This is a genomic window from Thermaurantimonas sp. (assembly GCF_046299575.1).
Taxonomy (GTDB): Bacteria; Bacteroidota; Bacteroidia; order Flavobacteriales; family Schleiferiaceae; genus Thermaurantimonas.
The window spans coordinates 1-57,671 of record NZ_JBKBHX010000004.1; the positions used below are offsets into that span (position 1 = coordinate 1).

The 57,671-nt window shown below is 42.9% G+C and carries 57 protein-coding genes (1 of these 57 running past the window's edge); 22 read left to right on the forward strand and 35 right to left on the reverse strand.

Translation table 11 applies throughout. The features are described 5' to 3' along the window. From ACK4EX_RS06440 to atpD, 14 genes are all read right to left on the reverse strand, one after another. On the reverse strand, positions 1–860 hold an 860-nt coding region (locus ACK4EX_RS06440), incomplete at its 3' end, for a hypothetical protein (protein WP_409770946.1). Positions 861–2,056: 1,196 nt separating this feature from the next. Further along, positions 2,057–3,451: a T9SS type A sorting domain-containing protein gene (locus ACK4EX_RS06445; RefSeq protein ID WP_409770949.1), complete on the reverse strand. Its 1,395-nt coding sequence runs from the start codon at positions 3,449–3,451 to the stop codon at positions 2,057–2,059. A 688-nt stretch (positions 3,452–4,139) separates the two neighbouring features. Next, complete coding sequence (locus tag ACK4EX_RS06450; RefSeq protein ID WP_277029304.1) at positions 4,140–4,364, reverse strand: hypothetical protein; 225 nt, start codon at positions 4,362–4,364, stop codon at positions 4,140–4,142. 59 nt (positions 4,365–4,423) lie between these two features. Then, on the reverse strand, positions 4,424–5,422 hold the full coding sequence (locus ACK4EX_RS06455; RefSeq protein ID WP_409770953.1) for a glycosyltransferase: 999 nt from the start codon (positions 5,420–5,422) through the stop codon (positions 4,424–4,426). Further along, on the reverse strand, positions 5,409–6,407 hold the full coding sequence (locus ACK4EX_RS06460) for a glycosyltransferase family 2 protein (protein WP_409770955.1): 999 nt from the start codon (positions 6,405–6,407) through the stop codon (positions 5,409–5,411). Before ACK4EX_RS06460 ends, ACK4EX_RS06455 begins: the two co-directional genes overlap by 14 nt. Before the next feature lie 95 nt (positions 6,408–6,502). Continuing rightward, positions 6,503–9,631, reverse strand: a complete 3,129-nt coding sequence (locus ACK4EX_RS06465) for a UvrD-helicase domain-containing protein (RefSeq protein WP_409770957.1) — start codon at positions 9,629–9,631, stop codon at positions 6,503–6,505. Between the two features lie 391 nt (positions 9,632–10,022). Then, positions 10,023–11,333 (reverse strand): UDP-N-acetylglucosamine 1-carboxyvinyltransferase, encoded by a 1,311-nt coding sequence (gene murA / locus ACK4EX_RS06470; RefSeq protein ID WP_277029297.1) that lies wholly within the window; start codon positions 11,331–11,333, stop codon positions 10,023–10,025. A gap of 9 nt (positions 11,334–11,342) precedes the next feature. Further along, positions 11,343–12,005 carry a DUF4290 domain-containing protein gene (locus ACK4EX_RS06475; protein WP_409770962.1) on the reverse strand — a complete coding sequence of 221 codons (663 nt, stop codon included), beginning with the start codon at positions 12,003–12,005 and terminating at the stop codon, positions 11,343–11,345. Between the two features lie 11 nt (positions 12,006–12,016). Continuing rightward, on the reverse strand, positions 12,017–14,371 hold the full coding sequence (locus ACK4EX_RS06480; protein ID WP_409770965.1) for an ATP-dependent helicase: 2,355 nt from the start codon (positions 14,369–14,371) through the stop codon (positions 12,017–12,019). Further along, a complete protein-coding gene (locus ACK4EX_RS06485) occupies positions 14,368–15,081 on the reverse strand; it encodes an alpha/beta hydrolase (RefSeq protein ID WP_409770967.1) in 714 nt (237 codons plus the stop codon). Before ACK4EX_RS06485 ends, ACK4EX_RS06480 begins: the two co-directional genes overlap by 4 nt. Beyond that, positions 15,044–15,694 (reverse strand): helix-turn-helix domain-containing protein, encoded by a 651-nt coding sequence (locus tag ACK4EX_RS06490; RefSeq protein WP_409770969.1) that lies wholly within the window; start codon positions 15,692–15,694, stop codon positions 15,044–15,046. The genes ACK4EX_RS06485 and ACK4EX_RS06490 overlap by 38 nt, the downstream gene beginning before the upstream one ends. Before the next feature lie 12 nt (positions 15,695–15,706). Further along, the gene (locus tag ACK4EX_RS06495; RefSeq protein WP_409770971.1) at positions 15,707–16,351 is read right to left on the reverse strand and encodes an O-methyltransferase; all 645 of its coding nucleotides are present in this window, start codon (positions 16,349–16,351) and stop codon (positions 15,707–15,709) included. Between the two features lie 99 nt (positions 16,352–16,450). After that, positions 16,451–16,726, reverse strand: a complete 276-nt coding sequence (locus ACK4EX_RS06500) for a F0F1 ATP synthase subunit epsilon (protein WP_409770974.1) — start codon at positions 16,724–16,726, stop codon at positions 16,451–16,453. A 14-nt stretch (positions 16,727–16,740) separates the two neighbouring features. Further along, entirely contained in the window at positions 16,741–18,249 is a 1,509-nt protein-coding gene (gene atpD, locus ACK4EX_RS06505) for a F0F1 ATP synthase subunit beta (protein ID WP_409770977.1), read from the reverse strand. Positions 18,250–18,611: 362 nt separating this feature from the next. Between atpD and ACK4EX_RS06510 the strand changes: the two genes are divergently transcribed. Then, the gene (locus tag ACK4EX_RS06510; RefSeq protein ID WP_409770979.1) at positions 18,612–19,670 is read left to right on the forward strand and encodes a DUF6588 family protein; all 1,059 of its coding nucleotides are present in this window, start codon (positions 18,612–18,614) and stop codon (positions 19,668–19,670) included. Between the two features lie 31 nt (positions 19,671–19,701). Here ACK4EX_RS06510 and ACK4EX_RS06515 read toward each other — a convergent pair whose 3' ends face one another. Then, complete coding sequence (locus ACK4EX_RS06515) at positions 19,702–20,463, reverse strand: geranylgeranylglyceryl/heptaprenylglyceryl phosphate synthase (RefSeq protein ID WP_409770981.1); 762 nt, start codon at positions 20,461–20,463, stop codon at positions 19,702–19,704. Positions 20,464–20,576: 113 nt separating this feature from the next. Then, entirely contained in the window at positions 20,577–22,262 is a 1,686-nt protein-coding gene (locus ACK4EX_RS06520) for a DEAD/DEAH box helicase (protein ID WP_409770983.1), read from the reverse strand. A 645-nt stretch (positions 22,263–22,907) separates the two neighbouring features. On the opposite strand from ACK4EX_RS06520, the gene queG reads away from it, so the two are divergent. Then, complete coding sequence (queG, locus tag ACK4EX_RS06525; protein ID WP_409770985.1) at positions 22,908–23,855, forward strand: tRNA epoxyqueuosine(34) reductase QueG; 948 nt, start codon at positions 22,908–22,910, stop codon at positions 23,853–23,855. 7 nt (positions 23,856–23,862) lie between these two features. Here queG and ACK4EX_RS06530 read toward each other — a convergent pair whose 3' ends face one another. The 4 genes from ACK4EX_RS06530 to ACK4EX_RS06545 form a co-directional block, all read right to left on the reverse strand. Beyond that, on the reverse strand, positions 23,863–24,342 hold the full coding sequence (locus ACK4EX_RS06530) for a regulatory protein RecX (protein WP_409770987.1): 480 nt from the start codon (positions 24,340–24,342) through the stop codon (positions 23,863–23,865). A gap of 62 nt (positions 24,343–24,404) precedes the next feature. Continuing rightward, positions 24,405–25,958 carry an Rne/Rng family ribonuclease gene (locus ACK4EX_RS06535; protein ID WP_409770990.1) on the reverse strand — a complete coding sequence of 518 codons (1,554 nt, stop codon included), beginning with the start codon at positions 25,956–25,958 and terminating at the stop codon, positions 24,405–24,407. A gap of 235 nt (positions 25,959–26,193) precedes the next feature. Next, positions 26,194–26,673, reverse strand: coding sequence for a tetratricopeptide repeat protein (locus ACK4EX_RS06540; RefSeq protein WP_409770992.1), 480 nt, complete (start codon positions 26,671–26,673; stop codon positions 26,194–26,196). Between the two features lie 12 nt (positions 26,674–26,685). Beyond that, entirely contained in the window at positions 26,686–26,976 is a 291-nt protein-coding gene (locus tag ACK4EX_RS06545) for an HU family DNA-binding protein (RefSeq protein ID WP_124398532.1), read from the reverse strand. Between the two features lie 111 nt (positions 26,977–27,087). Here ACK4EX_RS06545 and mutY point away from each other — a divergent pair, with 111 nt between their 5' ends. The 5 genes from mutY to ACK4EX_RS06570 are packed head-to-tail and all read left to right on the forward strand — an operon-like array spanning position 27,088 to position 30,777. Next, positions 27,088–28,131 (forward strand): A/G-specific adenine glycosylase, encoded by a 1,044-nt coding sequence (gene mutY, locus ACK4EX_RS06550; RefSeq protein ID WP_409770994.1) that lies wholly within the window; start codon positions 27,088–27,090, stop codon positions 28,129–28,131. A gap of 47 nt (positions 28,132–28,178) precedes the next feature. After that, on the forward strand, positions 28,179–28,634 hold the full coding sequence (locus ACK4EX_RS06555; protein ID WP_409770996.1) for a single-stranded DNA-binding protein: 456 nt from the start codon (positions 28,179–28,181) through the stop codon (positions 28,632–28,634). A gap of 45 nt (positions 28,635–28,679) precedes the next feature. After that, positions 28,680–29,996: a gliding motility-associated protein GldE gene (gene gldE, locus ACK4EX_RS06560; protein ID WP_409770998.1), complete on the forward strand. Its 1,317-nt coding sequence runs from the start codon at positions 28,680–28,682 to the stop codon at positions 29,994–29,996. Beyond that, positions 29,993–30,553: a gliding motility lipoprotein GldD gene (gldD, locus tag ACK4EX_RS06565; RefSeq protein WP_409771001.1), complete on the forward strand. Its 561-nt coding sequence runs from the start codon at positions 29,993–29,995 to the stop codon at positions 30,551–30,553. Before gldE ends, gldD begins: the two co-directional genes overlap by 4 nt. Then, the gene (locus tag ACK4EX_RS06570; protein WP_409771002.1) at positions 30,544–30,777 is read left to right on the forward strand and encodes a putative signal transducing protein; all 234 of its coding nucleotides are present in this window, start codon (positions 30,544–30,546) and stop codon (positions 30,775–30,777) included. The genes gldD and ACK4EX_RS06570 overlap by 10 nt, the downstream gene beginning before the upstream one ends. An 11-nt stretch (positions 30,778–30,788) precedes the next feature. Here the strand turns inward: ACK4EX_RS06570 and ACK4EX_RS06575 are convergent, their stop codons facing one another. Genes ACK4EX_RS06575 through ACK4EX_RS06590 form a run of 4 tightly spaced genes read right to left on the reverse strand, consistent with a single transcriptional unit; the run spans position 30,789 to position 34,023 of the window. Beyond that, the gene (locus ACK4EX_RS06575) at positions 30,789–31,850 is read right to left on the reverse strand and encodes an aldo/keto reductase (protein WP_409771005.1); all 1,062 of its coding nucleotides are present in this window, start codon (positions 31,848–31,850) and stop codon (positions 30,789–30,791) included. Next, positions 31,847–33,067: a GTPase HflX gene (gene hflX / locus ACK4EX_RS06580; RefSeq protein WP_409771008.1), complete on the reverse strand. Its 1,221-nt coding sequence runs from the start codon at positions 33,065–33,067 to the stop codon at positions 31,847–31,849. Before hflX ends, ACK4EX_RS06575 begins: the two co-directional genes overlap by 4 nt. After that, on the reverse strand, positions 33,064–33,504 hold the full coding sequence (locus tag ACK4EX_RS06585; protein ID WP_409771011.1) for a hypothetical protein: 441 nt from the start codon (positions 33,502–33,504) through the stop codon (positions 33,064–33,066). The genes hflX and ACK4EX_RS06585 overlap by 4 nt, the downstream gene beginning before the upstream one ends. Positions 33,505–33,540: 36 nt before the next feature. Continuing rightward, a complete protein-coding gene (locus tag ACK4EX_RS06590) occupies positions 33,541–34,023 on the reverse strand; it encodes a hypothetical protein (RefSeq protein WP_409771012.1) in 483 nt (160 codons plus the stop codon). Between the two features lie 307 nt (positions 34,024–34,330). Here ACK4EX_RS06590 and tyrS point away from each other — a divergent pair, with 307 nt between their 5' ends. Continuing rightward, on the forward strand, positions 34,331–35,617 hold the full coding sequence (tyrS, locus tag ACK4EX_RS06595; RefSeq protein WP_409771014.1) for a tyrosine--tRNA ligase: 1,287 nt from the start codon (positions 34,331–34,333) through the stop codon (positions 35,615–35,617). A 26-nt stretch (positions 35,618–35,643) separates the two neighbouring features. Continuing rightward, the gene (gene hemH, locus ACK4EX_RS06600; protein WP_409771016.1) at positions 35,644–36,681 is read left to right on the forward strand and encodes a ferrochelatase; all 1,038 of its coding nucleotides are present in this window, start codon (positions 35,644–35,646) and stop codon (positions 36,679–36,681) included. Here the strand turns inward: hemH and ACK4EX_RS06605 are convergent. Next, a complete protein-coding gene (locus tag ACK4EX_RS06605; protein ID WP_409771018.1) occupies positions 36,661–37,029 on the reverse strand; it encodes an RNA-binding S4 domain-containing protein in 369 nt (122 codons plus the stop codon). The two genes, hemH and ACK4EX_RS06605, sit on opposite strands and share 21 nt — an antisense overlap. A gap of 269 nt (positions 37,030–37,298) precedes the next feature. Between ACK4EX_RS06605 and ACK4EX_RS06610 the strand changes: the two genes are divergently transcribed. Then, a complete protein-coding gene (locus ACK4EX_RS06610) occupies positions 37,299–37,991 on the forward strand; it encodes a hypothetical protein (protein ID WP_409771020.1) in 693 nt (230 codons plus the stop codon). 5 nt (positions 37,992–37,996) lie between these two features. Then, a complete protein-coding gene (locus ACK4EX_RS06615; protein WP_409771023.1) occupies positions 37,997–38,695 on the forward strand; it encodes a hypothetical protein in 699 nt (232 codons plus the stop codon). 3 nt (positions 38,696–38,698) lie between these two features. Here the strand turns inward: ACK4EX_RS06615 and ACK4EX_RS06620 are convergent, their stop codons facing one another. After that, a complete protein-coding gene (locus ACK4EX_RS06620) occupies positions 38,699–39,475 on the reverse strand; it encodes a hypothetical protein (protein ID WP_409771024.1) in 777 nt (258 codons plus the stop codon). Positions 39,476–39,587: 112 nt separating this feature from the next. Between ACK4EX_RS06620 and ACK4EX_RS06625 the strand changes: the two genes are divergently transcribed. From ACK4EX_RS06625 to ACK4EX_RS06670, 10 genes are all read left to right on the forward strand, one after another. Beyond that, complete coding sequence (locus ACK4EX_RS06625) at positions 39,588–40,730, forward strand: DegT/DnrJ/EryC1/StrS family aminotransferase (RefSeq protein ID WP_409771026.1); 1,143 nt, start codon at positions 39,588–39,590, stop codon at positions 40,728–40,730. Then, on the forward strand, positions 40,727–42,046 hold the full coding sequence (locus ACK4EX_RS06630) for a UDP-glucose dehydrogenase family protein (protein ID WP_409771028.1): 1,320 nt from the start codon (positions 40,727–40,729) through the stop codon (positions 42,044–42,046). Before ACK4EX_RS06625 ends, ACK4EX_RS06630 begins: the two co-directional genes overlap by 4 nt. 469 nt (positions 42,047–42,515) lie before the next feature. Further along, positions 42,516–43,202, forward strand: a complete 687-nt coding sequence (gene folE, locus ACK4EX_RS06635) for a GTP cyclohydrolase I FolE (protein WP_409771029.1) — start codon at positions 42,516–42,518, stop codon at positions 43,200–43,202. A gap of 153 nt (positions 43,203–43,355) precedes the next feature. Beyond that, complete coding sequence (locus ACK4EX_RS06640) at positions 43,356–44,582, forward strand: NAD(P)-dependent oxidoreductase (RefSeq protein WP_409771031.1); 1,227 nt, start codon at positions 43,356–43,358, stop codon at positions 44,580–44,582. Continuing rightward, positions 44,542–44,910, forward strand: a complete 369-nt coding sequence (locus ACK4EX_RS06645) for a hypothetical protein (protein WP_409771032.1) — start codon at positions 44,542–44,544, stop codon at positions 44,908–44,910. The genes ACK4EX_RS06640 and ACK4EX_RS06645 overlap by 41 nt, the downstream gene beginning before the upstream one ends. Beyond that, complete coding sequence (locus tag ACK4EX_RS06650; protein WP_409771034.1) at positions 44,873–46,744, forward strand: S8 family serine peptidase; 1,872 nt, start codon at positions 44,873–44,875, stop codon at positions 46,742–46,744. Before ACK4EX_RS06645 ends, ACK4EX_RS06650 begins: the two co-directional genes overlap by 38 nt. 9 nt (positions 46,745–46,753) lie before the next feature. After that, positions 46,754–47,149, forward strand: coding sequence for a hypothetical protein (locus ACK4EX_RS06655; protein ID WP_409771036.1), 396 nt, complete (start codon positions 46,754–46,756; stop codon positions 47,147–47,149). Between the two features lie 87 nt (positions 47,150–47,236). After that, a complete protein-coding gene (locus ACK4EX_RS06660) occupies positions 47,237–47,719 on the forward strand; it encodes a hypothetical protein (protein ID WP_409771038.1) in 483 nt (160 codons plus the stop codon). A 52-nt stretch (positions 47,720–47,771) separates the two neighbouring features. Beyond that, entirely contained in the window at positions 47,772–48,596 is an 825-nt protein-coding gene (locus ACK4EX_RS06665) for an Omp28 family outer membrane lipoprotein (protein WP_409771040.1), read from the forward strand. A gap of 51 nt (positions 48,597–48,647) precedes the next feature. Continuing rightward, positions 48,648–49,388, forward strand: coding sequence for an SIMPL domain-containing protein (locus ACK4EX_RS06670; RefSeq protein ID WP_409771041.1), 741 nt, complete (start codon positions 48,648–48,650; stop codon positions 49,386–49,388). A 69-nt stretch (positions 49,389–49,457) separates the two neighbouring features. Here ACK4EX_RS06670 and gap read toward each other — a convergent pair whose 3' ends face one another. The 5 genes from gap to ACK4EX_RS06695 all read right to left on the reverse strand — a co-directional run bounded on the left by gap (position 49,458) and on the right by ACK4EX_RS06695 (position 53,845). Beyond that, on the reverse strand, positions 49,458–50,468 hold the full coding sequence (gap, locus tag ACK4EX_RS06675; protein WP_409771043.1) for a type I glyceraldehyde-3-phosphate dehydrogenase: 1,011 nt from the start codon (positions 50,466–50,468) through the stop codon (positions 49,458–49,460). Positions 50,469–50,479: 11 nt separating this feature from the next. Beyond that, the gene (gene pfkA, locus ACK4EX_RS06680) at positions 50,480–51,463 is read right to left on the reverse strand and encodes a 6-phosphofructokinase (RefSeq protein WP_409771045.1); all 984 of its coding nucleotides are present in this window, start codon (positions 51,461–51,463) and stop codon (positions 50,480–50,482) included. Between the two features lie 99 nt (positions 51,464–51,562). Next, the gene (gene dnaJ / locus ACK4EX_RS06685; RefSeq protein ID WP_409771048.1) at positions 51,563–52,663 is read right to left on the reverse strand and encodes a molecular chaperone DnaJ; all 1,101 of its coding nucleotides are present in this window, start codon (positions 52,661–52,663) and stop codon (positions 51,563–51,565) included. A gap of 11 nt (positions 52,664–52,674) precedes the next feature. Then, complete coding sequence (locus tag ACK4EX_RS06690; protein WP_409771051.1) at positions 52,675–53,217, reverse strand: nucleotide exchange factor GrpE; 543 nt, start codon at positions 53,215–53,217, stop codon at positions 52,675–52,677. A gap of 85 nt (positions 53,218–53,302) precedes the next feature. Continuing rightward, positions 53,303–53,845 carry a TlpA family protein disulfide reductase gene (locus ACK4EX_RS06695; protein WP_409771054.1) on the reverse strand — a complete coding sequence of 181 codons (543 nt, stop codon included), beginning with the start codon at positions 53,843–53,845 and terminating at the stop codon, positions 53,303–53,305. 86 nt (positions 53,846–53,931) lie between these two features. On the opposite strand from ACK4EX_RS06695, the gene ACK4EX_RS06700 reads away from it, so the two are divergent. Further along, positions 53,932–54,279, forward strand: coding sequence for a hypothetical protein (locus tag ACK4EX_RS06700; protein ID WP_409771055.1), 348 nt, complete (start codon positions 53,932–53,934; stop codon positions 54,277–54,279). A gap of 8 nt (positions 54,280–54,287) precedes the next feature. On the opposite strand, the gene ACK4EX_RS06705 is transcribed toward ACK4EX_RS06700, so the two are convergent. The 4 genes from ACK4EX_RS06705 to ACK4EX_RS06720 form a co-directional block, all read right to left on the reverse strand. Beyond that, positions 54,288–55,292 (reverse strand): FAD:protein FMN transferase, encoded by a 1,005-nt coding sequence (locus ACK4EX_RS06705; RefSeq protein ID WP_409771058.1) that lies wholly within the window; start codon positions 55,290–55,292, stop codon positions 54,288–54,290. A gap of 148 nt (positions 55,293–55,440) precedes the next feature. Continuing rightward, complete coding sequence (gene nqrF, locus ACK4EX_RS06710) at positions 55,441–56,745, reverse strand: NADH:ubiquinone reductase (Na(+)-transporting) subunit F (protein ID WP_409771061.1); 1,305 nt, start codon at positions 56,743–56,745, stop codon at positions 55,441–55,443. A gap of 11 nt (positions 56,746–56,756) precedes the next feature. Beyond that, complete coding sequence (gene nqrE, locus ACK4EX_RS06715; RefSeq protein ID WP_124398651.1) at positions 56,757–57,374, reverse strand: NADH:ubiquinone reductase (Na(+)-transporting) subunit E; 618 nt, start codon at positions 57,372–57,374, stop codon at positions 56,757–56,759. 15 nt (positions 57,375–57,389) lie between these two features. Beyond that, a protein-coding gene (locus ACK4EX_RS06720; RefSeq protein WP_409771063.1) for an NADH:ubiquinone reductase (Na(+)-transporting) subunit D crosses the window boundary here: on the reverse strand, positions 57,390–57,671 show its 3' portion. Its footprint extends 402 nt past the window's final position; 282 of the gene's 684 nt are visible here — the last part of the coding sequence; the start codon falls outside the window, past its right edge — the gene reads right to left on this strand; its stop codon occupies positions 57,390–57,392.

The following is a 57,671-nucleotide window of genomic DNA, read 5'->3' on the forward strand; positions in this document are numbered from 1 at the left end:
GTGAAGGCATTGGGGATGTAGAGGGTGGTTTCGCAGTTTTGCAGCTCTACCCTGAAGTCCTGCCGGTAGCCCCCGCACCGGTTGTTCACTTCTACCCAGTACGTGCCCATCTGCCGGGGGGCAAAGGTGGGCAATGTGCTTCCGTCGCTCCACAGGTAGGTGGCGCTATCAGCCGATACATCGTAGAGCACCTGCCCGAAAAAGCATACGGCCGTATCGTGTACCTTCACCGTCGGTGGGTCGATCACCGATACACTGACCGTATCACTGACTGTACCGCAGGGGGTGGACACCTGCACCCAGTAGCGACCCGACTGGCTGACCGACAGGATGCTGTCGGTACTGCCTGTACTCCAGAGGTAGGTGGCCGGAAAGCCCTGTGAGGCATCCAGCAGCACGCTCTCACCACGGCAGAGCAAGGTATCGGTAAAGCCCAGGTCCACATCCGGTACAGGCAGCACCCTGACCGAATCGCCCATGGTCGTAATGCTGTCGCCATCGTACCAGAGCTGTACCTGCACATAGTAGGTGCCATGCTGGGGATACTTAACCACGGGGTGAAACTGCGAGCTGTGGTTTAGCGGGCCCAGACCGGCCGGGTCGCCAAAATCCCACCACACCGAATCAGCTATGGCCGTGTAGTTGAGATGAAAGTAGGTAGAGTCGGTGCAGGCATACATGGAATTAAAAATTTTGGGTAAATTATTGATAAAAGTTGATGGAAATTTACCAAAATAAGACCACTGCGGGCCAATATTAAGATTTAAATCAAAGTCAATATTGAATTTATTTTCATCTTCAACATTTTTTATTAAATGAATTTTATTGTTGAATGGAGAGGAAAATAAATAATTGGGCATAGAACTTAACATAAACTGATTTACTATGAAATAAATATCATTATTATAAGGAAAAATTGAAGATGAGCTTACGTTCCAATTAAATATTTGGAGTAAAGAATTGTTATGACCAATAGATAATGGAACTTCTTCAAAATTATTATTTATATCTGGGTCATTGAGTTTTAAAAGATTAATACGAAACAATCTTATTTGATTATTATGTTTAAAAAACAAATATAAAAATTTGCTATGTGGTGTAATAAAATACATTTGAAGGGATGGACTCTGAGTAGAATTAATAAAATATAAATTTATTGGGAGTTCATACGAATTTATTATTTGAATTGAATCGTTTAGTATATTTATTTTTTCAAGATAAATTTTATTTTGATTGCTTTTAGATAATTTAAAATATTTATTGTGAATTAATGAATAAAAAGTAGTCCTAAAATCATTTAACATATAAAAATTTGTAATGACAAAAGAGTGATTTAGCTCAATATAGAAAATAGAATCGTTTTTAACCTTTATTAAAACAGGACCTATATCCCCAACGTAATTAGAATTAAAATTAATTGTAAATAAATATAATGTTTTTTCATGTTTGTTTAAAAATAAATCACAATGATTAGTCATTTTATTTCCTGCCGAGAAAAATGTATTAAAATAACCACTCATAAACATCGAGCCTTGTGGCATATGAATTTCTTTCTCAAATATAGAATCTATAACATAATTATTAATCGAAATTTTGTTTAATCTCCATTTAACTTTTTTATATAAAGCACCAATACCGCTATTTGGTAAAAAAGTTAAATCGAAAGGTTCAACTGTTTCATAATAACAAAACAGATGATAAATAGTATCATTAAATTTTTCAAATTGAAAAAAATATGAGTAAAAATATGGAAATAATTCATCCATGTATTTACTACAGGCAACTCCAAAAAATTGGTGATTTGCATCGAAGTATTTACCATTGAGGAAATAAAATTTTATTTTTCCATCTTCATCCGGCCATACCGATACCTGGTTGCTCCATTGCCGATAGGGCATAATCGTACGCTGCTGCCATGAGGGCACCTGTGAAAACACCGGAGTGCCCGTTGTTAGGTCCATCATGATGCCTTCTCCAAAAATGACCTGCTTCATCTGCTGGCTATGGCTGACCAGCAAATGGGCAGTAGTCAATAGCACTATTTTTAAAAACTTATTCATTGTATCAGCAGTTTTTTCCTCCCGGCATTGTTGGAAGTGATTAGGTATATACCTTTTGGAAATTGAATAATAACATGTTGTGCTTCACTAACTATACCTGTAAAAAGTATTTTACCTGAAATATCATGAATCGTAATGTGCTGATTGACATCAAATGTTTCGACTAACATATGGCTTTGTTCATATTTGTCTTTAAAAAAGACAATTGCATTATCTGGATATTGATATCTGTATGCTGGTGATGGTGGGGTTCTCGCTGCTTTGAAATAAATATTTTCATCAGTTCCCCACCAGCACACGGCATATAAATCTGTCAGTTTATCACACATATTAGATGCAATGGATGGATACAAAAAATCGTAACCTGAAGTAATGTTTACATTTCCATCTTTATAAATAGAAGAATGAATCGTGCCATGAATTTCAGTGCCGAGTATATTAATATTACCATGAAAATTATTTGACCAGATAATATCTGCAAAATCACCGTGTACAGCAATAGCAGGTTTTTGAGCAAATGTGCCAGGAATATTTATATCTGTCCAAGAAGGTGATGGAGAATTAGCATAAGAGAAAAAAATTTGATTATTTGATTCAACAGTAATTATGTATGATTGATCTGTGTATATATTTTGTGGAGGGTCAAAGACTATAACATTTCCATCTATTCTTGGATTTACTTCATATAAATTATTAATACTTAATGGAATTTCTGGAGAAAAAATATTGGATGATATAAAAGAAGATGTTTCATGTACATAATCAACCATATTATCAAAATATACGTTATTTTCATATCCACAGAAAGCAAACTGATAAATATAATCATTATCAAATTTTAAAATATTGATATCAGGGTTTGTTCGGTTTACATAACTTCTAATTGGGGCATTATTTGGAAATGATAAATTTAGAACTGGTAATGGCCCATTAAAAGAAGAATTAAATGTACCCTCATAATACTCCAAATCTGGAATTCCTGACAAATTTTGATAAACAACTGCAACTTTTGATCCTGAAAACTCACAATCTATTTCTCGATCAATATTCGGATGCCGACCATTTGTTGATAAAATAGTCGCAGAACCAAATGCCAAAGTGGTGGCAACCGGCGGACTGCATGTAAACTCATGCAGTACTATGTTTGTACCCATCTCATACACCACATATCCCCATAATCCTTCTCTACCTACAATGATATCAGGATCCTGTGCACCTGCGGGTAGCGGTAGCACGTGTGGAGGATTACCAGAGCCAGGCACATAGTAGGCAATGCCGGGATTGTCGCCATCCCAACAATAGACTTGTGCCACATTCAGCGGACAAGTGGGGCACCAGCACTGGTCGGCGCCGGTGTTTTGTACGTTTGGATAGGGACCTCCGGGCATCATCTGGTCGGGTGTATTTGCTGGATTAACGGGCTGCGCAGTGAGTGCGATGGAGCTGAGCAATGCAATTATAGCTTTATATACGGCCGATATAGAGCACTTTACCCCCCCCCATTAAGGATAAAAGGTGCGCACAAAGTGCGTGTAGGTGTTTCATGACGGATGAGTTGTTTGGTTAGTTGTTCAAAGATAAAAAACAGGGTTGAATTTGGGGGATTTTTAACATTTTTTGCTCGCTTTCATGGCTTTGCCATTGCATTAGAGTTTTACTCACCCTTCACCCTCGAACCTCTACCGACGAAAGCTCAGGGGTGCTTTGACGGCTTCTACGGATCTCTTTTGGCTTCAGCAACGTAAAGGGGAGAGTTTTTTTTCTTACAGAACTGGCAAATTTGCGAACTTATTAGTTTAAGGTTTCCAGTTAATTAATGTTATTGCTCCTTGACATATTAAAATGAAAAAGGCTGCAGCGCAGCCGAAGGGTTAATAGTCGTTCTTCGACCATTTTGGCAATTAAGCTCCGTAGGAGCGAAACTGATTTATCGTATTTTCAACTTGTGTAGCTCCCATGAAGCTGATTGTTAATTTTTGACGACGATGCTATTAACATATCGCCCCAATGGGGCGTTGGCGTTAACTCTGCGAAAATCTATGGCTGAATCTGCTAATATCTGAGTTCTCAGTTTTTATTTTAGTTAAAGCTAATGATTTTGAAAGCGGCCACAGGCCGCTGCCGCGTGAGGGATACGGCGGGCACGCGCCAGCGCGGTGTACAGGCGAAGCACAGCGAAGCCGTAGCACGGAAGCGAAGCGAATGCTGACGAAAACTTTTTGTTTTGTCAGCATCTTCGACCTCATTCGAGTAGCCTGATCCCTGACGAAGGCGCTGCAGGCGCCTTGTCAGGGGGCACGCCAAAAAATAAAAAAATGTACAATCAGTATTTAAATCTGGTGTGCTACTGATGATGGGGTGGATTACAGTTTGATTCCTTTTGGGTGGCCTTTCAGGTAGATTTCAATCCCGTTGCGGGCCATGCCATAGGCATAGCCGGCCATCATCACCAGGGTGGTGAGGACGGTGAGAAGGCCTATTTTGGCGCTTTCGTTGGTGAGGGTCGAAAAAATCATTACAAGGCTGAAGTATATGACGTAGAGGATGAGAAGCCATTCGGTGAGGGGCAGCAGGATGAGGGAAAACAATAGCCCGGTGGTGAAAATGAGTGGAAACAGATGGGTGAGCTTCAGATTGCCGGGGTGGCGCTGGTTGAGCAGAAGGCGTGCTGCGCCGAAGCGAAAGACTTGTGTGAAAAACTTTGTCAGGGTGGTGCGCCTCTTGTGATAGACGCCGGCCTGTGGGATGTAGGCTGAGCGATAGCCTGCCTTGAGGATGCGGATGCTGAGCTCGATGTCTTCGGCGCAGACGAAGTCGGAGTAGCCATCGACGGCTTGGAAAACAGATCTCTTCACACCCATATTGAAACCGCGAGGCAGGTAGGTGCCAATGGTGTGCTTGCCTCCGCGGATGCCGCCGGTAGTCAGAAAGGATGTCATGGAAAAATTGATGGCCTTCTGAAGGGGGGTGAATCCGGCTGCGGCCAGGTCAGGGCCTCCGAAGAGGTCGATGTCGGGATTTTTTGTGAGGTAATCGGCTACTTTGGTGAGGTAGTCAGGGGGGATGATGCAGTCGGAGTCGAGAAAGATGAGGTAATCGCCCCGTGCCACGGCTGCGGCTGCATTGCGGGCGGGGCTTACGGCAATGTATTCGGTGTAGAGGATGGTGAGTGGGTAGATGGAATTGTGTATGTAATGCTGAATGAGGGGTCGGAGGGTGTCGCCCGGTGTCCCATCGCTGACGATGACTTCGAAATGCGGATAGCGCTGAGCGAGGAGGCTTTCCAGAAACTCTGCGACTTCGTCGGGGCGGCCGAAGGTGGGGGTAATCAGGCTGAAGTACAGGGGTTTATCTTGGCTCATTGAGGTCGGCGCGGTTTAGATTGGCGGTGCGTTCGACGATGGTGGGGTCGAATTTGCGGGGATTGTTGCGTATGATGAGTTCGGCGAGGAATCCGGCGAGGAACAGCTGCGTACCCAGAATCATGGATGTAAGGGAAATGTAAAACCATGGATTGTCGGCAACGAGGATGGCGGGGATGCCTTTATGGAGGGAGATGAGCTTAGAAATGCCAATGTAGGCTGCGGCTGAAAATCCGAAGACAAACATCAGAGTGCCGAGCAGGCCGAAGAAGTGCATGGGTCGCCGGCTGAATCGACTCACGAAGGCGAGGGTGACGAGGTCGAGAAAGCCATTGATAAAGCGCTCCCAGCCAAACTTGGTGCGTCCGTACTTGCGGGGGCGGTGTGAAACTACTTTTTCGCCGATACGGGTGAAGCCGGCGCTTTTGGCCAATACAGGAATGTAGCGATGCAGCTCGCCGTAAACTTCGATGTGCTTTACTACTTCGCGCTTATAGGCCTTAAGGCCGCAGTTGAAATCATTGAGATGTATGCCTGACATCCTGCGGGTGGCCCAGTTGAAGAGTTTTGTGGGGAGGGTTTTGCTCAGGGGGTCGTAGCGCTTTTTTTTCCAGCCGGAGACGAGGTCATAGTCTTCATCTGTGATCATGCGGTAGAGTGCCGGTATTTCGTCAGGGCTGTCCTGAAGGTCGGCATCCATGGTGATGACTACTTGGCCCTTAGCGGCTCTAAAGCCTGCGTTCAAGCCGGCGGATTTACCTTGGTTTCGTCGAAAGGATATGCCGCGCACTTCTGGATGCTGGGAAGAAAGTTCTTCAATTACCCTCCAAGAGCCATCAGTGCTACCGTCATCGACCATTATAACCTCAAATGACAGCTTGTGCTCATCACATACGCGCTTAATCCACTCAAAGAGTTCGCGGAGAGATTCTTCTTCGTTGTACAGAGGCACTACGACGCTAACGTCCGGTTGTGCATTTGTCATGCATGTCGAGCTTTAGTGGCCAAATATCCAAAAGATCGGATGTATTCTGTATGCAAAAGGGTGGCAAATTTGAGAGGGGATATCAGACGAGGGACTCAAAGCTCTACTTTTTCGAGCTCTACGCGCTCTTCGTTCAGGTAAACCAGGAAGGCCTTGTGAATCGAATAGCCGGCATCAGCGGCCAGATGCATGTATTGCTTTATCTGGCTGATGTGTTCGGGCTTTTTTGTGCCGGTTTTGTATTCCAAAATACTAATTTTATTGTTATGAATGGCCATAGTATCAGGCACAAAATATTGTCCTTTAACGAGTATCTTTCGTTCGTTTAATACTCGATCAGCCGAATAAAATTCCCTTAACTCCACAGAATTTTTTATGGCTTCTGTTAATTTTTTAAATGCAGGAAACAAACTTTCATTTTTATCTAATGTTTCTAATCTTTCTTCAAAGTCTTTTATCGAATAACAAGTAGAAATTAATTTATGCATTTTGCTGCCCACGGCGATCTTTTGGTTCATTGCAGAACTATATACCGGGGCAATTCCTAACACCTTTCTCCAATCGGATGTTTCAATATATTTAGGTTCAATTTTTTCCTGTACTTCTGATCGTGTGTCAATTTTTTCAGTACTACCTATTGCAAGATATTCTTCTGTTTCAGGATGTCCATATGTCTGTGAAACAGCCATGTGCAGAAGAGTTGATATTTCGTCACTTGATGGAGCACTTAGTGTACTGATAAACATTTCCTCGCGGGCACGTGTCATGGCTACATACATGAGGTTTAAATTATCGGCTAATTGATGTTCTACTAATTCTTTTCTGATTTTCTCGTAGGGAGTAGGCCACTTTTCGTTTTTTCGCACTTTTACTAAAGCACTTTTTAAAGAATATTCCTCTTCGTCAAGCTCAATTATCTCTTCATCTGATTTAAATGTTTTAAAATCAAAAAAAGGCAATATAACAACTGGCCATTCTAATCCTTTTGCTTTGTGAATAGTCATAATTTGAACAGCATTAAGTGCTGAAGTGGTATTTATACTAAATTCTTCATCTAAAACGCTATCCCAATAGAGTAGAAAATTGGTTATATCCACTTTGTTAGTATTCAGACTATAATCGTAAACAAGTTCACTAAAAGCAGCAACAAAAGCATCAGATTCCTGGTCAAATCGATAAATCTTTATGAGAAGATTGATTAATTCGTTAATACTAAATTTTTTAAGATAATAAATGTTATCATGTTCTGGTAAATCGCTGATTTGTGGAAACAATTTTTTCTGTCTCAAAAATTTGAAGATATGATCATTGTAATTAGCATAATCAAAGAGCAAAGAATGTTCAGAATCGACCGATGATAAAATTCCCAATTTCATAAGATCATAAAGTAATTCAAAGGATGCGGTTTTATTATCCATTTTGTCAATTACGCGAAGGGTATTAATGAGTATGTTTAGCTTTGGATTCCCTTTAAGCAGGAAGGATTCAGAAGAGGTGACCTCAATGCGTTGATTGCTGTTCAGGTGATAATTAATAAGGTTATTAGCAAGTAACCTGCCGTCTTGTTTATTTCTTACAAGAATGGCGATATCGCACAATTCATATCCTTGCTGAACCTTGTTTTGAATAATACTTGCTACGTATTCTATTGTGTTTTCATCGTATTGATCTCTATCAAATTTTTTGATCTCAACATACCCTTCGTTTTGATTGCATATTTGCTGAACTACATCTGATAATGTTTGATGAATTGTGGTGTAATCGCAATATTTATCCCGGATAAAAGTAAATATTTTATTGTTAAATTCTACGATATTTTTGGCACTACGGAAGTTTTTATTTAATGAAATTTTTTGTGGATCAATAGGATATTTTTCTGAATATTGATTATTAATAAGCTGTAGCATTTGTTTGCTATCAGCATTGCGAAATCGGTAGATACTCTGCTTCGGATCGCCAATTAATTTTACAAAACCATCTGTCGAGAGAGCATTTACAATCAACGGATACATATTTTGCCATTGTCGTTTTGATGTATCCTGAAATTCATCGATGAAAATATGTTTAAATCGATTTCCAATTTTTTCGTAAATAAAGTCTCCGGACTCCAGGCATATTTGTTCGTTTATGATACGGGATATATCGCTCAATAGGATAAGATTTTCTTCGTCACTGAGTTTATTTATTGAATTTTCTGCATCTCGAAGGATGATAAGAAGAGATGAGAGACTTAAGATATTTTCGATGAATTGAATTTTCAACAAATTGTTGAGAATATATTCAGATAATTTGATTACATCATTTTCAATTTCATCAAGAGAAAGTAAGGTTATTGATGCCTCTTTTCTAAAATGTTCATGCCATTTTTTTGCAAGTGCTTTTTCTACATCTTCGATACATTTATTTATATCTAAAGGTTGTGAAGACAACTTTTCAAAATAGAGCTTATAAAGTGTTCCTCTGGAGCAATGTTCTTGATGTATTCCATGGCTTTGAAATATGTTTTTGATTTGCTGATTTAATTTTGAAATATAGAGTTGTATTTCCGTTTTTTTTGCTCGAAGCTGCTCAATTTTTCTCTTAAAATCTTCGTAAGAAATGTCTTTTAGCGAAAGCAGTAATTGATAAGAGGCGTCATTGGAAATTTTTTCTATCAGATTTTTTAATGAAATTAATGGATTAATATCGTTTTCGTTAGGAGCAGTAAGTAGATTTCGCAGGTAATCCTGAAAGAAATTGGTAAAGTCTGTGTTTATGCCCAGAGCGCTCAATACATCGTCAAGGGCAAGTTCTTCGAGCAGTTCTTGATCGATGCTTGGTTTTCTGGAAGAAGATATGAGCAAATCAGCTGAAAAGGATCTGAAAACTTTAACAAAAAACTTGTCGATGGTAATGACGTGAAAGGCTGAGAAGTCGTGGAGGATGGCAAAGAGGATTTTTTTAGCTTTTTGGGAAAGCAGTTCAGGTGAAAGTTGCGCTTTCTCTATCAATGCCTTGCGGAAAGGCTCTATGGAGTTGGCAGGATCATTTGTGGAGAGTTGGTAGAGGTAATATAGGATTCGCGACTTCATTTCTTCGGCGGCCTTGTTGGTGAAGGTGATGGCGAGGATTTCGCGAAAAGAGTATTCGTGACCCTGGAGGCAGAGGGCGATGTATTCGAGAGCGAGGTTGAAGGTTTTGCCAGAACCGGCTGAGGCTGAATAAATTGTAAATCGGGAATCCATTGATCAGGATTTTGAATAAAAGTACTGGAAAATCCTGGATTCGATGGATTGCGAGATGGAGGGCAATTATGCCGGGCTGCTATTTTTAGGTGTATTTACCGGCTGACTGTATGAGTGGATTTATGTAGGGATGGGTGGAAATTTAGATGAAACATGTGAGCGATGGGGGTGGGCAGTTTTATTGATTCAGAAGTATGCGCGACCCTAAAGGGTCGCGCAACGCGTGAGGTGCCCGGCGGGCGCGCGATAGCGCGGTGCGTAGGCGAAGCGCAGCGAAGCCGGAGCACGGAAGCGAAGCGTACCCCAGAGGGGACCGACCCCTGACGAAGGTGCTGCAGGCGCCTTCGTCAGGGGGCACGCCCAGATAATGAAAAAAATTTTAAGAGGGCTATCAGCTGATGCGTTCGATGTCGGCACCGAGCTGGCGGAGGCGATGTTCGATGTGCTGATAGCCGCGGTCGATTTGTTCGATGTTGTTGATGGTAGAGACTCCGTCGGCGCTGAGGGCTGCGATGAGGAGGGATACGCCGGCGCGTATATCGGGGGAGCTCATGGTAGCGGGTCGCAGAGGCTGCCGGCGATCGAGGCCGATGACGGTGGCGCGATGTGGGTCGCAGAGGATGATCTGGGCGCCCATGTCGATGAGCTTATCGACGAAGAAGAGGCGTGATTCGAACATCTTCTGGTGAATGAGTACGCTGCCGCGAGCCTGGGTGGCGGTGACGAGTACGATGGAGAGCAGGTCGGGGGTAAATCCGGGCCAGGGAGCGTCGGAGATGGTCATGATAGAGCCATCCATGAAGGTGTCAATCTCGTAATGCTCATGGGCAGGTACGTGGATATGGTCGCCCTCGATGTGGAGTGTGATGCCGAGACGGCGAAATACGGTGGGAATCTGTCCGAGGTGCCTGACGCCGGCATTGGTGATGGTGATGTCGGAGCCGGTGATGGCTGCCAGGCCGATGAAGGAGCCTACCTCGATCATGTCGGGCAGGCAGGTATGTGAGGTGCCATGGAGGGCTTCGACGCCGTGGATGGTGAGCAGATTAGAGCCGATGCCTTCGATGCGGGCGCCCATGGAATTGAGCATGCGGCAGAGCTGCTGCACATAGGGTTCGCAGGCTGCGTGGTAAATGGTGGTGGTACCTTCGGCCAGGACGGCTGCCATGACGATGTTGGCTGTGCCGGTGACGGAGGCTTCGTCGAGGAGCATGTAGGTGCCGCGCAGGCGGCCATTTGACTCTACTCCATAGAAATTTTCACCCGGGTTGCCGCGGAGGGTAGCGCCGAGCTTCAGAAAGCCGTCGAAGTGGGTATCTAGGCGACGGCGGCCAATCTTGTCACCCCCGGGCTTTGGGATGTATCCTTTGCCAAAGCGGGCGAGCAGGGGGCCTACAATCATAACAGATCCGCGGAGGGCTGCCCCTTTGCGACGAAAGTCGTCGCTGTAGAGGTAGTCGATATCGACAGCATCAGCCTGAAAAGTATAAGAGTGTGGTGAATGCCGTGTTACTTTGACGCCAAGGCTGGCGAGCAGGTCGATGAGTCGGTTTACATCTACGATGTCGGGCAGATTGCTGATGGTGACGGGCTCAGAAGTAAGCAGGACAGCACACAGTACTTGAAGAGCTTCGTTTTTAGCACCCTGGGGTTCGATGGTGCCCTGGAGTTTTTTGCCACCGTAGATTTTAAACTGACTCATTCGAAGTGCTTATTTTTTGTAATTTTTTTTGTGTTTTCCGTAGTTTTTCTGGTTCTTTTTGAAGCCGTTTTTCTTTTTGCCGTGTTGGGAACTAATGTTGGCCATTTTTCTGAGTGCCTGGCTTGATGTAAGAGTGAGTTCAGAGAGATTGAGAGCGCCATCGGAGAGCTCACGAATGTCACTGAGAATGACTTCGTCTTCTACGGTGTCTTTATTCCATTGCAGGTAGGTTTTTTTCATCTGGTTGGCTATCAGGCGAATGTAGTTGTTTTTTTCTTCGCCTTCGGGCATTTCAATGGCTTTTTTGATCATCTGTCGGATGATGGAGCCGTAGTAGCGATGTTTTGTGGACTTCTGAGGATACTGTAACCGACGGGGTGGTTCGCTGAGTTCTTCGCGGGTGGGAATGGGATAGGGGCTGTCTACATCGAGTTTAAAGTCGCTCATAAGGAAGAGGTGATCCCAGAGTTTGTGGCGAAAGTCCTGATGATCGCGAAGCTGCGGATTTAGATTTCCGATAACTTCTATGATGGCCCTTGCTGCACGGTTTCTTTCCTCTTTTGTGGGAAGGTTGATGGTGTATTGAATCATTTTGTGAACGATGCGCCCGTACTCCGGGATAATGAGCGGATCGAGGGAGGTGTTGTAAGTGAGAGAATGATTTTTTGACATATTCCTAATTTTCAGGAAGTTACTTTGATAAGTTTGGCATACTGGAGCAAGAGTTTCTTTTCGCCTGCCTGGTCGAAGGCTACAGAAGCTTTTTTGTTGACGCCTGTACCTTCGACAGAGAGCACCTGGCCGTAGCCAAATTTTTGGTGATAAACGCGATCTCCCGGATTGGCATCAGTAGTTACTTCACCCTGTGGCGGGGGCTCTGACGGAATATTTGATTTTTGAACCGGAGTTTCTGACGGTTGGAGTGGTCTGATGCCTGTCGGAAGATTGGGGGTTGATATTTGTTTTGAGGTGATGAAATTGTTTTTTGATGGCCTGGAGATACCAAGACTATCAAAATGGGGAGCCCCACTGAGGAAGGTGGGCCCGGTGGTTCGAATGCCAGGGATGATCAGTTCGGTGTATTGATCGTCGATTTCTTCGAGGAAGCGGCTAGGCTCGCAATCTGACATGCGACCATAGCGCGTACGCATGTGCGTAAAGGTGAGATACAACTTCTTTTTTGCACGAGTGATACCGACGTAAAACAAGCGACGCTCTTCTTCTAAGTCAGCACGGCTATTTATCATCATGGCTGATGGAAAGAGATCTTCTTCCATTCCCGGAATAAAGACTACGGGAAATTCCAAACCTTTGGCCAGGTGTAGGGTCATGAGTGACACACGGTTTGGGTCAGCATTGTCGTCCTGGTCGGTAGAGGTCAGTAGAGCAATCTCCTGGAGGAAGTAGTCGAGCGAAATGTCGTTGTCGGCTTCGAGTTCAAGTTGTTTGTTGTTAAAGGCTTTAATGCTGTTGAGCAACTCTTGTACGTTGCCAAGCCTGGAGATGCCTTCTTCGGTTCCGTCTTCTTTTAAGGCACGGAGTAGGCCGGAGGTTTTAAATATGTGGTCTGCTACATCCCAGGCGCTTTCTTTTTTGGCCATTACACCAAACCCTTTGATCATGGTGGCAAAGTCGCTTACCTTTTGGGCTGTGGCCGAACCGAGATCGCGGGAGTAGAGTAAGGCGTTTTCGCAAATAAACCATAAGTTGGTGCCGTGTTTATCGGCTAGTATGGTCAGCTTGTCGAGTGTCGTTTGGCCGATGCCGCGGGCCGGGTAATTAATGACCCTACGAAAGGCCTCTTCGTCGTTTGGATTTACGGCCAGTCGCAGGTAGGCAAGCATGTCTTTTACCTCTTTGCGCTGGTAGAAGCTCGTACCGCCAAAGATGCGGTATGGTATATTTTTTCGGCGCAGTACTTCTTCGAGGGCGCGGCTTTGCGCATTGGTGCGATAGAGTATGGCGAAATGGCTGAAGTCCATCTGACGCGACAAATGCCATTCCATGATGCGCTCGGCGATGTACTGTGCTTCTTCGGTTTCGTCAAGCGCTTTGTAGATCGTTATTTTTTCTCCAGGTTCGTTGGCAGTCCAGACTTCTTTTTTTAGCTGATCGCGGTTTTTTGAAATCAGTGAATTGGCTGCTTTAACAATGTTTTGGGTGGATCGGTAATTTTGTTCAAGTTTGAAAATCCTGCAGTCTGGATAATCGTTCTGAAAGTTGAGGATATTCCGGATGTTGGCCCCTCTGAAGGCGTAGATCGACTGAGCATCGTCGCCTACTACGCAGATGTTTTGAAATTTATTTGCTAGTGCCTTTACAATAATATATTGACTGTGGTTGGTATCTTGATACTCATCGACCAGGATATAGCGAAAGCGGCCTTGGTATTTAGCCAAAATTTCGGGGAAGGTTCCTAGTAATTCGTTGGTTTTGAGCAAAATGTCGTCGAAATCCATCGCGCCAGCCTTGAAGCAGCGCTCTACGTAGGCTGTGTAGACGTTTTTAAATTCTGGAATTTTAGCCGTTTCATCGTACTCGAGCAGCTCCGGAAAGCGGTCGTAGTATTGAGGGATGATCAGATTGTTTTTTAAGTTGGAAATTCGATTGAGAATTTTTTTAGGCTTATAAATGTCCTTGTCGAGTTTACGCTCTTTTACGATTTGAGCAATGAGCTTTTCGGAGTCGTCGGTATCGTAAATGGTAAAATTGGATGGATAGCCGAGCAAGTGCCCATCTACGCGCAACAGTCGGGCGAAGATGGAGTGGAAAGTACCCATCCAAAGGTTTTTTGCTTCAGAAGCGCCCACTACATGGGCGATGCGCTCTTTCATTTCGCGAGCCGCCTTGTTGGTAAATGTAAGTGCGAGAATATTGAAGGGGTCGATCCCATGAAGCATCAGCCATGCAATGCGGTACGTAAGGACACGCGTCTTGCCCGAGCCTGCTCCGGCTATAATCATCAGTGGCCCCTCGGTGTGTACCACAGCCTGACGCTGTACCTCGTTCAGCTCGTTAAGTAGTTTTTCTGGATTCAAACTTGGATGGTATTCGTTTGCTTAATTCGTTGCAGTATTTGCTCGACCATTCGGCTGATTTCCTTGGCTCTGGTAACGATCATCAGATGTGAGCCACCCGGCACTGCCTCAGCACTGCAAATATATCGATAGCCAAACACTTCGTCGTGTGTGCCGTGAATGTGATAGACATTTTTTCGCTCTTTAGATTTAGGAATATGCACGAGCTGATCGACACACCACTTGAAGTAAAACGGTGAAAACTGATCAAACATCTGTCGAAACACCTGCTTGTGCTCATGCCTCAAGCCAGCGGGTATCAATCCGCTGCCCACCAATATCGATTTGAGCCAACTGTGAGGCAGCAATCGATATATGGGAACAATTCTTAAAAATCGAAAAAAAGGCGAAAATTCATCGCTGCCCTTAATGGATGAGACTAATATGACATGGGTAAACAACCCCTGGTCAAGGCCATACAATGCTACAACTCCTCCAAATGAAAGCCCGATAGCTACTCGTACGGGAGCCGAATTTTGCACATGTGGCATCACCATCCTTTGGGCATAGTCATATAATGACTCCTTGCGCTCAGGCTCTACCCAAGGGATGTAGATGTAAGGATTGGAAAAGTGTCTTTTAAATACTTCGAATGCGCGATGGTCAGTAGCCATACCCGATAACGCGTACAGACTAATCGCACTCTGTGCCGATGAAGAGAATTCTGCCATTGACGATATGCGTCTTAATCAAATTCCAGTAAAGAAATCGAGCGAGCAGCTCTGTAGCTTGCTTTCTTTGAATATTTGATCTACGCTGAAAGTTTTCGAGCGAAATACCCCCTTCATAACTGCTAATTATTCGCAGCGACTGGATGATTTGCTGCTGATTCAATCGCTTTTTAGGCTCTGAATCAGCGGCATAGCGCCAAAATTCAAGGTGTACCGGAGATGCGAGAATGTTTTGGTCAAAATGGCGTATGTAGGCCCAGCCTTTATTGTGTACATCTATGGCTTTAATACCTTTCTTTTCGTCTTCGGGTACAATGACTTCCAACACTTTACGTCCCTCTTGTTCGTGTTCTATGACGGTAAGGGGCAAGGGCCTGTTAAGGTACATTTCATTAGCAGCTTCGATCATGTAAAATTCTTCGTCGCTACGCACTCCGGCAATTCGGCCATTGTCTTTTACGCCTATGAGCAAGCGCCCTCCTTTTGTATTGGCAAAGGCTGATAAACTGATGGCAATTTTTCGACTGTCGTTAATGGCAAATTTAAAATCGAGCTGAAGGCCTTCGCCTTGGTCAATGAGTTCCATCAGATAGGAAGGTGCCTGAAGCTGCATTTGATAGGCTATTTAGTCCGAAATTTTTCGCAAAATCATCAAACCATCGCGCACGGGCAGTAAAACGTTCTCAACACGTGGGTCTTTATGTACGTAGTCGTTAAATTTTTTAAGCGAAAGGGTTTCGGGATCGTTGATCTCGGGATCGCACACCTTACCACTCCACAACACATTGTCAGCGATGATAAAGCCTCCTATTTTCATCTTGGGCAAGACCATTTTATAGTAATTTAGGTAATTCTCCTTATCGGCATCGATAAAGACTAAATCCCAATTTTCATTAAGTGAGGGTACAATTTGCATGGCGTCACCGAAGTGAAGTCCGATCCTGGATTCCAAACCAGCTAGTTTAATAAACGATTGAACAAGGGGTTTTAGTTCTTCATTAATGTCGATGGTGTACAACAGCCCATTTTCGGGCATCGCCTGTGCCATAGCGATGGCGGAGTAACCTGTATAAGTTCCAATTTCTAGGACTCTGCTTGGCTGAATCATTGCAGTAAACATCCGCAAGATTTGCCCTTGCAGATGTCCACTACACATGCGCGGCATTAGCACTTTCAGATAGGTTTCCTTCTCAAGGGCAGCAAGTACATCGCCCTCGTAGCGCGTATGCTCTTCAGCATAATGAGCGATGTGCTTTGGGAGAAATTCCATTGTAATGAATCGTTTTAGAGCAAATTACTTTAAAGGTATAGAATAGAAAACCCCGTCGATCGACGGGGTCTAATATACTTCTCAGAAGTTAATGACGTTTTAGTCGACCAATACGATTACTTTATTCGAAAGTACTTCTACAACACCTCCTTTGATTGGGAATGTATACTGGCCATTATTCAACTTTTCAAAGCGCTCGATACCTTCTGCCGACTTATCAGTGATGTCGAGCTTCAGCTGGCCACCTGTAAGTGTAGAGATGAGGGGGGCGTGGTTGTCTAACACCTGAAAAAGGCCATTGGTACCAGGCAGCTGAATCGATTTTGCACTACCTGAAAAAATTTTGCCTTCGGGTGAAACGATTTCTACAGTCATTTTTCTATATTGTATTAGCGTGCTTCAGCCAGCATCTTCTCACCAGCTTCGATTACGTCTTCTATGGTACCCTTCAGGTTGAAAGCAGCTTCAGGATATTTATCCATGTGGCCGTCGAGAATCATGTTAAAGCCTTTGATGGTGTCTTCAATGCTGACAAATACACCTGGGATACCTGTAAACTGCTCTGCTACATGGAAGGGCTGTGACAAGAATCTCTGCACACGACGAGCACGGCTTACCACGAGTTTATCTTCTTCAGAGAGCTCGTCCATACCGAGAATGGCGATAATGTCCTGAAGCTCCTTGTAGCGCTGCAGAATCTGCTTCACGCGCTGTGCACAGCGATAGTGCTCTTCACCTACAATGGCAGGATTTAAGATACGAGAGGTTGAATCAAGCGGGTCAACCGCAGGATAAATACCGAGCTCAGCAATCTTACGGCTCAATACGGTTGTGGCATCGAGGTGAGCAAAGGTAGTGGCTGGTGCCGGGTCAGTGAGGTCGTCGGCAGGCACATATACTGCTTGCACAGAAGTGATTGAGCCGCGCTTGGTAGAGGTAATGCGCTCTTGCATAGCACCCATCTCAGTAGCTAGGGTAGGTTGATAGCCTACAGCCGAAGGCATACGGCCAAGCAGTGCTGACACCTCAGATCCGGCTTGCGTAAAGCGGAAAATGTTGTCGATGAAGAAAAGGATGTCGCGACCTTGCCCCTCTCCATCACCATCGCGGAAATATTCGGCAATGGTAAGACCTGACAATGCCACACGAGCACGTGCTCCCGGAGGCTCATTCATCTGGCCGAATACGAAAGTTGCCTTTGATTCTTTAAGTTGCTCAAAATCGATTTTGCTCAGGTCCCAACCGCCCTTTTCGAGCGATTCCATAAAGTGATCGCCGTATTTAATGATGCCAGATTCGATCATTTCGCGCAGTAGGTCGTTACCCTCGCGAGTGCGCTCTCCTACCCCTGCAAATACTGATAGACCACCGTAACCTTTTGCAATATTGTTGATAAGCTCCTGGATTAACACTGTCTTACCAACACCGGCACCACCAAAGAGACCGATTTTACCACCTTTGGCATAAGGCTCAATCAGGTCAATAACCTTGATACCAGTGTAGAGTACCTCAGAGGTTGTGGACAAATCTTCAAATTTGGGAGGAGCAGCATGAATAGGTCTGCGCTTTCCTTCAGTAATATCTCTAATACCGTCGATAGCCTCACCTACTACATTAAAGAGGCGGCCATGAATAGCTTCGCCGGTGGGCATTGATATGTTAGTACCTGTAGCCCGAACTTCCTGACCTCTTTGCAAGCCATCAGTTGAGTCCATCGCTATGGCTCGCACTGTATCTTCACCAATGTGCTGTTGGGTTTCGAGAATGAGCTTTTGGCCATTCTCCCGCACGATCTCGAGCGCTTCATAAATACCCGGAAGTTCATTGTTAGTGGTATCGAAAGTAACGTCCACTACCGGACCGATTACCTGTGAAATCTTTCCTATTACGGCTGACATGGAATGAATAGGTATATGGGTTTAAAAATTTTGGGCGCAAAGGTAGTTACCACTTGTGCTGATAAAAAACTTTTTTGGGAAAAATCCACAGTCATTAACATGTGGTTTAGGATTTTTAAGCATTAAGCACAATTATCTGATTATCTTATTATTAATGGGTTCACCATCAATTTTCAATAGCTTTTTACTATGTAAAATTTTGTAGCAATTTTTTCTTTAGCCATAAAGAGTGTTTGCCAATCGATATGGTATTGTGAAATAATCTATCTGAACTGCGTTAATAGAATTTAAAATACCATGCAGTATTTCCGAGATTTGAAAAATATCACTTTACTTTTGATCTAAATAAATATTGATATTATATGAAAAGAATTAAAAAACACATTTTTACACTAGTTATTTTCTTTTCAGGTATTGCTGTACGAGCACAGTTCAACAATGAACGAATTGCAAACGAATTTAAACAAAACATGAATGCCTATTTGGAGGCATACTTGTCACCGGCATTTGATGGGACTGCTAATGTCAATCCTTTGCTTTGGCAACTGCCATATGAATCGTCCAAGTCATTCAATTTCTCAATAAATATAACAGGGGGAGCATCATTTCTACCTAGTTCGATGAAAGAATTTGATTTTTTTGGCATCAATCGCACTTCAAACTTTGAGCTTCGCAATCCCTCCAACAACATATTACCTACCATAGTGGGGAGAGAGAGCGATAATGAATTGTTTTTTTACGTGACCGACAACAACGGCAATAGAATCTTTGACCCTATCAGAGGGCATCACGTACGCGCTGAAATCGAGGTAGCCGACGGATTTGATTTTAGAACCCCCATAGTACCTACTGCCAGTTTACAAGTTGGAGCATGGCTGCCTATCCACACAGGTATCGGGCTGCGCTACATTCCGGCGGTAGTGGGCGATGATATCCGATTTGGGTCTTTTGGATTATCAGTGATGCACAATCCATTGGGTTGGTTTAATCTTCCGGTTGATTTGGTTTTAGGATTTAACTACAATCAGATGAATTTCGTAGGTGAAAATTTTGTAGATGATGCAAATCCCAACCGCTTCGAAGTTGATTCGCGATCAATGGCATTTGATATCACCGTCACAAAGAGTTTTGGCTTAATTAAGCCTTATCTTTCAGTTAACTATATTACATCCACTTCTGATGCTGCACTGCGTGGCACTTTTAATTACACTTTTTCGGATTACATTGGCGTACCAGGTACCATACTTCAGGGAGTTCAGTTTAATGTAAAAGACCCTGTAGAATTTAGAGATACCAATTCCTTTCTTAATGCTGGCATTGGTGCAATATTGTCCTGGAATAACTTTTTTGTGAATGGCCAATTGATGTTTGGCAGATTTCAGAATTTTGGCCTAAGCATGGGTTATAAAATAGGAATTTAATAAGTGACGTTTGCAAGTATATAGGAGCTACTTAGTTCAGAATATTGGCTGAGTAGCTCCTTCTGATTTTTGCAAGGTTAATTATAATCTCAGGAGAACTTTCTAAAGCATTACCTACTACTATCACATCGGCTCCGGCTTTAAAAGCTTGTTGAGCCTGAAGTTCATTTTTAATACCTCCCCCAATTACTATTGGTAAGTTAATTGTCTTTCGCACTGCGGCTATCATGCCAGGTTCTATGGGATGAGCAGCTCCAGAACCGCCATCCATGTAGATGAGTTGCATGCCGAGCATTTGACCGGCCAAAGCCGTCATTGCTGCTATTTCGTATTTGTTTGATGGGATGGGCATACTGCCCGACATGTAGTGAGCCGTAGTGTAGTTGCCACAATGTATAAGCATGTAACCTGTGGCTATGGTCTCAAGACCGGCTTCATAAATGTAGGGTGCGGCTATTACATGATTGCCAATGAGTAGATCCGGATTTCGGCCTGATATGAGTGAAAGAAAGAGGATGGCATCAGCTTTCGACGAAATCTGCATTAAACTCCCTGGAAAAAGTATGCAGGGAATAGCTGAATGACTTTTGATGAGATCGAGTGTGTATTCCAATCGGTCACGTACTAAAAGAGAGCCGCCAATAAAAAGAAAATCAACCTCGGCTTTTTCGCAATGTGTTAAAATCCTCAAAATCGACTTTTCCTCGTTTTTGTCCGGGTCGATGAGTGCAGCAATCATTTTATTGCCTTGCTGCGCTTTACTTTGTATGTAACTGTAGATTTTTGACTTCAAAGCGGCCAATTCGTTGCTATGAATTGGCCGCAAGATAAGAGCGGGCCATAGATTCGTGGCTGCCTATTTTTTAATCTGAAGTTATTTTTTACAAATTCAAAGAATTTTCAGCTTTATATCACTTGTTTCTTCTGTTTATTTCTGTTATCTCTTTTATTCTCTCTTTCCTGGTTTCGAGGTGAGTAATCTTTTTTTGTGTCTTCTTTTATAAAAATTTTACGGCCCTGAAGGGAATATCCTTGAAGTTCCTTTTGAATTCTTCGAGCTACTTCCTCCGTACATTTAAATGTAGAAAAGGAAGACAATGTTTCAACTCCGGTAATATCATTGCGACCGAGATTACACTTTTCTTTGAGGAAGTCTTTCACATCTTGCCAATACATTCCATCTTTAATTCCGATGTTGATATACCATCTGCGCAGGCCTCCGGTGCTTGGAGCAGCATCGGCATAGGCTTTAATACTTTTTTCGGGATTTACATTCAGATCGGGCGCATTCCGGTACATCTCAAGCAGGCGATTAAACTCCATACTGAAGATGCGCTCTACTAACTCTCTGGGTTGAAATTTTTCTAAAAGTTCATCGAGCATCGGTCGGAACTCTTCTACTGCCAAGGGATTTACCTCTTCAGAAGTGATTCGATTGATCAGATACTGCATCTGATGGGTGCATACTTCCATCCCTGAGGGCACCTTAGCATATTGAATCTTGCGCTTGATGATTTTCTCAAGTGTGCGGAGGCGATGCAACTCATTTTTACTGACCAGAGCAATGGAAGTGCCTTTCTTTCCTGCACGAGCCGTACGCCCACTGCGGTGGGTAAACGATTCAAGGTCGTCGGGCAGATGGAAGTGTATCACGTGTGTGACATCTTCTACGTCTATGCCTCGAGCTGCCACATCAGTAGCTACAAGTATGGTGATGGCGCGCTTGCGAAAGGCATTCATCGTTTGCTCGCGCTGTGCCTGGCTCATATCCCCATGTAGTGAACCAGCCGGATAGCCATGGTCAATCAGGCGGTCTGCCACCTGTTGGGTTTCAATTTTGGTCTGACAAAAGACAATGGCATAGATATCAGGATAAAAATCCAGTACACGCGTGAGAACTTTGATGCGATCTCGACCATCGATGAGGTGATAAATGTGCTCAATATTTTCATTCACCTGCCCACCGCCAGCTACTGAAATCTGACGCGGATTTTTCATGTACGTCTTCGTAATTCTGCGGATTTCTTCGGGCATAGTGGCCGAAAAAAGCCAGGTTAGACGCGTCGGAGGTGTCTGACTCAAGATGGCATCGATATCTTCTTTAAATCCCATGGATAGCATTTCATCAGCCTCATCGAGCACTACGATTTTTATCTCTTCGAGCGATATTACATTTCTTTCCATGAGATCCATGAGCCTACCTGGAGTAGCTACGATGATATCCACTCCTTGTTTAAGCTGGCGAATTTGAGTGGTTATACTTGCCCCGCCGTATACGGGTACAATGTTAACCTGGAGATATTTAGAAAACTTTTCTAATTCACCGGCGATCTGAATGCAGAGTTCGCGGGTAGGTGACAATACTAGGGCCTGCGGACGCCCACTGGCTGTAGGAGCTATCTTTTCGAGCATGGGAAGGCCAAAAGCAGCTGTCTTACCCGTTCCGGTCTGAGCCAGCGAGATTACATCGATGTTTTCCTGTATTAAAATTGGAATTGCCTCAGCTTGTACAGGTGTAGGCTCTTTGTAGCCAATCTCGGAAATAGCTTTTAACAAGGCACTATTTAGGCCTAATGATTCAAAAGTGTTCATGTGATAAAGGTATTTTAAAGGGTTTTACCCGGGCAAATCACCCGCCAACCCCTGCCATTTAAACCCCCAGAATACTTTGCTCTGAAAAAAAAATTTTGGCGTCGGAAAGGCAACTTGCTTTATGTCGCAAAAGTAGCTTTTTTTGCCTCGCAGAAGTTATCAATGAGCTATTAAACTTATAAGAAATGAAAAAGCCCCTCCACATCACGTTTCGGGGCTTAAGTGTCAGATGTGTAAGCCTGACACGTTAACAAACCACAACCTAACTTTCAATTCTTTTCTGTATGAATATGAACTTTATCGTTTGCTTCAAGAATGATCATCTTATTGTCTTCTACTTGAATAGTCTTTAATTTGTTATTTCGATTAATTGTGTAAGCAACAGAATCATTAATCTTCTGATCGATGTCTGAAATATTGGCGCTTTCAGAGAAATTGCAGGAATTTAATAAAAAAGTTATTCCCACCGATATAATCAGCAAAATCAAGTGAACTATTGCCATCTGCTTGTTGTACATCATTTTATATTTACATTACAAATCAACTTTGTCGAACTAAGATTTGAAATACCAGAGTTTTGGTATTTTTTTGATTAAAAAAAAAACTTTTTATAACAACTTTTCATATAATAAATGCTGATTTTAATTGAGTTACAATTCAGATATAAAAGAATTTTTGAAATTAAGGGGCATTGAACTCGGATTCAATGACGTGCGTTTTTCGAAAGCCAATTTTTTATCGGAAGAAGCCCCAAGACTCGAACGTTGGCTTAAAGCAGGCTATCACGGCGAAATGCTATGGATGGAAAATCACTTCGACAAGCGCCTAGATCCAAGAAAGTTACTCGATGAATGTAAAACCGTAGTCGTGTTTTCACACAACTATTTCCCTAGCAGAAATCTATCACTGGAGAAATACAAAATTTCAAAATATGCTTATGGAGAAGACTACCACCGAGTAATTAAAGAAAAACTATACCAGCTGATGGCAGAGGTACAGGAAAACTTTGGGAGCATAGGTTATAAAGCTTTTGTTGACTCAGCCCCTGTTCTTGAAAGGGCGTGGGCAAGAAGAGCGGGCATCGGCTGGGTGGGTAAGCACTCACTTTTGCTCACAAAAGGTTTGGGTTCCTTTTATTTTTTAGCCACACTTCTACTCGATGTAGCGCTCGAAGCTGATGGCCCTGTAACAGATCACTGTGGCACATGTACGCGCTGTGTAGATGCATGTCCGACTCAGGCTATTGTTGAACCCTATATAGTCGATAGCAATCGCTGCATATCCTATCTCACCATCGAATACAGAAAGGAGCTCCCCAGGGAATTTCAAGACAAAATGGATGGCTGGATCTTTGGGTGCGACATATGTCAGGACGTCTGTCCGTGGAACCGTTTTGCCAATCCCCACCGCGAACCCCGATTCCACCCATCAAGCGCATTAGAGGCGGCTAATGATGAGGTGATGGAGCAAATGGAAAAAGAGCTGTTTGAGCAATTGTTTTCTAAATCAGCTGTAAAGCGCACAAAATTTCAAGGACTTAAAAGAAATATAGATTTTGCTAAAAAAGGTGAAGAGAATAAATCATCTCCTTGAAAACAATTTATGTATCAGAAAAATGAAAATGTGCGTTTAATAGGTCATTGATCAACTCGGATTCAAAGCCTCTGGATTTTAAAAATGCAAACATTTTCTTACGAAGTTCGAAAGGTGAAGAAGTTTTTTCTATTTCTTTCTGTTTTTTCTTAAGTAGCTTAAGAGCTACATTTTCATAATCTTCTTCGTCTATTACTTGTAGAGCTATTTGAATGATGTTTTGAGATATTCCCTGCTGCTGAAGGTTAAAAGCGATTTTTTCTCTACCCCATCCATTGATGCGAAATTTTCCGCTTACAAACATTTGTGCGTATCGGTAGTCGTTTACTACATCGTTTTCAATCAATTCGCAGATTATTTTATCCTCATCCATGGGTTCGAGGCGAAATTTTTTGATGTACATTTTAACCTCTTGCACACTGCGCTCTCTGTAGCTGCAGTATACACTGAGGGCTTGTTTAATCTTTTTGAGCTCTTCAGCCTCCATTCAATCGATCTTTTTTTACGAAACTAAAAAAGCCGGCTGAATTTAAAGCCGGCTTTTTTAGATCATTCGATTAAAGTTCCGTTTTCGTCATAAAAATGAAATTCCAAGAATTTATAACTATCTCTCGGAATCACAGTAAAAGACTTAAGTTTATTGTTCTTCTTCCACTTGTACGACAGTTTTTGCCAAGGCCAGAACCCTTGATTGATGTAAGCTGCTACAAAAGGATGAACATGCAGTTCTACCTTCTTTGGATTTTTGGTAGAAACAAGACCCTCGAGATTTTTCTCAATTTTGTCAATTATGGCAATGGGTGCTTCAATTTCAGAAGAGGTTTCTGGATTTTCTTCTTTAGTGTTAATGTTTAGCTCTGGGCGTACGCGTTGGCGAGTAATCTCGATGAGGCCGAATTTGCTTGGCGGCAAGATTTTGTGTTTAGCCCTGTCCTTAGCCATCTCTTCTTTTAGTTTTTCGTACAAGGCTTTTTTGTTTTCGCTGCGGTGCATGTCGATAAAATCGACTACTATAATGCCGCCCATATCTCTGAGCCTTAATTGCCGTGCCACCTCTTCAGCTGCTACCAGATTTACAGCCAGTGCATTGGCTTCTTGGTCCTCTTCGTTATTGGTGCGATTGCCACTGTTTACGTCGATTACATGCATGGCCTCTGTGTGCTCTATGATTAAGTAAGCTCCTTTGCCGGCTGGCACTGAGCGCCCGAAAGAAGTCTTAATCTGCCGCTCAATACCGAAGTGATCGAACATTGGAATTTTGCCCTTGTAGAGCTTTACGAGCTCCTTTTTCTCAGGCTCAATGTCTTGAAGGTAATTGATGATCTCATTGTAGAAGTTTTCGTCGTCCACAATGATGTTTTCAAAAGAGTCGTTGAGCACATCGCGAAGCACAGAAGATACTATGTTTAGCTCCCTGAGCACTCTGCCCGGAGGTTTTACGCTGGGGATTCTTTTGTGCAACTGCCTCCAGCGACGTATCAAATTATCGAGATCAGCCTTTAATTCTTCTTTTGTTTTACCTTCGGCTACGGTACGCACTATGATGCCAAAGCCTGGTGGACGTATAGCCGAAGCCTCCTCCACAAGGCGTTGCTTTTCTGCTTTATCTTTAATTTTTTGTGAAACAGATACCTTATCTGTAAACGGCACTAGCACCAAAAAGCGGCCAGCAATCGAAATCTCAGAGCTAAGTCTGGGGCCTTTGGTTGAGATCGGTTCTTTAGCTATCTGAACAAGCACAAGCTGTCCGGGCTTCAGAACTTCTTCAATATTTCCGTCTTTATTAATGTCTTCTTCCCGTTCGAAGTCTGCCAGGTTCCATAGTTGGCGTCCGGTAAGAGTTCTTTTTAAAAATTTATTGAGTGACTGAAACTGTGGTCCAAGGTCGTGATAGTGCAAGAATGCGTCTTTTTCGTATCCTACTTCTACAAAAGCTGCATTAAGGCCGGGCACCAGCCTCATTACCTTGCCCAGATATATGTCACCTACGTTAAACTCTGTATCGTCCTTTTCGTTGTGAAGCTCAATGAGCTTTCCGTCACGCATCAGAGCTATAGACAGGCTTCCATCGGCACGGGAGTGTATGTATAGATCAGTACTCACTTTTTTAATGGTTTGAGATTTAATGAACTTTCTCCCAATGCTTTAATGCATTCGATAGAAACAGAAGATGCCTGAACGAATTCAGGCATTTCTCGGTGATAGCTTGTTGATTAGCTCTGTTTTACTTCTTCTTCTTATGGCGATTCTTTCTTAGTCTTTTCTTGCGCTTATGGGTCGCCATTTTGTGTCTTTTTCTCTTTTTTCCGCAGGGCATAATGGTGTTTTTTAAAAGTTTTTAAAAATTTTTAAAATCTTGGACAAATTGTCCTTCAGGAAATTTTGCTAAGTACGATTTTTTTACTGTTTCGGCTGAATCGCTTTTTCCTACCTTTTGGAGGGCATCGGCAAGTATTTTATAGGCTTCTTCAGTATCAGGCGCTATTTCGAGCACTTTGTTCATACGTTCTATAGCTCGATCGTATTGGCCGGTGCTAAACGAAAGCGCTCCAAGGGTAAAATTCGCTTTCAAGTGGTTGGGGTCAGTCTCAAGTACCTTTCTGATAGCCATGATGCTTTCCATCGGACTGCCCTCCCCTTTTTGAAGGTTTACTAATGCTTGATCGACTATCGCATCAAGCGAATCTTTTTCCTTAGAAGCCTGATTTTGAGCATCAGAGGTGGTCTTCTCTGTCGCTGGATATCTCGGCGCTAAATAAAGGAGAGCCGATGCTACTAATACTACCGCTAAGGAAATAAGCAGATTCTTTTGAGCCACAGTACAGTGCAATTACTTAGCGGGCACTTTTTCCTTGATAGCTTCAACGAATACTTTAGCTGGCTTGAACGCCGGAATATTGTGCGCAGGAATGGTAATGGTGGTGTTTTGAGAGATATTTCTACCAGTCTTTTGGGCTCTTCTCTTAATAATGAAGCTACCGAAACCGCGAAGGAAAACCTCATTGCCTTGCTCCATAGCCTCTTTTATCTCCTTCATAAAAAGCTCAATCACAGCTTGCACATCATTTTTCTCCATTCCTGTTTTCTCAGAAATTTTGTTAACAAGGTCTGCTTTTGTCATATTGCGTTGATTTTAATTTGGTTGCGTTTTTTGATTAAAGGGCTGCAAATATATGGCAGTCCGTGATTTAAAAAATGATTAATTTATTTTATTTCACCGCATTACAATAAGATGACACCTTCGTTCGAAACCTTTCAATTCTTCGTATATCAGGTTGAAAATTGGTATAAAACACATTACAGACCCCTACCCTGGCGCGAAGAGCCAAGCCCTTATCACATATGGTTGGCTGAAATCATCTTTCAGCAGACGCGCATCGAACAAGGCATGGGTTACTATGTCCGGTTTGTCGAAAAATATCCAAATATTCAATTACTTGCATCAGCACCCGAAGATGAAATTCTGCGCATGTGGCAGGGACTTGGCTACTACTCACGCGCCCTTAACCTGCATAAGACGGCTAAAATCATAGCCAATAAAGGGGGGAATTTTCCAAACAATGTAGAAGAATTAAAAAAATTGCCCGGTATTGGCCCGTATACGGCCGGTGCCATTGCTTCCATAGCCTTCGGCAAGCGTTCCCCCTTGGTCGATGGAAACGTGCAAAGAGTTCTATCGCGATTTTTCGGAATTGATGCCCCTGTAAACGATTCGAAAAGTTTAGCTCACTTTTACACCCTTGCAGATCAACTCGTTAAAATCTGTGAAAACCCATCGTACTTTAATCAAGGTTTAATGGATTTGGGCTCGCTCATCTGTAAACCTTCAAAACCAAAATGCATCGAATGCCCCCTTGCGTCAATGTGCTATGCAGAAGCCAGACAACTGACGGATGTTTTACCAGTGAGAAAATCGGCACCCAAAAAAACAAACCGATACATGTTGTACGGCTTTTATGACAATAATGGAATAATAGCCGTTCAAAAAAGAGGTGCTAACGACATCTGGAAAAACCTGTATCAGCTGCCGCTACTGCTCGACACCTTTGACGAAAAAATCGCTATGGATTTCGTAAACACACACCTAAAAAAACTCAATCCATTCAATATCAAACATATATTATCTCATCAAGTTTTGCACATTCGGATTTTTACTTTACAAAAATTGCCTTTGATAGAAGAATCTGACACCTTCATATTTATGCCTAAAGATGAACTCAGCGATTTGGGATTTCCCGTTCCGTTTCAAAAATTTTTTTCAAAAATATCCGAATAAATAAGTTTTAACTATATTCGCACTTATAACAAAAATTTATTAGAAATATGTCAGGTTCTCTTAACAAAGTGATGATTATCGGTAACTTAGGTGCTGACCCTGAGTATAAAACGCTCGAGAATAACGCTACTGTGGCCAGACTGCGCATAGCTACTACAGAAAGCTATGTAAAAGACGGACAAAAAGTAGAAAATACCGAGTGGCACACCGTGAATCTTTGGAGAAATCTCGCTGACACAGCTCATAAATACCTAAAAAAAGGCGATAAAGTCTACATAGAAGGCAAACTGAAAACCCGCTCTTGGGAAGAAAATGGACAAAAGAGATTCTCCACTGAAATCGAGGGATTAAGCATGGTAATGCTCGGCTCGCCGAGATCAGTTGTTGCTCAATCATCACCTGCTGCTCAATCTATTCAGTCAGAGGCCCCGGAGGTAACAGAAATTAAACAAGACAACACTACTTTTGCCTCAGAGCCGGAGAATGATGATTTGCCCTTCTAATGGCAGTCTATAATCCGGCAGAATTTTAACCTAAATTCAAACCGTTTGGACGCAGATCCGGACCCGTACCTTCAGGCAATCGTTCTATTTAAAGGAATCACACCAGCTCTGTTGATTCCTCTATTCATATTGTTACTACTGCTCGCAGTTTCTGCTTTGTTTTCATCGGCAGAAGTTGCTATATTTTCTTTGAAAATCAACGATTTAGAAAGTTTAAAAGTCTATAATAAAGCTCTTGCCTCGAAGCTCTACAAAATTTACGACGACAAGAAAAAAACTCTGGCAACCATACTTATCGGCAACAATCTGGTAAACGTCAGCATTGTTATTCTCAGTACATACTTGTCAGATGAATTATTCGACTTTCAGGGGAACGAAAATGTAAAGTTGCTCTTCGAATTGTTTACAATCACGTCAGCGATACTGATTTTTGGAGAAATAGTGCCAAAAATTTTGGCTACAAAGTTTAAAGTTCAGCTTAGCCAAAATCTCATCGGACCTATTCAATTTTTCACATTTGTATTCAAACCAGTTATTTATGTGTTGTTGAAAATTTCTGATTTTTTAGACAACTATTTTAAACGCAAATACACTGAAAAAATTTCGGTTGATGACCTGACACAAGCTCTTGAAATCACTTCAGCTGATGCTGAACCGACAGAAACTTCTCTCTATCAAGAGATTGTGCGATTTGGCACCATTACAGTAAAACAAGTAATGACACCACGCATGGACATTTGCGGGGTTTCATGTTCTTCATCATTTGCCGATGTACTCAGAGAAATACGTAATACCGGCTACTCTCGCCTGCCTGTGTACGAAAATGACCTGGACCATATCACAGGCATCCTCTACATCAAAGACATTCTGCTGCACATAGACAAAGAGGATTTTGACTGGAAATCGAAAATACGACCCGCCTACTTTGTACCTGAGTCGAAAAAAATAGATGACCTACTTCAAGAATTTCGACAAAAGAAAATCCATATAGCCATTGTAATCGACGAGTATGGTGGCACGTCTGGCTTAGTGACTTTAGAAGATGTGATTGAGGAAGTGGTAGGTGAAATCAACGATGAATTTGACATGGAATCACCTGTATACACCCAAATCGACGAAAATAATTACATCTTCGAAGGTAAGACAGGTATCAGCGAATTCTGTAAAATCATGAATGTGGATGACGAAATGTTTGACGACGTGAAAGGTGATGCCGAAACATTGGGTGGCTTAATCCTCGAAATTGTCGGAAATACACCTTCCATCAACCAAGAAATCGAATTCATGCCATTCACCTTTAAAGTAGAAAGTTTTGAAAAAAGGCGAATCCGAAGGGTGAAGGTCACAAAACACACAGAATGAAAAAGTTATTGAAAATTTACGTATTCATTTTGATTCTTTTAGGGTGCACAGAAGTGTATAAGCCCAAACCGACTGGCTACTTCCGAATTTCTCTACCAGACACGATTTACCAAGAATACGACAATATGCTATGCCCATATACCTTCGAATACAATCAGTCGGCCACAATTAAGGCTAAACAAAATCAACCCTGTTGGGAAGATATTGAATTCAAAAGCATTCATGGGGTTATACAGCTCACTTACAAACCTGTAAAGTCAAATCTCGACACGCTGCTGCGAGATGCAAAGGAATTTGCCTTTAAACATGGTGTAAAAGCTGATGGAATTTCTGAAACGCTTTACATTGATACTGCAAGGCGCATATTTGGAATATTTTATGAAATTTATGGAAATACAGCTACAAACTATCAATTTTTTGTAACCGACAGTACAAGGCATTTTCTACGAGGTACAGCTTATGTGCACTCGCAGCCGAACATCGACAGCACAGGGCCTGTTACACATTTTTTAGGGAACGAAATACGTCACATCGTCGAGACCTTAAGGTGGAAGTAAAAGGAATTGAAAATCAATGGATGCATCTAGCCAGTGTCGGCTCACATTCTGAAGCTTTGGTGATTTGTTCGAAGCTGGAAAGTGCCGGGATTAAAACCTATATCAAAGACCAATACGTGAATACTTTGTTAGGCCCTGGAGTAAGTGGCTTTAAAATAGATATTTACGTATTGTTGCAAGATTATGAAAAAGCTCTCGACATTTACTACGACGAAGTAAGTTAGCTTTTTTCGCTCTATTTAGGTAAATTTGGATGTTCTATCTTTTCAAAATAACCGCCATACACGGATTGACGAACACCCTCTTCGCGGTAAAATCCTCCGGGAAAACCAAGATCAATGGCTGATATGGCATTTAAGTGTTGAACATCTTCTGGCTCGAGCGTAAAATCAACAACCATTAAATTTTCATTCAGCTGAGAAACCTTTGTAGCACCTACAATGGGGATGGATTTAAATGGCTGTTGCATGATCCAGCGCAGTGCTACTGCACCGGGTGGCACCTTGTAGCGATTAGCAATGCTCACTACCTCACGAGTAATGGCCTCAGCCTGAGCACTCAGTCGCTTGCTGTTTTCTGGCAATCTGCCTTTTTCACCTCTTAAATATTTGCCTGTAAGTGCACCACCGGCTAAAGGTGCCCATGGAGTAACGGTTAGGCCAAGCTCCTGAGCCATTGGGATTAACTCCCGCTCAGGTGTGCGCTGCAGCAGGCTGTATTCCACCTGAAGGGCCACAAACTGAGCCCATCCTCTTAGCTCCGCAATCGTTTGAGCACGACTTACCACCCATGCCGGTGTATCGCTTATAGCTATATAGTGCACCAGCCCTCGAGAAACCACATCGTCAAATGCACGCATCACCTCATCAATAGGCGTAAGGTGATCCCAAATGTGTAGGTATAAAATGTCAATGTAGTCCGTTTTAAGCCGTTTAAGGCTCTCAGTAAGGCTTCTTAACAGATTCTTTCGATTATTTCCGGTGCCGTTTAAATTGCCTTTTTGCCCATCGAGTACGGCTTTAATGCCCGGCCTTGTATCGGCTAAGGTATATTTTGTAGCAATCACAAAAGAATCGCGATCAGCCTGGATAAATTCTCCAATGATTTTCTCACTGGTACCATCAGTATATAAATTGGCTGTATCGATAAAATTGCCTCCAGCATTGGCAAATGTTTCAAGCAGCTCAAAAGAAGTTTGCCGGTCAGCACCCCAATTCCAATCCTGGCCTAAGCCCATGGCGCCAAAGCAAACCTCTGAAACTTTGAGTCCTGAACGACCTAAAGTGACGTACTTCATTCTTCAGATAAGTTTTCGGATAGATTCAAATGTGAATACGGATATCGTTTATCCCTAATTTTACGCACCTCCCGATACAAAAGTTCTCGAAGCGTATCGATATTAAGTTTCTTTTGGGCGGAAATAAAAACACAGTCGCCATGCGTTTTAGCCATCCAGGTTTGTTGCCATTCGTCTATGGTGAATTGATCAGGCCTCAGTGGTGTAAGGTCATGTGGATCGCGTTCTGAGGGCTTATACAAGTCTATTTTGTTGAATACCATTATTACTTTTTTCTCTTCACCGCCGAGAATTTCTTTAATTGTGTTATTTACAGTGATTATTTGGTCTTCGAAGGCCGGATGAGAAATATCTACCACATGAAGTAAGATGTCAGATTCGCGTACTTCATCGAGGGTTGATTTAAAAGATTCAACCAGCTGAGTGGGCAGTTTACGGATAAATCCAACGGTGTCACTGAGCAAAAAACTTACATCTTGCAACACAACCTTGCGAACTGTGGTATCTAATGTGGCAAAAAGTTTATTTTCAGCAAATACGTTGGCTTTCGCCAGAAGATTCATAAGGGTCGATTTACCCACATTGGTATAACCGACCAGTGCCACGCGCACCATTTCTACCCTATGCTTGCGCTGGGTAGCCATTTGGCGATCGATCTTTTGGAGCTTATTCTTGAGCAGAGCAATTTTTTGCTGTATGATTCTTCTGTCGGTTTCAATCTGCGTTTCACCCGGACCCCTAAGGCCGATTCCCCCTTTTTGGCGTTCCAAGTGTGTCCACATGCGCGTAAGGCGTGGCAAGAGATACTCGTACTGCGCCAGTTCTACTTGTGTACGGGCGTGCGCTGTGCGCGCACGAGTGGCAAAAATGTCGAGTATTAAATTCGTACGGTCGAGAATTTTTACATTTAACGCCTTTTCTAAATTTCGAATTTGCGTAGCACTTAATTCATCGTCGAAAATTACAAGGTTACACTCGTGAGCATTTACTTTTTCAGCCAATTCTTCGAGTTTACCAGTACCTATATATGTAGCCGGATTAGGATGCGGTAGTTTTTGAGTTACAACATCCACTACATCGGCACCAGCAGTATCAGCCAAAAAACGAAGCTCTTCGAGATACTCTTGTGTCTTTTCGTCTGATTGACCAGCTACACTAACGCCTACAAGGATAGCCTTCTCACGAACTTGGGCAGTTCGTAACTTTTTTTCAATCATAGGTTAGGCCATACATGCCATGGAATACGGGTGAGTATCAACCCGAAGCCAATTCCAAAATAAATAAAAACCAGTTTGTGCTTTTTGAATTCGATAATTTCTCTCTTTGCCTTGACGCTGCCGATCGTCATGAGTGTGATTGCAATTATATTGATCGAAATATGCTCCACTGCATAAAGCCGAAGTGCAGCATCTTTCATGGCTGCGCCAAAGTCAGCAAATGCACTCTGTGTGATGGGTGAAATGAAATAAAGAACTAATCCGACCAATAGCTGTATGTGGGCTAATGTAAGCACAATTGTTCTTAACAAACCGTCGGTTTTACTATACGCGTTTCTCGACTTCCAGCGAATAAACGATACTACGATGAGATAAAGTCCAAGAAGAAGGAAAAAGTACGGCAAAAAGGAATGTAGATGCTTAAATCCGATGTACATAACAGCGAAGCGTTAACACACGCAAAAATAGGAGAATTATTTCAACTTGTTCTGCTCGACGATCGATCGCATCGTACGAAGCACTTCGTCGAGTTTTCTGTTGGAAAGGTATGTAACATCTATAGTGCGCTCTCGAAGTTTACCGTTTGATGTTTCTACGACAAAAACCAGTGTTTTAAACCAGAGAAAATTTTCGACATATACGTCCTTTAAAAGCTTTTTTGGAAATTCATATCGGCTATATCCATACGAATTTAAAAGTGTCATATAGTCAAACATCAGAGGCCTCTGTCGTAGATGAATAATTTCGTACTCAGCTTCGAAATAAAAATACTTGATTCTCAGCAGGAAAATAATAAAAATTAAAATTCCGGATACGATGGCCATAATGTGATTATCGAAGTACTTACCAACCTTACCCGGAATAAGGGAAAATAAAAAGTCTATGGGTATTAAAAGTACTAAAATGATTAATACAATGCGGAGTAGTATTATTAATTCTCTATTACTAATACTCATAAAGTCGTGGCTTTGCCTTTGTTTGAAAAGGAGTGCAAATATGATAGTATAAAAATTTCTTATTTTTAAAAAAATACCAAATTTGGATTTAACTTTTTTAAACTGCTGTTTTTCAAAGTATAAATCACCAAATGTTCACTATACTCTTAAGCGTATTTCAAAGGGAAAAATAATGTCGCAAAACAAAGCGCCTTGTTTTTATTTACCTGATAATCAACAATTAATAATTATTAGCAATCTATCTTAGCAAAATTTTAGAATTTCCAACGCCTACCTTTGTCGCTCCATTTAATTTCAGAGTATTAAAATGATCGACATTCTACAAGAGCTTATCTGGCGCGGCATGTTGCAAGATATGACGCCGGGATTGGAGGAACACGTGAAAACCGGCATGCGGTCAGCCTATCTCGGTTTTGACCCTACAGCCGACTCCCTTCACATAGGTCATTTGGTTGGGGTAATGACCTTGCTTCATTTTCAGAGAGCAGGCCACAAACCCTATGCCCTCGTGGGTGGAGCCACTGGAATGATAGGCGACCCGAGCTTTAAGTCGGCCGAGAGAAATCTGCTCGATAAAGAAACTCTAGCTTATAATGTAGAATGTATCAAAAAGCAGTTGTCTCAGTTTCTTGATTTTTCTGATTCTATCAGTAATAAAGCCGAATTAGTAAACAACTACGACTGGATGTCGAAGTTTAGCTTCCTTGACTTTATTCGCGATGTGGGTAAGCATATCACGGTCAACTACATGATGGCCAAAGACTCCGTAAAAAGAAGGCTTGAAGAAGGTAGTGGATTGTCGTTTACCGAATTTTCATATCAACTTATCCAAGGGTACGACTTTTATCACCTTTGGAAGCACCACAATGTGACCATTCAGCTTGGCGGATCTGATCAGTGGGGAAACATTGTGACAGGCACCGAACTGATTCGCCGAATGGAAGGAGGAACTGCTTATGCTCTTACTGTGCCCTTGATTACAAAGGCCGACGGCACCAAGTTCGGAAAAACCGAAAGTGGCAGTGTATGGCTCGATCCTCAGAAAACTTCGTCTTATGCCTTCTACCAATTTTGGCTTAATGTATCAGACGAAGATGCTGAAAAGTACATAAAAATCTTCACCACTTTTTCGAAAGAAGAGACAGAAGCACTCATCGAACAGCATAAGACAGCCCCTCACTCCCGTACACTTCAGAAAGCACTCGGAAAATCGGTTACCATCATGGTACATGGCGAAAGTGAGTATCAAACTGCTCTCAAAGCCTCGGAAATACTCTTCGGTAAGTCCTCTACCGAAGATCTGGCTTCTCTTGATGAACGGACCTTTCTGCAGGTATTCGAAGGTGTGCCGATGGCCGATGTAAGCAAATCTGTTTTGGATTCCCCGGTTGAGGCCGCCGTTTTCCTCTCTGATGTAGCCGGCGCATTCCCATCCAGGGGTGAAGCCCGGAGGATGCTGCAGCAAGGTGCCGTGCATATCAACAAAGAAAAATGGTCAGAAAATCAACCCATCACATACAATCAGATTCTTAACGGCCGCTATATGGTCATTCAGAAAGGGAAGAAAAACTATTTTCTGGTCAAATTCGTATAATCTGAGTTGAACAATTGTAAGAAACATTGAAAACTGTTCTATTGCTCGTAAACCTTGGGTCACCCGATTCTGCTGAAACGAAAGATGTGCGCAAGTATTTGAATGAATTTTTGATGGATGAGCGGGTAATTGACATTCCAAAGTTCTGGAGAACTATATTGGTAAAAGGAATCATTTCGCCTCTGCGCGCGCCAAAAAGTGCTGCTAAATATCGCAGAATCTGGACAAAAGAAGGTGCACCATTAATTACAATAACTGATAATCTGACAAAACGAGTAGCTGAAAAAGCCGGGATACCAGCCTACTACTGCATGCGCTATGCTAATCCAACCCCTCATGCAGTGCTGCGTAGAATCGCAGATGAGCATCCCGATCTCGAATCTCTGGTAATGATACCCCTCTACCCTCACTATGCTATGAGCAGCTATGAAACCGCGGTAGAACATGTAAAAGCGGCCCATAAAGCGGGTAACTACACTTTTCAGCTACTTACAGTACCACCGTTTTACAACCATACATCCTATTTAAATGCCTTAGCCGAATCTATAAAACCCTATCTTTTAGAGTCTTTTGACCATATCCTGTTTACATACCACGGTGTGCCTGTTCGCCATATTATGAAATCAGATATCACCGGCTGCCACTGTATGAAGGTGGACAACTGCTGCGAGGTACCTTCACCAGCGCATCAGTATTGCTATCGCCATCAGGTGAAAGTCACTACAGACCGTGTTGCTGATTTACTTGATATACCTAAAGAAAAATACAGCTTTTCGTTTCAATCGAGGCTCGGCTCTGATAAATGGCTTCAACCCTACACTGCTGAGCGATTTAAAAATTTACCCAAGGAGGGTGTAAAAAAACTGGTAGTAGTAAGTCCTGCATTTGTGGCCGATTGTCTGGAAACTATTGAAGAACTCGACGATGAAGGCAAGGAATTGTTTAAATCCAACGGCGGTGAAGTTTTTACCAGAATTCCTTGTCTGAATGTCAATCAGCTTTGGGTTGATACAGTAGTTAAGCTGGCTGAAGAAACACTTCAATCAGTCGTCGTCGAGAAATGATTCGATGTCGCGCCTTTCTTTTTTTGTAGGGCGGCCCATACCTTTCGGCCGGGTAAATGCCCTGGCCAATCGGATCATTTCGAGTTTTTCGAGTTCTTCCTGCGAGGTTTTGTTTTCAAGATAAGTTTTAACTAAAGGTGCACCTACTCTCGATTTTGGTAAATCTTTTATTTCATACACATAGTTGATCCCCATATTTCGATAAGTGAAAGTTATGCCCGGCTTCACTTCGCGCGAGGGTTTTACTGGTTGACCGTCAATAGTGATTTTACCCGCATTGCAGGCTTCAGTGGCTAAAGTGCGGGTCTTGAACAATCGTACACACCACAAAAATTTGTCAATACGCATCAGACTTTTATCAATATTACGAAGTTAGTGCTGAATTATTTATTACGCCCATTAGAGTAAACATAAAATGAAACTGGTAAAAGGAATTTTACATAACTAACTGAAAAAAGCATTTTAAAAGTTCTAAATTTAAAACATTAAATTTTTTACAAAGTAAAATTAAATCATTTCATAAAAAACTATTTTATTACTAAAAAACTTGAATTATTCTTATATTATGTTAAAATTTTAACTATACTTGTAATACAAAATTCAAATTCCTCAGAGTTATGAAAAATTTATTAACAGTAGGGGTCATGAGCGCTATGTGCACTATCGCCACGGCACAAAAAGTTCCATACTCGCCCGGCAATAAAGCCTTTTCGCTGGGGGTGAACGGTATTTTTAACTATGCGGGCAATATGTTCAGCCCAAATTTTAACACTCTGAATATCCCAATAGCCAACAACTATATATTCCGACGTTTTGATTCGGAGACTTCGGCTCACAGATATGAAATAAATGGAATGATCAGTAGCAATGAAGGTCTGACAGAAAATTTTACTTTTCGAAATAACGAATTACAACTAAGTTTTTTGTGGGGAAAAGAAAAACATTGGCTATACCGTGAGATTAATGTATATCGCTATTATGGATTTGGAGGCGGTTTTCAATATAATTCGCAGAATTCAGAAGGTAATCTGCCTAACCAGCCAAAAATGTTCTCTCGGGTAACAAATGGCCCCACACTTTTCATTCCGCTTCAGCTGGGCGTTGGACTGGAACATCACTTTGCTAAGCACTTCTTCATCGGTATCGAAGGCGGACTCACTGGTAGAGTGGCTTATACATTCAGAAATGTAAGTGAAAGTTGGAATGAACTAACTCCAGATGAAAAGTTCATAGCGGAGAGAAAAGACATCTTTCAAACTCAGATTAGATTTATTAATTCATTGATATTCAGAGCAGGATTTAAATTTTGATAGCCATGAAAAAAGTATTTCTTTCCATTGTATCCGTTTTTACACTCAGTCTTTCTGCACAGCCGTTTGCCTATCAATCCGGTGAGAAGACAATTTCTTTGGGTGTAAACTCTGTGTTTTCATATTTCGGGAATTTCTTCTCGAGAAATGATAATTTTACCAATCAGCTATCAATCCCAATAGACGGAAATTTTGTCTATCGTCATTTCCATACTCCTACAAATGCAACCAGGTATCAGTTTTCACTTTTTTTAAATCAAACAAATACTGGTAGTATTAATATCGGAACTGCAGAAAATAATTTTTTCTTTAACGCCTCTTATCTATGGGGCCGTGAGAAGCATGTATATCTCAATAAGTTCAATGTGTACAGCTTTTATGGGATTGGTCCCGGATTATTATACAGGTCGAATGTTAGGGAAGATTTTAATGTGGCTCCGAATGAAAAAGTTACACAAGTAGATGGCCCCGTTATTTCAGCTTTAGCCACAGCAGGTATCGGACTGGAGTATAGATTTTCTCAAAGATTCTTTATCGGGGCAGATGCATCAGTACAGGGAAACGTGAGATATTCAGTACAGAACAGAATCGAACGACTCGATAAAACTACCAATCAGCTAAATGTCAATGAGAGCCGCAATTCGATCAGTGCTTCCCTCTTTATAATTAATTCCGTAATATTTAGAGCAGGAATTCGATTTTAGTGATTAATAATAAAAATACTTTTTATCTGAGGTCACGCGCTCCCGGTACATACTGAGAAACCAGCTGAACTTCAGAGTGGTAAGTCCATTGGCCATCACTCCCTCATCCGGCTTTCCTGAGGCATAATCAAAGCCCCGAACGCTTTTGGTGTGGCCAAAAAGGTGTTCTATGCCGATGATAAAATTATATGTCTGATAATTTCCGGCATGCAAATATCCAATGAAAATCCGGCCCTGCCAGCCTAAGTTAAGGCGATCGTAGCCTCGCTGATATTCATCTTCAATTTGATAGATAATCGACTGCTGGTGGCCGCTCTCCAACCGAATGCGGTGCTGTAAATAGCCACCCCCAGCAGTAATTATCAGGCCGGAATTAGGGTTGTGATTGAGTACGCGGATGAGCTTACCGATGTAAGCAGAGGCGATCCAGCCGCGCTGAAAAGTCATCAGATTGGCGTCAAGACCCATGTGATCTAATACCAGTCCTTGTTCATTGGAAACGGATTTGAGAATTTGATCGCGCGTCAGCACCCGATCGCCAAACCAAAAGTCACCCTCCACGCCAAACGTCCACCCAGAAAAAGTGCGGTAAAAACAGCCCGTTCCGGTGCGATAGCTATGGCCAAAGCGCTCGGCTAATTGCAACGAAGGTTTAGATACTGCAATATTTACCGGTATAAAGAATCCGGCCAAAGTATCGGTCCTAACCCGAAACTGGCTATGAACCAGATGAATTGACAATATTCCAAAGATTAGAATGAAAAAATATCGATTTTTCATCAAAAATTCCGCACTTTTTAGAGAAATAAAAGCAAATATATTGAACTTTATCAGGTAAACGACTAACTACTTCCCTTACATTTGTCGGCATTAGAATAGGATACAGAGATTAATGAAAGAAATTCGAATGGTGGATCTCGCCACCCAATACCAGCACATAAAACAGGAAGTAGATACAGCCATACAAGAGGTAATCGACAGCACGGCCTTCATCAATGGCCCAGCCGTAAAGCGCTTTAAAGAAAACCTTGAAAAGCATTTGCAAGTAAAACACGTAATACCCTGTGCTAACGGTACCGATGCACTGCAACTGGCCATGATGGCGCTCGATTTGCAGCCGGGCGATGAGGTGATTACAGCTACCTTTACCTACGTAGCCACAGCCGAAGTGATCGCTCTACTAAAGCTTACCCCCGTACTGGTAGATGTAGAAGAGGACTCTTTCCTGATAGACCCCGAAAAAATCGAAAAAGCCATCACCCCGCGCACCAGGGCCATAGTGCCGGTGCACCTCTTCGGCCAATGTGCCGATATGGAGAAGATCATGGACATAGCACGGCGGCACAACCTCTATGTAATTGAAGACACTGCACAAGCTATCAATGCCGAATATCGCTTCAGCGACGGACGAAAACTGAAGGCCGGCACCATTGGGCACATCGGGTGCACCTCTTTCTTCCCCTCAAAAAATCTCGGTTGCTATGGCGACGGTGGAGCCTTGTTTACCAACGACGACCGCCTTGCCGAAAAGCTGCGGATGATCGCCAACCATGGTCAGAGCGTGCAGTACTACCACGACATCATCGGCGTAAACAGTCGCCTCGATACAATCCAAGCCGCTATACTCGATGTAAAACTCAGGCGACTTGACGACTATACACGCGCACGTCAAAAGGCTGCTGCCTACTACGACAGGGCATTTGCCGACCATCCATTGGTAAAAATGCCTTACAGGGTGTCAAATTCTACTCATGTATTTCATCAGTACACGCTCACCTTACATCCCAAGGTCGATCGCGATGGACTGAAAAAGTATCTGGCCGAGCAACATATACCTGCTATGATTTACTACCCGGTGCCTCTGCACCAACAGAAGGCCTACCGCAGCGATCGCTATCGAGATGGTGATTTTCCCGTAGCTGAGCGACTTTGTAAGTCTGTCATATCACTGCCCATGCATACCGAGCTCACACCTGAACAACAAGACTATATTATCACCCACGTTATCAACTTTTTAAACCAATACAACCCATGAAAATATCCGTAGTAGGCACAGGCTACGTAGGCTTAGTTACTGGCACCTGCTTAGCCGAAGTAGGTATGGAAGTAACCTGTGTGGACGTAAATAAAGAAAAAATTGAAGGCCTGAAAAAGGGCATAATGCCCATCTATGAGCCTGGTCTCGAAGAAATGGTCATCCGCAATTATCGTCGTGAGCGCCTCATGTTTACCACCAGCCTGGCTGAGTCGATCGACGGAGCCGAAGTTGTATTCATAGCTGTTGGTACTCCTCCGGGAGAAGACGGCAGCGCCGACCTAAAATATGTACTTGCCGTAGCCGACGAAATCGGTCGCACAATGAAAAACTACCTCGTGGTAGTTACCAAAAGTACCGTACCTGTAGGCACTGCCAAAAAAGTAAAAAAAGCTGTGGCAGATGCCTTAGCCGCCCGAGGGCTTGATATCCCCTTCGATGTAGCCTCCAACCCCGAATTTCTCAAAGAAGGTGCTGCGATTGATGACTTTATGCGTCCCGACCGCATTGTAGTAGGCACTGAAAGCGACCGTGCCCAGGAAATTCTCGCTCGCCTTTACAAGCCCTTCACCCTAAATGGCCATCCGGTCATCTTTATGGACATCCCCTCAGCCGAGATGACCAAATATGCAGCCAACGCCATGCTCGCCACCCGCATCAGCTTTATGAACGACATCGCAAACCTTTGCGAACTCGCCGGAGCCGACGTAAACATGGTGCGCAAAGGCATTGGCTCTGACCCCCGCATCGGTTCAAAATTTCTCTACAGCGGCATTGGCTATGGTGGCTCCTGCTTCCCGAAAGACGTAAAAGCCCTCATAAAAACCGGCAAAGAACTCGGATACGAACTCCGTATACTTGAAGCCGTAGAAGAAGTAAACGAAGCTCAAAAAGAGCGCATGTTCGAAAAAATCATGCGCCATTTCAAAGGCAATATCCAGGGCCGCCGATTTGCCATTTGGGGCCTGTCCTTTAAGCCCAATACCGACGACATGCGCGAGGCCCCCTCTCTTGTAATCATCGATAAGCTTCTGAAACACGGAGCTCAGGTAATCGCCTACGACCCTGTGGCAATGAATGAAGCCAAGAAGCACTACCTCGGTGACACCATCGAATACGCTAAAGACGAATACGATGCCCTGGCCGATGCCGACGCCCTTATTCTCGTAACCGAGTGGACGGTCTTTCGCGCTCCCAGCTTCAAAGTCATCAAAAAACTCCTTAAAGAACCTGTGATCTTCGACGGGCGCAACATTTACGACCGACGTGAGCTACGCGCCATGGGCTTCACCTACTACGGCGTAGGCGTTGTGTAATAAATTTTATTTTCAGGATTTTTCTTTGGGGCTTGGCCCAAACAGCTTGCTCTCTCGGGCAGCTGTTTGGGTATGTCCAGAAAAGGGGCTAAGAAGCGCTTTCTTCTGAATGTGTCCTAACAAGGCCGCGATAGCTGAATTCGACTGGATAATGCACCCCCCTTCTATCCCTCCTAAAGCAGCAGAACAATCTCTGGACGCTTTTTTTAAAATGCAGATATTGTAACGGATTTTCCAAGATCTTTTAATCTCGAATGAATACGGATTTGGCAGCTGATATCCAGATTATTATGAATGAGCCCAAAAGGAGAGTAATGTCAATAGCATCGCGACAACAAAAGAACAACCAGTTCCAACGGAGCGAAACAAATCAAAAGAAGTCTGACATCACTCCTTTAAATCAGCCTCTATTTACATATGCTTTACAAACATTCCTCGTACCTTTGCGTACTTTTTTGAAAATCAAAAAATGGAGCTTACCCCACTGAAAGACAATACTGACGACTACTACGGCGATACACATTCAAGTAATAATCCGGAAAATCCCCTCAGACCAGACGCCTTTGATATCTCTTATGAAGAAAAAATACAGCGCATACAATACCACTTTCGCGCCATCATGGAGACTCTCGGCCTCGACCTTACTGATGACAGCTTGATGGGCACCCCAAAACGCGTAGCAGAAATGATGGTCAACGAGCTCTTCAGCGGCCTCGATCCCGCCAACATGCCCTCCATGAGCACCTTTGAAAACAAATACAAATACGGCGAAATGCTCGTGGAAAAAAACATCGTCGTTTACAGCACTTGTGAGCATCATTTCCTTCCAATAGTAGGTAGAGCACATATAGCCTACATCAGCGCCGGACGCGTAATCGGCCTAAGCAAGATGAACCGAATAGTTGACTATTTCGCTCGCCGGCCCCAGGTACAGGAGCGCATGACTAAACAAATTGTGCGTGCTATGCAAATAGCCCTCGGCACTGAAGATGTTGCCTGTGTAATCGACGCTAAGCATCTATGCGTCAATTCGCGAGGCATTCGCGATATAGAATCATCCACCGTAACTGCTGAATACGGCGGCCGTTTCCAGGAAGAGAGTGTGAAACGCGAATTTCTTGAACTCATCGGTCTTAACACCCAATTTGGTGTATAGCATCCAAGCAGTTTCAAAAGATTTTAGCACTATTAAAGAAATCAATTACCCTCTAATCCAAAAATTTGAAGTCGTTTCAACCTTATGTAACACTTCAAACACAATGTAATAGAACTACTCCCAGTTACATTTGTAAAAAAAGCAAATCAAAAGATGAAATTCGGAATCATCAGAGAAGGAAAAATACCCGTTGACAAGCGCGTACCCCTTACCCCTGGTCAGGTACGATTGCTGATGGACAAATACAAAGTTGAATTCTATGTTCAATCGAGTCTACACCGGGCATATTCTGATGATGAATATCGGGAGCGAGGCATCCCAGTGGTTGATGACTTATCGATGTGCGATGTCATCCTCGGCGTAAAAGAAGTGCCTATAGACATGCTTCTTCCTGAAAAAACCTACATTTTTTTCAGCCACACCATCAAGAAGCAGCCCAATAACCGCCAGATGCTACGTGCCATATTAGAAAGACACATTCGCCTGATAGACTACGAAACTATGGTCGATGACAAGGGCCGTCGGCTCATTGGTTTTGGCAAATACGCCGGCATTGTTGGGGCATATAACGGCTTACTCGCCTATGGTCTCACCACTGGCCGTTACCATTTAAAGCCAGCCCATAAATGCTTCGATATGGCCGAAATGCTCGATGAGCTCACCAAAATCTCCCTGCCAGAAGATTTTAAAATCATTGTCACTGGTCATGGCCGTGTTGGTGAAGGTGTACATGAAATTCTCAAAGCTGCAGATATTACTGAAGTTTCACCCTACGAATTTGTATTCCGCGAGCATACTCAGCCTGTTTATGCTGTGCTAAAACCAACTCAATACTACAAGAGAAAGGATGGCAAGGTGGCAAGTAAAAAAGAAATCTACGAAAATCCCATAGGCTACGAAAGCGATTTCATACACTTCGTGCGGGTAGCTGATATGTACATCACGGCACATTTCTGGGACAGTCGCGCTCCCTACATCCTAACAAACGACATGCTTCTTGACCCCTTCTGTCGGCTTAAAGTAGTAGCTGATATCAGTTGCGATGTAAATGGTCCTATTGCATGCACCATTCGACCATCTACCATCGAAAATCCCCTCTACGCTTACAATCCGAGCAGCAAAAGCGAAGTTCCGCTTAATACTCCTGGTTCGATCACCGTAATGGCCGTTGATAACCTACCTTGTGAGCTGCCACGCGATGCAAGCGAGGGATTTGGGGAGGAGTTGGTCAACAAGATTTTCCCTGAACTTATGAAAGACTTTTCGCCTGTTATTGACCGAGCCACCATCACCCGTGAGTCAGGAGTACTTTCGCAGAGGTACGAATATCTGACGGACTATGTCATGGAATCGGGCAAGGTGGGCAACGATCAGCGGTAGTGCACTTCAGCCATTTGTCACTGCCTTTTTATTTTCCTTTCACCTTCCGTGTCCCGATTTAGGTGGTGTCCAGAGCATTGGGCTTCATCACCTTATGCCCGGAGGTTCCCTTGAACTGCATCTCAACGGCGCTGGCGATACCATCGCCATTTTCGACGATGGCCGCGTGCATGAGACACATCAACAGTTAGTAGGTCGAGTTGTACATTTCAACAACCTCCATAACACCTCCTATGCAAGTCATGCAACCGGCATTGCAGGGTTAATAAGTTCGGCAGGTGTGCAGACCAGTGCTAAAGGTTACGCTCCGGCTGCTACTTTTTTATAAAAGGAATCAATCTTCGCCCATCAACATTCCCGATCTATATCAATGCGCGCAAAACGGAGTAGAGGTAAGCAATCATTCTTATGCAACCAAACCTGGTTGGAATTTCCTTTCAGGTGCCTGGTATTGGTATGGGTCTGACAGCATTAGCTTGGTAGAAGACTGGCGATTTGGTTATTACGATCAGCAGCGGAGTCGTGCGCTTGACTCTGTTCTATGGCTTAATCCTTATCACTTGGCAATTTTTGCGGCAGGTAATGAGCGCGGCAATGGCCCTTCACCAGGCGACACTCGATATTATTACGACAATCAAACCCAGCTGTGGGTAAATATTACCAATCATCCCACCATCAATCCACAAACCCATGGCGGCCTTTTGGGCTTTGACTGTCTCGGCCCTGAAGCTGTTGCTAAAAATGTTGTAACCGTAGGTGCGGTATTTAAAAATACGAACGGTTACCAATCTCCCCAAGACATAATACTCGATTCCAAATCGGCCTTTGGCCCTACAGACGATGGAAGAATCAAACCCGAAGTAGTAGCGCCATCCGATGCCCTTTCCACGCCTTCTTCGTCAGCCGACAATTTATACACGACCATTTCTCGCACATCTGCTGCTACAGCCGTTGCATCAGGCACTGCCTTGCTTCTAAAATCGTATTTCAGCCGTGTATATGGCCAAAATCCGCTTTCATCTACACTACGTGCCTTGATGATTCATTCAGCCGACCGTTTCGGTCATGCCCCCAACTACAAAATGGGATTTGGAGTGCTCAATGCCCGCAAAGCAGCCGAAATAATCCGCGACGATAGCATCATGTGCAACGGTGGATACTTCATCCGCGAATATACCTTGTATCAAGGTCAGAAAATTTTAATACCGCTCAAGAGCAAGCCAAGCGACTCTATTCGCATAACAATCGCCTGGAATGATCCTCATATTTCAGCTTTACCCATCAATGCCCAAGTGCTTAACAACCGTACCTCAAGACTCGTTAACGACCTTGACTTACGCCTTTATTCTGAAGACCTATCAAATGTATTTCTACCGTACAAAGCAAACCCTGATCAACCCCAAGTAGCCGCTACCACTGGCGACAATGTGGTAGACAACGTAGAAATGATTGAATTGCCATTGAGCCAACAAGGTAAGTTCTTCTTACAAATTAGTCACAAGGGATCATTAGCTCAAGGATTTCAAAAGTTTTCCCTTGTAATCAGTGGCGTTGAAGAACCAAAAGTTTTTTCAGCCATCCAAAATACTCGTTGGTACAACTCCCAAAATAGGACGTCAAACAACTTGCCCGATAGCAATGCTTTAGTTTTTTTGCCAGCGACCATCAGCTCTCTTTTTGTAGATTCAACCGCTAAAGTTTGGGCAATCGACAGAGCTGACAGCACTCAAATCGTTGTAGCTGATTCGGCTACCTTACAAGCACAAACAATCGGTGGCAAAGGATATATTACCCTTAAAGCCAGCAGCCAATATCTAGCAAGAATTCGTTACACCAGACTTTCAAATACTAGATTGATTCGGCAATTTTACATTCAAGCCAAAACCGGCCCCTACTCCGGCCGCTGGGTGTACATGGGACTGCCGCCAAATGTTTCTCTACAAAAACTTATACCTCAACAAAATACCTTAGTTAATTTGAATTTTACAGGAGGTTCATTGCTCCATTGGAACGCATCTATCGGTCAATATCAAGGTTTTAGTGGCTTAAATCAAATCCCGACCCTAGGTACCGGAATATTTGCCTATTTTGGAAGTAACGCAGTAGGCACGTTTCATATGGCCTTGCCTGACTCGCTTTTTATTGAATATGACGTTGATTGACTCTACAGCTTGCAAATACCTTTAGATTACACGTCTACCCCACTGAATCAAAACATCAATCAGGTAAATGATGGTTGGAATCTCGTAGCTAATCCTTTTCCGGCCTGGTATGATTGGTACCAGCACTCTGTACCTGGAAATGCCACAGCCATTTATCATTTCAACGATCTAACTGGCCAATTGCTTAGCTATAACAATGGCCCTGACTCCCTGCGATACAACGCACCTCATCAGGCATTTTGGGTGCGAAACGCCAGTGGCTCTGCAGCCACTCTTACCTTTGATACTACCCGAATTTCAAAAACCTCGGCGAAACACCTTTTTAAGCCTCAATCCAACAATACCGAATTCTATGTGCGCGTGAGCCATCAATCACTACCACAACTGTCTGATTTCGTTATCTAAGGCAATCGACCTGAGGCTACCCCCTACTTCGATGGTCAGTGGGATGCATTGAAGTTCCTCAATCGCTCGCTTAATCCATCGATCTTAGTGGGTAGTGATACTTTGTACAGCATCTACCGCACAAATAATGCATTTGTGAATGCGCCTTTGACACTGCATATCCATCAAGAAGGTGTTTATTGTTTTGAAACTTCTTCTGAAGAACCCCTACAACTTTTTGATTTACTAGAAAACAAAAGCTTTACATTAACAAAAAACGTTAAGCATTGCACACCTGTTTCTCAGGGCGTTCATTCGCAACGATTTGTTCTTGAATACAAACCAACCGTGAATACTGCAGAAGGTCTCAGTGTTACTCCGTCAGTTGTTAAGTTTTCTGAGCATATTATCATCACCGATCCTTTACCACGTGTTCTCACAGCCACTTTGTATAGCATTCAAGGCCATGTAATTGAAAAGTTTTATGTAGCACCTTGTTCTTCAGAAAAGTATGTAATGGCTCGCAAAGGAGTATTCGTTTTACATCTCAAGTCCATTGAATATGACAAAGCATTTAAACTTCTTTTTTAATTCTCTTTCCAATGGGCACAAAATCTTAACTTTACACTCAAAATGAATTTTAATGCTCAAAAAATTAGGACTGCTAATAAGCCTATTAGCACTTGAGATCGGTTGTGATTACATCTCTGACCCGATTAAGCATGGCCAGGGAGGGCAAAATGGCAATCAGGAGGTAAAGCGGGTTGTACTGCTTGAAGAATTTACAGGCCACCAGTGTCAAAACTGTCCGGAAGCACACGCGGTAGCTCGCGTACTAAAAGATCAATATGGCGCACAAATAGCTGTGATTGCGATTCACGCCGGTAGTTTTGCAAATGTTTCAGCGGAATATCCGTATGATTTTCGCACTCAGGTAGGCAACGAACTCTTTGCTTTTTTCAATGGATTTGCCGTACCATCAGGCATGGTTAATCGAAAAGACTATTCTACTTCTCGCACCCATTTAAAAACGCATACCTCTTGGAATACACTTGTAGCCGAAGAAGCAGCCAAAGATCCGGATCTCGATATACGAATCACTAAAACTTATAACTCCTCTGCACGCCTGCTTACTGTAAAGACTGACCTCAAAGGCCTTAGGAATGTTCACGGAAATTTCAAACTTTCAGTGTTTTTAACCGAGAGCGGCATAATCTCACCGCAGAAAAACGGCAGTCAACGCATTGAAAATTACACACACAACAATGTTTTGCGCGCATCCTTAAACGGCACATACGGCACACAAGTAATGACCGGCGGAATTGCCCAGAACAAAGAGGAATCATATGAATTTTCGATTACCCTTCCTGCTGAATGGGTAGCTGAAAGCTGCGAGATCATCGCTTTTGTGTATGACGCTGATACATATTACGTAGCTCAGGCTGCCAAAAAATATGTCAGAGACTAATCAGTTTTTTCCACGTGCCCTTCTAGCAAAGGTATAAACAATAAATACACCATGAAAAACAAAACAAACTTGCTTGCCATTAGTGTCTTGTCTCTTTCTTCAATCATCGTGGCTCTTATTCTCAAAAGCGCCTACATCGCTCGCATCCAGTCTAATGATACCATCTCGGTAACGGGACTCGGCAGTAAAGATTTTGACAGCGACCTGATCGTTTGGTCTGGTACTTTTACACGCATCAATAAAGATTTAAAAAGGGCTTATGCAGAAATTGATCAGGATCGCGAAACTGTTAAAAGGTATCTGATTTCAAAAGGCATTAAAGAGGAAAATATCGTTTTTCAGAGCATTAACATCAATCGCGAGTCTAAAAACGAATATGACGCTAACTATAATTTGAGAAAAAGTATTTTCGTGGGGTACAATCTATCGCAATCCGTCACGATCGAATCAAACGATGTAGATAAAGTAGAAGCCGTTGCGCGTTCTATTACAGAACTCATAAATCAGGGCATTGAATTTTACTCCAACAGGCCGCAATATTTTTATACGAAACTTGCTGAGCTCAAACTTGAGATGATCGAGGCTGCTACAAAAGATGCTTATACGCGAGCCAAAAAAATTGCTGAAAATTCTGGAAGTAATGTGTACAAGTTAAAAAGAGCTTCGATGGGGGTTTTTCAGATTGTTGCACAAAACTCATCTGAAGACTTCACCTGGGGTGGAGCATTTAATACTGATAGCCGTAAAAAAACTGCCTCAATAACTGTAAAGCTCGAATATCTAACCAGATAGAGAAGATAAAAAATTAACCCGGCATACATGAATCTGTTAGCCGGGTTTTTATTTGCTTGAATTCAGTTTTTAAATTATTCCGGAAATCTTAGCCCATTTTACGACAAGGTCAGCCACACGAGCGGAATATCCGGCTTCGTTGTCATACCAGCCTACTACCTTCACAACTCTGCCATTGGCAGCTGTAAGCTCTGAGTCAAAGATGCAGGAATAAGGTGATCCAATAATGTCAGCTGATACAATAGGATCTTCGCAATATTGCATAATGCCAGCCAATTCTTTTTCAGCAGCCGCTTTCATGGCTGCATTGATTTCTTCTACAGTCACTTCGCGGCTCAATACTGCAGTGAGGTCAGTTACAGACCCAGTAGGTGTAGGCACTCTAAGGGCATAGCCATCGAGTTTGCCCTTAAGCTCTGGCAATACCTTGCCCACTGCCTTTGCTGCTCCGGTACTGGTAGGCACTATGGATAGTGCGGCAGCTCGAGCTCTACGAAGATCTTTGTGAGGGGCGTCTTGAAGATTTTGATCGGCTGTATAGGCGTGTACAGTAGTCATGTATCCACTCTCAATTCCAAATTTTTCATGAAGTACTTTGGCCATGGGAGCCAGGCAGTTAGTAGTACATGAGGCATTGCTGATGATGTTTTCATCGGCAGTGAGCTTATCGTCATTTACACCGAGTACAAACATTTTTACATCGCCTTCAGCCGGAGCGGTTAAGATCACTTTTTTAGCACCGGCGGTTAGGTGTTTGCTCATTTTTTCGCGATTTCTGAATACGCCGGTTGATTCTACCACAATGTCGATTCCCAACTCTCCCCAGGGAAGTAGTTCCGGATCTTTCTGCGCAAATACTTTTATTGATTTGCCATTAACGATGATAGCATTGTCTTCTGAAGAAACTGGATATTTAAATCTGCCGTGAATAGAGTCGTATTTTAATAGATGTGCCAAGGTATGAGCATCGGTGAGGTCGTTAATAGCAACTACCTCAATAGCGGGATTTTCGATGAGGTTTCTAAACGAGAGTCTTCCTATTCTCCCAAAACCGTTGATGGCGACTTTAATCGTACTCATAATAATTGTATTTAGATGGTTAAAATTTTATTGATTCGAATAAGTTCTGGATTTATATAAGCTCTGCGCGTAATGGCCTCTTCGAATGGGGTATAGATCACCTGATTGTGCATTACGCCGGCCATCACTTTATTGCGGCCAATTAATAGTCCTTCTACAGCAGCTACGCCAAGCTTAGAGGCAAGTACGCGATCAAAAACCGTTGGCGAGCCACCTCTTTGAAGGTGTCCAAGAATGGTAACTTTTATATCGAGATGCGGAAATTTTGCCTTGAGATGGTCAGATATTTCGAAAATGTTTCCCAATTTGTTTCCTTCGGCTACTACTATAATGTTTGAGAATTTTTTGTTTTGGCCAGCTCTTTCGATAGACTGGTAAAGTTGATCGTAAGTGATGCTGTTTTCAGGCATGATCACCTCAAGAGCTCCTGCAGCTATGGCCGAGCGCAAAGCAATAAATCCGCTGTCGCGACCCATTACCTCAACCAGAAAGAGACGGTCGTGTGAAGAAGCCGTGTCTCGAATCTTATCAATACACTCGATGGCGGTATTCGTTGCCGTGTCAAAGCCAATGGTAAAATCAGTTCCATAAAGGTCGTTGTCAATCGTTCCCGGTACGCCTATTACCTGAAAGTCGAATTCTTCTGAAAAAATTTTAGCGCCTGTAAAGCTTCCATCTCCGCCGATTACAATTAGAGCATCAATTCCGGCTTTTACTAAATTCTCGTATGCCTGTTTTCGGCCTTCAGTCGTGCGGAAGCGCTGGCTACGGGCCGATTTAAGAAATGTACCGCCGTGATTGAGGATATATTTTACAGATCTGGAATCTAATTCTTCAAATGTGGCGTCTATCAATCCTTCATAGCCGTTGTAAACACCTGATACTCTCTTACCATAATACACTGCGCTACGCACTACGGCTCTAATGGCTGCATTCATTCCAGGCGCATCGCCTCCGGAGGTGAGAACAGCTATGTGAGAAGGTACTTTTAGCATAAAAATATATTGAACTCAGGGCAAACTTAGTGTTCTTTGTACGCTTACACAACTGACGAATGTCAATGAACCACTAAAGATTGCTCTGAGTTCGAGTAGTTAAGAGAACATTTCTTTTACTTTTTCAAAGAAAGACTTATCGGTTTTATCAGGAGCGGGTTTGAAGTTAGGGTCATAGGCCCACGACTGCATGATGCGCTGTTGCTCGGGCGTAAGCTTTTTGGGTATCCACACATTCACGTGAATCAAAAGATCACCCCTATCATACCCATTGATATTGGGGATGCCCTTTCCTTTTAGTCTTAAAATCTTACCGCTTTGTGTACCAGGTTCAAGTTTTACTCTCAGCTTAGAACCAAAATAGGGAATTTCTACCTGAGTGCCAAGCACTGCATCGGGTATTGAGATGTAGAGATCATAGTGCAGATTGGTACCTTCGCGTTTGAAGAGTTCGTGTTCTACTTCTTCGATTTGAATGATTAAATCTCCCGGCTTACCACCACCTGGTGCCTCATTTCCTTTGCCGCGCATTTGCAATTGCATACCTTCTACAGCACCGGGGGGTATTTGAATGGTTACGGTATCTTCCACTTTTTCTAATCCATCAGGGCCTACGCCAGGTGGCACATTTGTGATGGTTTTACCTGTTCCCATACAATGGCCGCAGGCCGACTCTGCCCGCATAGCCCCGAAGATGGTGTTTTGCACCTTGTATACCCTACCACTTCCATTACAGATGCGGCACGTTGTAAAGTTTACACCCTTAGCCAGTACCGACCGTTTTATTTTGATTTTCTTCTCAGCACCATTGATGATGTCTTCGAGAGTAACTTTGATTTTTACTCGAAGATTTGAACCCTTGGCTGAACTTCTGCTTCCAGAAAAGCCAAATTCGTCACCAAAGCCAAAGATGTCTTTGAAGCGATCGAAGATGTCATAGGGGTCCATGTCGGCATACTGACCACCAGCAGACGAAGTAGCTGCGTGGCCATATCTGTCGTACATGGCGCGTTTTTCAGGGTCGCTAAGCACTTCATAGGCTTCAGCGGCCTCTTTGAATTTTTCTTCAGCCTCCTTGTTGTTTGGGTTTTTATCAGGATGGTACTGGATGGCCAGCTTCCGATAGGCTTTTTTAATCTCATCGGCCGTAGCATTACGGCTCACACCCAGCACTTCGTAGTAATCTCTTTTAGCAGCCATACCTACCGCATTTATTCACCAACTACTACTTTGGCATATCTCAGTACCTTTTCACCGAGCATATAGCCACGTTCTACTTCGTCCACCACCTTTCCCTTCATGTCTTCGCTTGGAGCAGGAATTTTGGTGATGGCTTCCATAGACTCTACATCGAAGTCCTTTCCACTGGCTGATTCCATTGGCTTTAAGCCCTTGTGAATCATAATGTCCAGCATTTTGTGATGGATCAACTTAAAGCCTTCTAAAACCGGATCACCTGAAATTTTGTCACCTAAATTTTTAAAGGCTCTGTCAAAATCATCTAAAACAGGCAACAAGGCTTGCATGAGCTCCTTGTTGGCCGTTTGTACAAGCTCAATGCGCTCTTTGGCATTTCGCTTTCTAAAATTTTCAAAATCAGCGTATAAACGCAAATATTTATCTTTCAATTCTGCAAGTTCTTCGTCTTCTGAAATAGTGGGTTCAGGCGCTTCGTTTTCAGCGCTTCCCGGTTGATGGGTATCTATAATTGGGTTTTGTACTTCCTCAACGGGTTCTTTTACGTTTTCTTCCATTTTTTAACAGAGTAAATTTGGCTTTGGCAATAAATCAAAAGTGCTGCCATCAGATTTTAATCCGACAAAATGGCTTGTTTGATTATTAGCGCTGATTGGTGCGAAGTCCTTCAAGGGCGCGTTCGAGTGCCTGCCCTCTCAATCCCCGAGCTATGATAACCCCTTTTTCATCAATAAGATAGGTCATCGGAATTGAATTTACATTGTAAATACGTGCAGGCTCTGATTTCCAGAATTTTAAGTCACTTACGTGATTCGGCCAAATGAGCCCGTCATCAGCTATTGCCTTTTGCCAATCAGCTTTATTCTGATCAAGGGATACGGAATATATTTCAAAGCCATTAGCTTTACCAAATTTGGCATCTTTATAAGTGCGATACAGGCGAACAAGATTCGGATTTTCCATACGGCATGGCCTACACCACGAAGCCCAAAAGTCAATTAGAACAATCTTGCCCCTTAAATCCGAGAGCTTGAGAATTTTGTTATCCGGATTGGGGAAAGCAAGCTCGGGAGCTGTATCGCCTACACTAAGACCAACGGATTGATTCTTTTGTTTATATGAAAAAAAAGCAAGTGTTGTAAAAGACAAAATTGCTACCACAAATAAGACTGAAAAATTTTTCACGTTTAGAATTATTACGTTGAGCAAAGTTATTAAATTTTATTTTTCTTTGTATTTATGGTCGATTACAAAGCCTGTATTAAACAGATATGAAACACAGCAGTGTAAGTAAAGCAGCTTATGAACTGTTAACCATTCAGTCAATTGATAGCCCAACCGATTTACACAACGGTTTAGATGAATTGCTCAATAGACATTTAGATCGCCATTTCATCATTGATGTAACAAAAATTACACTGAAAGAATCGCATTCAAAAGAATTGCAAAAACTCCTTGATAAATATCGAAGTAGCAATAGATCAATAATTTATATCACAAAGATTGAAGATTTAAGTCATTTTGACGAGCGTGCTCCGGTGGTGCCCACTTTGCAAGAGGCCATTGACTTTTTAGAGATGGAAGAAATCGAGCGAAAACTGACAGGAGAAGAAGAATAGCCTGCTAATCACCGTTCGACGTACTTTGAAAATCCCTCAGAACGCCAGGTTTCGTAGCCTTTATATCGATCGAAGTAGATAAAAAGGTATTCAAATTCCGGATGTTTAAAGGCAAATTGCTTGGCTTCTTGAAGTCCCATCACCAGTAGTGCGGTTGCAAGCCCATCAGCAGTGGCGCAGTCATCAGCCATCACTGATACACTTAAGAGGTTGTGGTTAGTAGGGTATCCGGTCTTGGGATTGATTGTGTGTGACAAGCGCGAACCATTAGGCAAAGTTCTATACTTTCGGTAACTGCCTGAGGTAGCCAGCGATTTGTCTTTGAGTTTTACTACAGTTTGAAATTTTTGATTGTTTGGATCATCAACGGGTTTCTCAATGCCAATCAGCCAGATTTTATTATTGATGTTCTTGCCTTTGCAACGCACTTCTCCTCCCACCTCTACCATATAATTCTGTATGCCTTTTGACTCTAAAAATTCAGCAATCACGTCCACAGTATAGCCTTGGGCTATGGCATTGAGGTCCAATTTCATTCCTGCAGGAAGTTTTACGGAAGTCGAATCATAAGCAATTTTTGAAAAACCAATAAAATTCAGCACAGAATCAACTTTCGAGGAGTCAATTGCACCAGTGAAGTTTGGGTCTTCAATTTTCCAAAGCTGAACAAGCGGATACACTGTTATATCAAATAAGCCATCTGTCATTTGATAAATCTTATCGGAGAGTTTGAGCACATTGTAAAAATGTGTTTCAATTGGAGTCACTTCACCTGCATTCAACCGGGAAATGGTGCTAGACGGCACGTAGGTGCTCATCTCCTGATCTACAAAAGCAAAGATGCTATCTATCTCTCGCTGATAATCTGTGCCTTGGATGGTGATGTATTGTATGTTGTACGTTGTGCCTTGAGCTTTGCCGCGATTTATGCGCATTACCTCTTCGCCCACCTTTGGTTGGCATGCTTGAATCATGAAAGTCAATAAAAATATGAGTTTAAAAAGTGATTTCATTTGTTAAGCAATTTTTTTTTCGCGTAAAGTGATTGATAAATAAGAAGAGTTGTTGTTTGTATTTCCTTTTTCTACAAGGAATATTTACCCAAATACCAAAAGAGCAAGTATAAAAAAAGCCCCTTGCAATAGGGGCTTTTTTCCGGGATTATCCACCAAAGTCGTCAAACGATATATTTTCTTTGGGTACACCCCAATCGTCGAGCATTTTAAGCACTGCAGCATTCATCATGGGAGGACCGCAGAAGTAATATTCAACTTCCTCTGGTTCAGGATGGAATTTCAGGTAATTGTCGATGAGCGCCTGGTGCACGAATCCTACGAAACCATCCGCCTCACGGTCATTGATGTCTTTAGCCACTTTCCAGTTGTCTTCAGGGAGCGGCTCTGAGAGCACAACATAGAATCTGAAGTTGGGGAATTCTTTTTCAATTTTGCGGAAGTGATCTATGTAAAAGAGCTCTCTTCGGCTGCGGCCGCCGTACCAGTACGAAACTTTTCTGGTGGTCTTAAGTGTGTGGAACAAGTGGAAGATATGTGCACGCAGAGGGGCCATACCTGCGCCACCACCTATATAGATCATCTCTTTGTCGGTATTCTTAATGAAGAATTCACCATAAGGACCAGAGATGGTTACCTTATCTCCCGGCTTGCGCGAGAAGATGTAAGAAGAGCAAATACCAGGGTTTACATCCATCCATTTGTTTTTAGCTCTGTCCCAAGGTGGGGTAGCGATACGAATATTGAGCATAATAATATTGCCCTCAGCAGGATGGTTTGCCATTGAGTATGCACGAAAGATAGGCTCATCGCTAACCATCTTGAGCGACCACATATCGTATTTATCCCAATCAGGCTTAAACTTATCAGGACCGGCTGGATCATCTGGATGTGGACGAATATCTATGTCTTTAAAATCTACAGTTGTAGGTGGAACGTCGATCTGGATATAGCCACCAGCCTCGAAATGTAGATTTTCGCCCTCAGGTAGTTTTACAACAAACTCTTTGATAAAAGTTGCAACGTTATAGTTCGATACTACTTCGCATTCCCACTTTTTAATACCGAAAACTTCCTCGGGCACGCGAATTTTCATATCGCCCTTTACTTTTACCTGGCAGCCGAGTCTCCAGTGGTCTTGAATCTGCTTTCGGGTGAAGTAACCTACCTCTGTAGGCAGAATTTCACCACCACCTTCCAGCACCTGGCACTTACACATGGCACATGTGCCACCGCCACCACAGGCTGAAGGTAAAAATATTTTATTGTTGCTGAGCGTAGAGAGGAGTGTGCCTCCGGCTTCTACTTCCAGAATAGTTCCATTTACATCCAACTTCACTAAACCACCAGGCGAAAGCTTGGCTTTAGCATAGAGCAGGATAGAAACGAGCAGAAGTATTACGACAAAGAATACTACTGCACTTACTACGATCACATTTACACTCAATAGCATATGTCCTCCGATTAAAGTTTAATACCCATAAAACTCATAAAAGCCAAGCCCATAAGGCCCGTGATGATAAAAGTGATGCCGAGACCGCGCAAAGGTGCTGGAACATTCGAATATTTAATCTTTTCGCGGATGGCAGCAATAGCCACGATGGCAAGAAACCAACCAATACCGCTTCCAATGCCAAATACGGTTGCCTCAGTAATAGTCGAGTAAGCTCTTTCTTGCATAAAAAGGGCTCCACCGAGGATTGAGCAGTTTACAGCAATTAGAGGCAGGAATATACCGAGTGCATTGTATAGTGCGGGTGCAAACTTTTCGACAGTCATCTCTACGAGCTGAACCATAGATGCAATAACTGCTATAAACATAATGAAGCTCAAAAAGCTGAGATCGACAGTAGCAAAGGATGGATCAATCCATTTTAATGCTCCTTCTTTGAGTACATAATTCTCCAGCAGATAGTTGATAGGTATAGTAATGCCCAATACAAAGATTACAGCTAATCCAAGACCCACTGCTGTGCGCACGGTTTTAGAAACAGCCAGATATGAACACATCCCGAGAAAATATGCGAAAATCATATTTTCTACGAATATTGATTTAACGAATATGTTGATTAAGTCTTGCATGGTAATCGGTCGTTTTTAAATTTTTTCAATCAGTTTAGTGTTTCTTGACCTTTGTATCCAGATGATTATGGCAACAGTGATTAGTGCCATAGGAGGCAGCAGCATTAAGCCGTTATTTGCGTAGAAACCTCCATTTGAAAGCATCCAGGATTTTGGAATCACCGGAATGTCCAACAAAGTTCCATTGCCAAGCAGCTCGCGGAAGAACGCTACCGCAATGAGAATAACACCGTAACCAAGTGCATTTCCGATACCATCGAGGAAGGATTTCCATGGTGTATTACCTAAGGCAAAGGC

What these genes read in the sequence shown, in the direction of transcription:
- ACK4EX_RS06445 (WP_409770949.1), bottom strand. Translation starts at nt 3,451, where the DNA reads ATGATGCCCGGAGGTCCCTATCCAAACGTACAAAACACCGGCGCCGAC.
- ACK4EX_RS06455 (WP_409770953.1), bottom strand. Translation starts at nt 5,422, where the DNA reads ATGAGCCAAGATAAACCCCTGTACTTCAGCCTGATTACCCCCACCTTC.
- ACK4EX_RS06460 (WP_409770955.1), bottom strand. Translation starts at nt 6,407, where the DNA reads ATGACAAATGCACAACCGGACGTTAGCGTCGTAGTGCCTCTGTACAAC.
- ACK4EX_RS06465 (WP_409770957.1), bottom strand. Translation starts at nt 9,631, where the DNA reads ATGGATTCCCGATTTACAATTTATTCAGCCTCAGCCGGTTCTGGCAAA.
- murA (WP_277029297.1), bottom strand. Translation starts at nt 11,333, where the DNA reads ATGAGTCAGTTTAAAATCTACGGTGGCAAAAAACTCCAGGGCACCATC.
- ACK4EX_RS06475 (WP_409770962.1), bottom strand. Translation starts at nt 12,005, where the DNA reads ATGTCAAAAAATCATTCTCTCACTTACAACACCTCCCTCGATCCGCTC.
- ACK4EX_RS06485 (WP_409770967.1), bottom strand. Translation starts at nt 15,081, where the DNA reads ATGGCAGAATTCTCTTCATCGGCACAGAGTGCGATTAGTCTGTACGCG.
- ACK4EX_RS06490 (WP_409770969.1), bottom strand. Translation starts at nt 15,694, where the DNA reads ATGCAGCTTCAGGCACCTTCCTATCTGATGGAACTCATTGACCAAGGC.
- ACK4EX_RS06495 (WP_409770971.1), bottom strand. Translation starts at nt 16,351, where the DNA reads ATGGAATTTCTCCCAAAGCACATCGCTCATTATGCTGAAGAGCATACG.
- ACK4EX_RS06500 (WP_409770974.1), bottom strand. Translation starts at nt 16,726, where the DNA reads ATGACTGTAGAAATCGTTTCACCCGAAGGCAAAATTTTTTCAGGTAGT.
- atpD (WP_409770977.1), bottom strand. Translation starts at nt 18,249, where the DNA reads ATGTCAGCCGTAATAGGAAAGATTTCACAGGTAATCGGTCCGGTAGTG.
- ACK4EX_RS06510 (WP_409770979.1), top strand. Translation starts at nt 18,612, where the DNA reads ATGAAAAGAATTAAAAAACACATTTTTACACTAGTTATTTTCTTTTCA.
- ACK4EX_RS06520 (WP_409770983.1), bottom strand. Translation starts at nt 22,262, where the DNA reads ATGAACACTTTTGAATCATTAGGCCTAAATAGTGCCTTGTTAAAAGCT.
- ACK4EX_RS06530 (WP_409770987.1), bottom strand. Translation starts at nt 24,342, where the DNA reads ATGGAGGCTGAAGAGCTCAAAAAGATTAAACAAGCCCTCAGTGTATAC.
- ACK4EX_RS06545 (WP_124398532.1), bottom strand. Translation starts at nt 26,976, where the DNA reads ATGACAAAAGCAGACCTTGTTAACAAAATTTCTGAGAAAACAGGAATG.
- mutY (WP_409770994.1), top strand. Translation starts at nt 27,088, where the DNA reads ATGACACCTTCGTTCGAAACCTTTCAATTCTTCGTATATCAGGTTGAA.
- ACK4EX_RS06555 (WP_409770996.1), top strand. Translation starts at nt 28,179, where the DNA reads ATGTCAGGTTCTCTTAACAAAGTGATGATTATCGGTAACTTAGGTGCT.
- gldD (WP_409771001.1), top strand. Translation starts at nt 29,993, where the DNA reads ATGAAAAAGTTATTGAAAATTTACGTATTCATTTTGATTCTTTTAGGG.
- ACK4EX_RS06575 (WP_409771005.1), bottom strand. Translation starts at nt 31,850, where the DNA reads ATGAAGTACGTCACTTTAGGTCGTTCAGGACTCAAAGTTTCAGAGGTT.
- hflX (WP_409771008.1), bottom strand. Translation starts at nt 33,067, where the DNA reads ATGATTGAAAAAAAGTTACGAACTGCCCAAGTTCGTGAGAAGGCTATC.
- ACK4EX_RS06585 (WP_409771011.1), bottom strand. Translation starts at nt 33,504, where the DNA reads ATGTACATCGGATTTAAGCATCTACATTCCTTTTTGCCGTACTTTTTC.
- ACK4EX_RS06590 (WP_409771012.1), bottom strand. Translation starts at nt 34,023, where the DNA reads ATGAGTATTAGTAATAGAGAATTAATAATACTACTCCGCATTGTATTA.
- tyrS (WP_409771014.1), top strand. Translation starts at nt 34,331, where the DNA reads ATGATCGACATTCTACAAGAGCTTATCTGGCGCGGCATGTTGCAAGAT.
- ACK4EX_RS06605 (WP_409771018.1), bottom strand. Translation starts at nt 37,029, where the DNA reads ATGCGTATTGACAAATTTTTGTGGTGTGTACGATTGTTCAAGACCCGC.
- ACK4EX_RS06610 (WP_409771020.1), top strand. Translation starts at nt 37,299, where the DNA reads ATGAAAAATTTATTAACAGTAGGGGTCATGAGCGCTATGTGCACTATC.
- ACK4EX_RS06615 (WP_409771023.1), top strand. Translation starts at nt 37,997, where the DNA reads ATGAAAAAAGTATTTCTTTCCATTGTATCCGTTTTTACACTCAGTCTT.
- ACK4EX_RS06620 (WP_409771024.1), bottom strand. Translation starts at nt 39,475, where the DNA reads ATGAAAAATCGATATTTTTTCATTCTAATCTTTGGAATATTGTCAATT.
- ACK4EX_RS06625 (WP_409771026.1), top strand. Translation starts at nt 39,588, where the DNA reads ATGAAAGAAATTCGAATGGTGGATCTCGCCACCCAATACCAGCACATA.
- ACK4EX_RS06630 (WP_409771028.1), top strand. Translation starts at nt 40,727, where the DNA reads ATGAAAATATCCGTAGTAGGCACAGGCTACGTAGGCTTAGTTACTGGC.
- folE (WP_409771029.1), top strand. Translation starts at nt 42,516, where the DNA reads ATGGAGCTTACCCCACTGAAAGACAATACTGACGACTACTACGGCGAT.
- ACK4EX_RS06640 (WP_409771031.1), top strand. Translation starts at nt 43,356, where the DNA reads ATGAAATTCGGAATCATCAGAGAAGGAAAAATACCCGTTGACAAGCGC.
- ACK4EX_RS06645 (WP_409771032.1), top strand. Translation starts at nt 44,542, where the DNA reads ATGTCATGGAATCGGGCAAGGTGGGCAACGATCAGCGGTAGTGCACTT.
- ACK4EX_RS06665 (WP_409771040.1), top strand. Translation starts at nt 47,772, where the DNA reads ATGCTCAAAAAATTAGGACTGCTAATAAGCCTATTAGCACTTGAGATC.
- ACK4EX_RS06670 (WP_409771041.1), top strand. Translation starts at nt 48,648, where the DNA reads ATGAAAAACAAAACAAACTTGCTTGCCATTAGTGTCTTGTCTCTTTCT.
- gap (WP_409771043.1), bottom strand. Translation starts at nt 50,468, where the DNA reads ATGAGTACGATTAAAGTCGCCATCAACGGTTTTGGGAGAATAGGAAGA.
- pfkA (WP_409771045.1), bottom strand. Translation starts at nt 51,463, where the DNA reads ATGCTAAAAGTACCTTCTCACATAGCTGTTCTCACCTCCGGAGGCGAT.
- dnaJ (WP_409771048.1), bottom strand. Translation starts at nt 52,663, where the DNA reads ATGGCTGCTAAAAGAGATTACTACGAAGTGCTGGGTGTGAGCCGTAAT.
- ACK4EX_RS06690 (WP_409771051.1), bottom strand. Translation starts at nt 53,217, where the DNA reads ATGGAAGAAAACGTAAAAGAACCCGTTGAGGAAGTACAAAACCCAATT.
- ACK4EX_RS06700 (WP_409771055.1), top strand. Translation starts at nt 53,932, where the DNA reads ATGAAACACAGCAGTGTAAGTAAAGCAGCTTATGAACTGTTAACCATT.
- ACK4EX_RS06705 (WP_409771058.1), bottom strand. Translation starts at nt 55,292, where the DNA reads ATGAAATCACTTTTTAAACTCATATTTTTATTGACTTTCATGATTCAA.
- nqrF (WP_409771061.1), bottom strand. Translation starts at nt 56,745, where the DNA reads ATGCTATTGAGTGTAAATGTGATCGTAGTAAGTGCAGTAGTATTCTTT.
- nqrE (WP_124398651.1), bottom strand. Translation starts at nt 57,374, where the DNA reads ATGCAAGACTTAATCAACATATTCGTTAAATCAATATTCGTAGAAAAT.